At 55.0% G+C, this 42450-nt stretch carries 43 protein-coding genes (1 of these 43 cut by a window edge); 19 read left to right on the forward strand and 24 right to left on the reverse strand.

Translation table 11 applies throughout. The features are described 5' to 3' along the window. The 5 genes in view from SMB34_RS02015 to SMB34_RS02035 are tightly spaced (each overlapping or abutting the next) and all read left to right on the forward strand, a layout consistent with a single transcriptional unit that may run on beyond the window. Positions 1-42 carry the final stretch of a nitrous oxide reductase family maturation protein NosD gene (locus SMB34_RS02015; protein WP_037987412.1) on the forward strand. 1194 nt of this gene lie to the left of the window's left edge, so the window shows 42 of its 1236 coding nt (coding positions 1195-1236); its start codon lies off the left edge, out of view; it ends in the stop codon at positions 40-42. After that, positions 32-961, forward strand: a complete 930-nt coding sequence (locus SMB34_RS02020; RefSeq protein ID WP_037987413.1) for an ABC transporter ATP-binding protein — start codon at positions 32-34, stop codon at positions 959-961. Before SMB34_RS02015 ends, SMB34_RS02020 begins: the two co-directional genes overlap by 11 nt. After that, positions 958-1782: an ABC transporter permease subunit gene (locus SMB34_RS02025; RefSeq protein WP_037987414.1), complete on the forward strand. Its 825-nt coding sequence runs from the start codon at positions 958-960 to the stop codon at positions 1780-1782. Before SMB34_RS02020 ends, SMB34_RS02025 begins: the two co-directional genes overlap by 4 nt. After that, a complete protein-coding gene (locus tag SMB34_RS02030; RefSeq protein WP_037987415.1) occupies positions 1779-2294 on the forward strand; it encodes a nitrous oxide reductase accessory protein NosL in 516 nt (171 codons plus the stop codon). Before SMB34_RS02025 ends, SMB34_RS02030 begins: the two co-directional genes overlap by 4 nt. Continuing rightward, positions 2291-3280: an FAD:protein FMN transferase gene (locus tag SMB34_RS02035; RefSeq protein WP_051682069.1), complete on the forward strand. Its 990-nt coding sequence runs from the start codon at positions 2291-2293 to the stop codon at positions 3278-3280. The genes SMB34_RS02030 and SMB34_RS02035 overlap by 4 nt, the downstream gene beginning before the upstream one ends. Before the next feature lie 201 nt (positions 3281-3481). On the opposite strand, the gene ubiV is transcribed toward SMB34_RS02035, so the two are convergent. Genes ubiV through ubiT form a run of 3 tightly spaced genes read right to left on the reverse strand, consistent with a single transcriptional unit; the run spans position 3482 to position 6102 of the window. After that, the gene (gene ubiV, locus SMB34_RS02040; protein ID WP_007089832.1) at positions 3482-4399 is read right to left on the reverse strand and encodes a ubiquinone anaerobic biosynthesis protein UbiV; all 918 of its coding nucleotides are present in this window, start codon (positions 4397-4399) and stop codon (positions 3482-3484) included. Next, positions 4396-5373 (reverse strand): ubiquinone anaerobic biosynthesis protein UbiU, encoded by a 978-nt coding sequence (ubiU, locus tag SMB34_RS02045; protein WP_007089831.1) that lies wholly within the window; start codon positions 5371-5373, stop codon positions 4396-4398. Before ubiU ends, ubiV begins: the two co-directional genes overlap by 4 nt. Before the next feature lie 24 nt (positions 5374-5397). Beyond that, complete coding sequence (gene ubiT / locus SMB34_RS20555; protein WP_007089830.1) at positions 5398-6102, reverse strand: ubiquinone anaerobic biosynthesis accessory factor UbiT; 705 nt, start codon at positions 6100-6102, stop codon at positions 5398-5400. Between the two features lie 255 nt (positions 6103-6357). On the opposite strand from ubiT, the gene SMB34_RS02055 reads away from it, so the two are divergent. The 7 genes from SMB34_RS02055 (at position 6358) to SMB34_RS02085 (ending at position 13025) form a co-directional block, all read left to right on the forward strand. After that, entirely contained in the window at positions 6358-7065 is a 708-nt protein-coding gene (locus tag SMB34_RS02055; RefSeq protein ID WP_037987416.1) for a DUF542 domain-containing protein, read from the forward strand. Between the two features lie 185 nt (positions 7066-7250). After that, positions 7251-7703 carry a c-type cytochrome gene (locus SMB34_RS02060; protein ID WP_007089828.1) on the forward strand — a complete coding sequence of 151 codons (453 nt, stop codon included), beginning with the start codon at positions 7251-7253 and terminating at the stop codon, positions 7701-7703. 27 nt (positions 7704-7730) lie between these two features. Further along, on the forward strand, positions 7731-9074 hold the full coding sequence (locus tag SMB34_RS02065) for a cbb3-type cytochrome c oxidase subunit I (RefSeq protein WP_037987417.1): 1344 nt from the start codon (positions 7731-7733) through the stop codon (positions 9072-9074). 128 nt (positions 9075-9202) lie between these two features. Further along, positions 9203-10012: a CbbQ/NirQ/NorQ/GpvN family protein gene (locus SMB34_RS02070; protein WP_007089826.1), complete on the forward strand. Its 810-nt coding sequence runs from the start codon at positions 9203-9205 to the stop codon at positions 10010-10012. A 16-nt stretch (positions 10013-10028) separates the two neighbouring features. Next, entirely contained in the window at positions 10029-11996 is a 1968-nt protein-coding gene (locus tag SMB34_RS02075) for a nitric oxide reductase activation protein NorD (RefSeq protein ID WP_007089825.1), read from the forward strand. Positions 11997-12031: 35 nt separating this feature from the next. Beyond that, positions 12032-12652, forward strand: coding sequence for a cytochrome c oxidase subunit 3 family protein (locus SMB34_RS02080; RefSeq protein ID WP_007089824.1), 621 nt, complete (start codon positions 12032-12034; stop codon positions 12650-12652). A gap of 7 nt (positions 12653-12659) precedes the next feature. Continuing rightward, positions 12660-13025, forward strand: coding sequence for a hypothetical protein (locus SMB34_RS02085; RefSeq protein WP_007089823.1), 366 nt, complete (start codon positions 12660-12662; stop codon positions 13023-13025). Positions 13026-13083: 58 nt separating this feature from the next. On the opposite strand, the gene SMB34_RS02090 is transcribed toward SMB34_RS02085, so the two are convergent. The 10 genes from SMB34_RS02090 to SMB34_RS02135 all read right to left on the reverse strand — a co-directional run bounded on the left by SMB34_RS02090 (position 13084) and on the right by SMB34_RS02135 (position 22089). Continuing rightward, complete coding sequence (locus SMB34_RS02090) at positions 13084-14694, reverse strand: cytochrome D1 domain-containing protein (protein ID WP_007089822.1); 1611 nt, start codon at positions 14692-14694, stop codon at positions 13084-13086. Next, entirely contained in the window at positions 14691-15935 is a 1245-nt protein-coding gene (gene nirJ / locus SMB34_RS02095; RefSeq protein ID WP_037987418.1) for a heme d1 biosynthesis radical SAM protein NirJ, read from the reverse strand. Before nirJ ends, SMB34_RS02090 begins: the two co-directional genes overlap by 4 nt. After that, positions 15923-16456 carry a siroheme decarboxylase subunit beta gene (ahbB, locus tag SMB34_RS02100; RefSeq protein WP_051682071.1) on the reverse strand — a complete coding sequence of 178 codons (534 nt, stop codon included), beginning with the start codon at positions 16454-16456 and terminating at the stop codon, positions 15923-15925. Before ahbB (SMB34_RS02100) ends, nirJ begins: the two co-directional genes overlap by 13 nt. Continuing rightward, entirely contained in the window at positions 16453-16905 is a 453-nt protein-coding gene (locus SMB34_RS02105) for an Lrp/AsnC family transcriptional regulator (protein WP_084716448.1), read from the reverse strand. Before SMB34_RS02105 ends, ahbB (SMB34_RS02100) begins: the two co-directional genes overlap by 4 nt. Next, complete coding sequence (gene ahbB, locus SMB34_RS02110) at positions 16902-17453, reverse strand: siroheme decarboxylase subunit beta (RefSeq protein WP_051682072.1); 552 nt, start codon at positions 17451-17453, stop codon at positions 16902-16904. Before ahbB (SMB34_RS02110) ends, SMB34_RS02105 begins: the two co-directional genes overlap by 4 nt. Continuing rightward, positions 17444-17905, reverse strand: coding sequence for an Lrp/AsnC family transcriptional regulator (locus tag SMB34_RS02115; protein WP_037987420.1), 462 nt, complete (start codon positions 17903-17905; stop codon positions 17444-17446). Before SMB34_RS02115 ends, ahbB (SMB34_RS02110) begins: the two co-directional genes overlap by 10 nt. Positions 17906-17914: 9 nt before the next feature. Continuing rightward, positions 17915-19138 (reverse strand): cytochrome D1 domain-containing protein, encoded by a 1224-nt coding sequence (locus SMB34_RS02120; protein WP_156962622.1) that lies wholly within the window; start codon positions 19136-19138, stop codon positions 17915-17917. Beyond that, positions 19135-19473, reverse strand: a complete 339-nt coding sequence (locus SMB34_RS02125) for a c-type cytochrome (RefSeq protein WP_007089815.1) — start codon at positions 19471-19473, stop codon at positions 19135-19137. The genes SMB34_RS02120 and SMB34_RS02125 overlap by 4 nt, the downstream gene beginning before the upstream one ends. Beyond that, entirely contained in the window at positions 19457-20287 is an 831-nt protein-coding gene (cobA, locus tag SMB34_RS02130) for a uroporphyrinogen-III C-methyltransferase (RefSeq protein ID WP_007089814.1), read from the reverse strand. The genes SMB34_RS02125 and cobA overlap by 17 nt, the downstream gene beginning before the upstream one ends. Positions 20288-20361: 74 nt before the next feature. Next, entirely contained in the window at positions 20362-22089 is a 1728-nt protein-coding gene (locus SMB34_RS02135) for a nitrite reductase (protein ID WP_037987421.1), read from the reverse strand. Between the two features lie 199 nt (positions 22090-22288). Here SMB34_RS02135 and SMB34_RS02140 point away from each other — a divergent pair, with 199 nt between their 5' ends. From SMB34_RS02140 to SMB34_RS02155, 4 genes are all read left to right on the forward strand, one after another. Further along, the gene (locus SMB34_RS02140) at positions 22289-23080 is read left to right on the forward strand and encodes a sirohydrochlorin chelatase family protein (protein WP_156962623.1); all 792 of its coding nucleotides are present in this window, start codon (positions 22289-22291) and stop codon (positions 23078-23080) included. Next, complete coding sequence (locus tag SMB34_RS02145; RefSeq protein ID WP_037987423.1) at positions 23067-23735, forward strand: Crp/Fnr family transcriptional regulator; 669 nt, start codon at positions 23067-23069, stop codon at positions 23733-23735. Before SMB34_RS02140 ends, SMB34_RS02145 begins: the two co-directional genes overlap by 14 nt. Before the next feature lie 70 nt (positions 23736-23805). After that, positions 23806-24582, forward strand: coding sequence for a Crp/Fnr family transcriptional regulator (locus tag SMB34_RS02150; protein ID WP_082832816.1), 777 nt, complete (start codon positions 23806-23808; stop codon positions 24580-24582). Next, positions 24560-25255: a Crp/Fnr family transcriptional regulator gene (locus SMB34_RS02155; RefSeq protein ID WP_037987425.1), complete on the forward strand. Its 696-nt coding sequence runs from the start codon at positions 24560-24562 to the stop codon at positions 25253-25255. The genes SMB34_RS02150 and SMB34_RS02155 overlap by 23 nt, the downstream gene beginning before the upstream one ends. 1387 nt (positions 25256-26642) lie before the next feature. Here the strand turns inward: SMB34_RS02155 and SMB34_RS02165 are convergent. Genes SMB34_RS02165 through SMB34_RS02180 form a run of 4 tightly spaced genes read right to left on the reverse strand, consistent with a single transcriptional unit; the run spans position 26643 to position 31802 of the window. Continuing rightward, complete coding sequence (locus SMB34_RS02165) at positions 26643-27194, reverse strand: sarcosine oxidase subunit gamma (RefSeq protein WP_037987427.1); 552 nt, start codon at positions 27192-27194, stop codon at positions 26643-26645. Positions 27195-27226: 32 nt separating this feature from the next. Beyond that, positions 27227-30220 (reverse strand): sarcosine oxidase subunit alpha, encoded by a 2994-nt coding sequence (locus SMB34_RS02170; RefSeq protein WP_037987428.1) that lies wholly within the window; start codon positions 30218-30220, stop codon positions 27227-27229. Beyond that, positions 30217-30537 carry a sarcosine oxidase subunit delta gene (locus SMB34_RS02175; protein ID WP_037987429.1) on the reverse strand — a complete coding sequence of 107 codons (321 nt, stop codon included), beginning with the start codon at positions 30535-30537 and terminating at the stop codon, positions 30217-30219. The genes SMB34_RS02170 and SMB34_RS02175 overlap by 4 nt, the downstream gene beginning before the upstream one ends. An 11-nt stretch (positions 30538-30548) precedes the next feature. Beyond that, a complete protein-coding gene (locus SMB34_RS02180; RefSeq protein ID WP_007089805.1) occupies positions 30549-31802 on the reverse strand; it encodes a sarcosine oxidase subunit beta family protein in 1254 nt (417 codons plus the stop codon). A 245-nt stretch (positions 31803-32047) separates the two neighbouring features. Here SMB34_RS02180 and SMB34_RS02185 point away from each other — a divergent pair, with 245 nt between their 5' ends. Then, on the forward strand, positions 32048-32995 hold the full coding sequence (locus SMB34_RS02185) for a 2-hydroxyacid dehydrogenase (RefSeq protein WP_037987430.1): 948 nt from the start codon (positions 32048-32050) through the stop codon (positions 32993-32995). Positions 32996-33060: 65 nt separating this feature from the next. Further along, entirely contained in the window at positions 33061-33441 is a 381-nt protein-coding gene (locus SMB34_RS02190) for a winged helix-turn-helix domain-containing protein (protein ID WP_037987431.1), read from the forward strand. Here the strand turns inward: SMB34_RS02190 and modC are convergent. The 7 genes from modC to SMB34_RS02225 form a co-directional block, all read right to left on the reverse strand. Beyond that, positions 33438-34553: a molybdenum ABC transporter ATP-binding protein gene (modC, locus tag SMB34_RS02195; protein ID WP_037987432.1), complete on the reverse strand. Its 1116-nt coding sequence runs from the start codon at positions 34551-34553 to the stop codon at positions 33438-33440. The two genes, SMB34_RS02190 and modC, sit on opposite strands and share 4 nt — an antisense overlap. After that, the gene (gene modB / locus SMB34_RS02200) at positions 34550-35242 is read right to left on the reverse strand and encodes a molybdate ABC transporter permease subunit (protein ID WP_007089801.1); all 693 of its coding nucleotides are present in this window, start codon (positions 35240-35242) and stop codon (positions 34550-34552) included. Before modB ends, modC begins: the two co-directional genes overlap by 4 nt. 6 nt (positions 35243-35248) lie before the next feature. Continuing rightward, positions 35249-35926 carry a molybdate ABC transporter substrate-binding protein gene (modA, locus tag SMB34_RS02205; RefSeq protein ID WP_240478720.1) on the reverse strand — a complete coding sequence of 226 codons (678 nt, stop codon included), beginning with the start codon at positions 35924-35926 and terminating at the stop codon, positions 35249-35251. Between the two features lie 8 nt (positions 35927-35934). After that, a complete protein-coding gene (locus tag SMB34_RS02210; protein ID WP_240478721.1) occupies positions 35935-36369 on the reverse strand; it encodes an exonuclease domain-containing protein in 435 nt (144 codons plus the stop codon). 2 nt (positions 36370-36371) lie between these two features. Further along, complete coding sequence (locus SMB34_RS02215) at positions 36372-38240, reverse strand: DUF294 nucleotidyltransferase-like domain-containing protein (RefSeq protein ID WP_037987433.1); 1869 nt, start codon at positions 38238-38240, stop codon at positions 36372-36374. A 113-nt stretch (positions 38241-38353) separates the two neighbouring features. Further along, positions 38354-40120, reverse strand: coding sequence for a sodium:solute symporter family protein (locus tag SMB34_RS02220; RefSeq protein WP_037987434.1), 1767 nt, complete (start codon positions 40118-40120; stop codon positions 38354-38356). Positions 40121-40156: 36 nt separating this feature from the next. Beyond that, complete coding sequence (locus SMB34_RS02225) at positions 40157-40414, reverse strand: DUF4212 domain-containing protein (protein ID WP_007089795.1); 258 nt, start codon at positions 40412-40414, stop codon at positions 40157-40159. A 539-nt stretch (positions 40415-40953) separates the two neighbouring features. Here SMB34_RS02225 and ettA point away from each other — a divergent pair. Next, positions 40954-42450: energy-dependent translational throttle protein EttA (gene ettA / locus SMB34_RS02230; protein WP_037987435.1), on the forward strand; the 1497-nt coding region annotated here is incomplete at its 3' end.

Genomic DNA, 42450 nt, shown 5'->3' on the forward strand with positions numbered 1-42450 from the left:
GTTATCGCCCGATTTGAAGGAGACGGCTATCATGCCGAATGATCCTGCAATTCTGCTTGAAAAAGTGACCAAGACGTTCGATCAGCAAAACGCTGTCAACGATCTGTCATTGGAAATTGGCGCAGGCGAGAGTGTTGCGTTACTTGGCCATAATGGCGCGGGTAAAACGACACTTATCAAGCTGATCCTTGGTCTTATGCGTCCTGACAAGGGAAATATCCGCATTCTTGGTGAGGAGAGCACATCCCGCCATCGCGTAAAGAACGCGCATGCATTTCTTGGATATCTTCCGGAAAATATCGCGTTTTATAACAGCATGAGCGGTGCGGAGACGCTAGCTTTCTTTGCCCGCTTGAAACGCCATCCCGTGTCTGACTGCGCACGGATCCTTGAACGTGTCGGGCTTGCCGACGCCGCACATAAGCGGGTTGGGCATTATTCCAAAGGGATGCGTCAGCGTCTTGGTCTTGCGCAGGCATTGCTGGGCAATCCGCGGATATTGATGCTCGACGAACCCACGACCGGCCTTGATCCTGAATTGCGCAACGCCTTTTATGACATCGTGCGCGAACTTGAAGACAGCGGTGTGACGGTCATTCTGTCTTCGCACGCGCTGACGGAACTTGAAGCCCATACCCGTAAAATTGCGATCATGCGAAAGGGCCAACTGATTGCATCGGGAACCATCGATGATCTGCGCAGGCGGGCCAATCTGCCGGTGCATATCCGTCTGATCACCAGACCGGGAATGGGGGCCGCCTGTGCTGAAAAAATTCCCGACGGGATCGGCTGCGAGCGGATCAACGACCATGGTCTTGATCTGACCTTGCCATCTGAACGCAAGATTGACGTATTGCGGCATCTGTCGGCCACCGTGCCGGAGCTTGACGACGTTGACATCAGGTTGCCGTCGCTTGGCGATCTCTACATGCATTTCCAGAAAGAAAGTGTGGCGTCATGAGAGAACTTGTCATCATTGCAATCAAGGAATTTCGCGACGGAATTCGCAATCGCTGGTTTTTGGGCGCGACCGCGGCGCTGGTCCTGTTTTCGCTTAGCCTTACTTTTCTGGGAAGTGCGCCGGCGGGCACCGTTGGCGTCGATCAACTGGCTGTTGCGATCGTCAGTCTGGCCAGCCTTTCGGTCTTTTTGCTGCCATTGATGGCATTGCTGTTGTCCTATGACGCGTTGGTTGGCGAGGTTGAACGCGGGACGATGCTTTTGTTGCTGACCTATCCGCTGTCGCGATCCGACATCATTATCGGAAAGTTTCTGGGCCAGACGCTGGGCCTTGGATTGGCAACTGTTCTTGGTTTCGGATCAGCGGCACTTGTCCTTGTTTACGGGGGGATTGAAAGCGCCAACTGGATGGCCTTTGGCGTTCTGATAGGGAGTTCGGTTGTGCTGGGGGCGGCTTTTGTCGCACTTGGATTGGCCATCAGTGCCATGCCCCGTCAACGGAGCGCCGCGGCGGCTCTGGCGTTTGGTGTGTGGCTTTGTCTGGTGATCGTTTATGACATGGCGCTTTTGGGGGCGTTGGTTGCCGATGGCGGTGAAGGCATAAGCGCACCGGTTTTCGATATGCTTCTGACTGTCAATCCGGCTGATGCATTTCGCATGATCAATCTTTCGGGTTTTGAGGATGTCCGGGTTGCTGCCGGGCTGGTGATATCGGACCTTGAAGGTATCGGTAACGGTTTCGCACCCGTGCTCTCGCTCGGCATGTGGGTTGTTGTTCCGCTGATACTGGCGGTGGTGCTGTTTCGGAGGAAGCAGTTATGAAAGCCATTTTACCGTTTGTCGTTCTCGGGGCGATCCTGCTTGCGGGATGTCGCGAGCAGGAGATTGTCGCGCGTCCCGATCCGCAGGATCTGACACGCGATGTTTCTGGCTTTTTCTGCGGCATGATTGTTGCCGATCATCCGGGGCCAAAGGCCCAACTGCACCGTAAATCGAATGGTGAAATTTTATGGTTCCCGTCGGTACGTGACGCGATTGCGTTTACGCTTATGCCCGGTGAAGCCCGTGAGGTGGCTGTCATTTACGTCAATGACATGACCGGTTATGCCGACTGGCAATCCCCGCCACCAAATTGGGTGGCCATTGATAGCGCACATTTCGTGATCGGCAGTGACATGACAAGCGGCATGGGAATTGGCGAAGCCGTGCCATTCGGGACCCTTGCCGCAGCCCAGTCATTCGTAACCGCGCATGGGGGGCAGATTGTCGGCTACAAAGACATCCCTGATGACTACGTTTTTGATCTTGGACCTTCGGACGGAGGTGCGTCATGACAGACTTGAACCGTCGTCGCTTTATCACCCTGTTTGCCAGTGCGGCATCAATTGCCTTGGTATCCCCCAAGGCCTTTGCCACGCCAGATAAGCTGCATCGTTGGCAGGGAACCGCCCTTGGTGCAGAGGCTACAATCTATCTGGACGGCCTTTCGCAAGATCAGGCTGATGAAATGATTTCGTCGGCACTTTCCGAAATCGAACGACTGGAAAACATGTTCAGTCTGTATCGACCGGATGCGACAATTTCGCGCTTGAATCGCGACGGATTTGTCGAAAACCCCGAACAGGAATTTGTTGAACTGATGTCGCGCGCGGCCATGATTTCCAGACATACCGATGGCGCATTCGATCCGACGATCCAGACCGTTTGGGCGCGGCTAACAGAACTGTCGCAGCAGATCGCTATCACTGATGAAGGTGCAGTTCAGGCAGAAATCGGGAGGCTGAAATCCTTGATCGGATATGAGGCAATCCGGATTGAACCGAACCGGGTTTCCTTTGCGCAACAGGGCATGCAGGTCACGCTGAATGGTATGGCACAGGGTTATATCACCGACCGTGTCGCGGGGGTTTTCCGGCGAAACGGCATGAAGAATGTGCTGGTTGACCTTGGCGAAAAATACGCGATTGGTCCCAGAATAGACGGTACGGGATGGCCGGTAAGATTTGGCGGGAACGATGCGCAGTCGTCCAGTGGAGTCAGGATGTATTATGGTGCATTGGCAACGTCGTCAGGTTCGGGATTCAGGTACAGTTTGAACGGGAATTATACCCATCTGATCGACCCGCGCAGCGGACATTCGCCCGCCTTGTGGGAGAGGGTGAGTGTCTTTGCAGATACCGCAACGGATGCCGATGCGTTTTCAACCGCGTTTTCGATGATGCGTGAAACCGAAATACGGCATGCAGCGCGTCATCTGCCTGTTCGAAAAATCCTTCTTGTGCCTTTGGGCGAGGTGCAGGAAATAGAAATTGATGTGTGATCCAAAAGCAGGAAACCCGCAAAGGCAGTCCTAATTGACGACCGTCAAGGAGTATCAAAGCAAATCAATTATACTCCAACCATCGTCAATACATTGAGCTGTCCACTCCCCTGCACAATGTATCGAAGGGCCACAGTTCATCAGGCTGTGGCCCTTTTCATATCTGTATTCGGGATATGGATATTTGCGCGGTGGGGAAGGCTATTCTGCCCGGGAACCAAGCGTTTCCCGGAGATCTGCACCCGGAAGGCTGTGCAGGAAGCCATCGGCGAAAGCCAGATCGTTTTGCATTTCCAGCAACGATTGCCTGACCTCGTCAGACGAGGTTTCACCGTCAATCAGACGACGGTAGAGATTGGCAACACGCACCATATCAAGAGTGTGCGGTGAAATCCGGAAGGCGTTAACACCGGCATCTTTCAGATCATCAATAGCGGTTGATAATTCCAGATAGTGACTGGACAGGGTTTGCAGACCATTGACGGCAAGAAACGGTGTGTGATCCAGCGTTTCGACATCCATGCCATCAAGGGCCTCGCCACAGACATATCGGCAGCCATCCTTGTGCAAGCCATGTGCGCGTGCAGAGTAGCACCGGGCTGATATGGCAAGCGGGACACGACCGAATATCTGGACTTCGATCTCGGCCGTTTTACGCGCGTTGCAAAGGGCTTCAATCGATGACATCGGCAATTCCCAGGGAAGCGATGCGCGGTGTGCACCTCTGGAAATCAGGTAGTCCAAGGTGCTTTCGTTATATGTATTGATGTACGGCCCGACGACATGCGGGCGGCCGGAAAGCAGGCCGATGGAAGATATGTCGTTGGCTTCGATCAGAAGGTTCGGCATTTCGGCAATTTCACGCAGCTGGGCGATCTCGCGTTCATTCATCACGAGGGCCAGTGTCGAGAAGACGACTTCCTTTCCGGCATTCTGAAGCCGTTCGATGATGTCGGGCAGATGTTTGTCAAAGAACGGCATGCGTTTGGCACAGACGACTTCACCAACATGGACTGTATCAACATCGATTTCATCGGCAATGCGGGCATAGAAATCCTTTTTACGGTTTTCGTCCCAGTGAAACAAAATAGGCCCCATGACCAGTCTTGATTTTGTCATTGCCAGCTTCTCCGATAGGCACCTGTTGTATCTGCCTGACCTTCGCTAAGGGCAGCCAGATTACTGCGCGTACCGGTTTGCCCATTGGCAATGCGATCAAGGGACGCGCGGAATGCGCCGACAACCTGCGTGATATAAGCCTTGCCGCGTTGGCGTCCTTCTATCTTAAGGGCGGTTACACCGGCATCGGCGAGTTCGGGCAGGATTGCGGTAACGTCAAGGCTGGTGGGTTCTTCGAACAGGTAACCGGCCTTGTCCATGGCGCGAAACCGGCCTTTGCAAAGGGTCGGATATCCGACCTTTTCATCGTTGCCGTAAACATTGATTGCAAAATTGCCAAGGCGGGAAACGGTGCTGTCGCCGCGTTCCTCGTAATGGACGTGGGCTGCTGGTGAACAAACGCCATTCATGTTGGGGCTTTCCCCTGTGGCATAGGAAGATAGCGAACAACGGCCTTCGGCCATGACACACATGCCGCCAAAGGCGAAAACTTCGGTTTCCACTGAAATGCGCCGGTTTAACATCCGGATTTCTTCGAGCGACAGGACACGCGGCAGAACCACACGGCGCACGCCAAACTCGCGGTGGTAAAAACGAATGGCTTCCTCGTTCGAGGCGGATGCCTGTACCGACAGATGCAGGCGTGCATCGGGATGTTTATCGCGGGCATAGCGCAGCAAACCGATATCGGCCAGAATGACGGCATCAACACCGATTGCAACCGCATCATCGACGGCCTTATGCCAGATATCTTCGGAACCGGCCTGCGGATAGGTGTTGCAGGCCAGATAGACATGCACGCCATGTCTATGTGCGAATGTAACGGCCTCGGCCAGTTCGGGTCGGGAAAAATTCAACCCCGGAAAGTTGCGGGCATTGGTCGCATCGCGGAAACCGCAATATACAACATCCGCACCGGCCTCGACGGCGGCACGCAGACTGGCGGGGGTTCCTGCCGGGCAAACTAGTTCCATGAAATCCCTGTATGTGTTTGTCGGTTATGAAGGATCGGGCAGGGCGAAATCATCACCTGCCAGCGCGGTCTGAGCGGTGCGCGGCGTGCGACGTTTTACTGATTTCTGAAGCCCTGAAATGTTTTCCGCATGTTCGCCAAGACGCCGGTCAAGTCCGCCCAGACGTTTTTCAATCGGGGACATCAGGGTGTCGGCAACGCGGTCCATGTCCGATTGCATCTGGCGATATGCCGCTTCGGCGGCGCGAAGTGCCAGACTTGCCACAGGACCCAACGCGCCGAAGCTTTCAATGACGGCCGAACGCAAGTCTATTTCTTCGCCGTCCAGAGCATTGCGAAGGGCAACGACAAGGTCGGTCCGGCCCTCTATTCGTAATGCGCGCGAGAAAAACAGCGCGTCCCCGTCGGATTTTCCTTCGAGCAGTTCCAGAAGGACCGGAAGCGGGCCGATGATCCGTGCCGCGATGATATTGTCATCCCCCTCATGGGCCGGGCGCAGGACGGGGGCCTTGGGATCAAGGGCAAGGAAAAGGTCGAGATCAAGATCGGTCGGGCATACGAGCAGGGCAAATGTTTCGCGTTCGGTGACCCGTTCGAAAACGGGTTTGTGTCGACGATACATGGTTGCCATGGCGTGCTGGCACAGACGTTCCAGCGCGAATGCCGGACCATTTCGAACGATGGGGTTCATCAGCAGAAAGGGTGTAAATGACGGGCGTTTGATTGACACGGCGGACTCCGGACCGAATTGGTTCCGGAAGTATTGTCATGTTTGGGTCTTAAGGTGTTGATGTCCGTCAAATCACTGAAAGATTTGAATTTTTACGGTTCTTGATAAGGCGGAAAGGTTCTGCTTTTGCAAGACAGTATCGGGCAGGGGGGATCGCAAAATTCCACGTAGGGCTACTTGACCATCGTCAACGTGACTTTTGGGAAGGTGCCTAAACTTGGGTGGATCAATATCCGGGGATGGAGGTCCGCCAGCATGCAATCCGATTTCACACATGATCAGGAGCCTGCCAATTCAGCAAATCTGGTCCATCGCAAGATCGGCGATCTGGTCGCAAGCTTTCCGGGGGCAACCCTGGTTTTGCGACGCCATAAAATCGGATTTTGCTGTTCAAGCAACAAGTCGCTGGACGAGGTCGCCGGTGCGAAAGGATTGGATGCCGGTCTGATTGCCCGTGAATTGTGCGATTTGCCCAAGGGGCCACTGACCTTGCCGGATCCAAATGATATCGATGGCTTCATCGATTTTATTCTGGATCGGTATCATCAGACCCATCGTGATGAACTGGCCGAACTCATCCTGCTTGCCCGGAAGGTCGAGGCCGTTCACGGAGATCATCCGGACGCCCCGGCGGGATTGGCCGACGCGCTGTTTGAAATGACGGAGAAGCTTGATTCCCATATGGCGAAAGAGGAAATGGTTCTGTTTCCGGCGATGCGCGAAATGCAACGCAACAGTGCCAGCACAATCCCCCTGATCATGCCGATCCATTGCATGCGCGAAGAACATGACGAGCATGCCGAAGCCATCCATAAACTGCAAAAGCTGACCAACAATTTCACGTTGCCCGACGGTGTCTGTGGTTCATGGCGGGCGCTTTATTTCGGCACGGCCAAGCTGGTCGAAGACCTGGTGGCGCATATCCATCTTGAGAATGAAATACTGTTTCCGCGTTTTGAATAGCCTGACGCGGTTTGCCTTATCCTTCCTGCCGTGCATTTCCGACCTCACCTGCCCCGCCATTGTGCGGGGCTTTTTTCGTTTGACGGTAGTCAAGGTGGGAAACGTCCAGTCGGGAAATGATTGCATGACGCCGTTTTGGGGACAGAGCGGCATTGAACTGCCAATCGGAGTGAGGATCCGTTCACATGTCGGAACGACTGACAAAATCTGCCGCCCGAAACATCTTCTACGGCGGAACGATCTTCTTTCTGGTCATCTTTATCGGACTGACCTTGCACAGTCACAACTATATCGTCAACGAGTCCAGCAATCAGGATCAGCTGACGCCATCGGTTGTCGCGGGCAAGCATGTCTGGGAACGCAATTCATGCATCAACTGTCATACGCTTTTGGGCGAGGGTGCCTATTTCGCACCTGAACTTGGCAATGTCTGGGTGCGGTATGGCGGTGAAGATGATCCGGAAGGTGCGCGCGATATGCTTAAGGCATGGATGGCCGCACAGCCCACAGGCATCGAAGGCCGCCGCCAGATGCCGCAATTCAACCTTACAGATCAGGAGCTCGATGAGCTTGTCGACTTCCTGAAATGGACCAGTGAAATCGACACCCAGAACTGGCCGCCGAACGAGGCGGGATAATCCGGTGCTGATGGAAACGAGGCTACAATGAAATATCAATCGCAAAAGGTTGCGCTGTATTACATATACGGCGCGCTGACATTGTTCGCAGCCCAGATTCTGTTCGGCGTGGTGGCGGGCACTGTCTATGTTTTTCCAAACGTCTTGTCCGAACTATTGCCGTTCAACGTCATTCGCATGATCCACACCAATGCCCTGATCGTCTGGTTGTTGATGGGGTATTTCGGAGCTGCTTACTATTTGCTGCCCGAAGAATGCGAAACCGAACTGCACAGCCCGAAACTGGCGATTATCCAGTTCTGGCTGTTCATGGCGGCAACCGCTGCTGCAGTTGTCGGATACATCCTTGGCTATCACGAAGGGCGTGAATTCCTTGAACAGCCATTGCCGATCAAGGTCGGTATCGTCGTGGTGGCGCTGATGTTCCTTTACAACACCACGCTGACACTGCTTAAGGGGCGGAAAACCGCAGTATCAAACGTACTGATGGTTGCCCTTTGGTTCGTCGCGTTGCTGTTCCTGTTTGCGTTCTATAATCCGTCCAACCTTGCGGTGGACAAGATGTACTGGTGGTATGTCGTGCATCTTTGGGTTGAAGGCGTATGGGAACTGATCATGGCGTCGATCCTGGCGTTTCTGATGATCAAAATGACGGGTGTTGATCGCGAAGTCGTTGAAAAATGGCTTTATGTCATGGTTTCACTTTCGCTGTTTACCGGCATTCTGGGTACCGGCCATCACTATTACTGGATCGGAACCCCGGGATATTGGCAGTGGATCGGCAATGTGTTTTCCACGCTTGAGGTCGTCCCGTTCTTTGCCATGGTTGTTTTCTGCTTCTACATGGTTTGGAAAGGCGGCCGGGATCATCCGAACAAGGCGGCTTTGCTTTGGTCGCTGGGCTGTTCGGTCATGGCGTTCTTTGGCGCTGGCGTATGGGGATTCATGCATACCCTGTCGTCGATCAATTACTACACCCACGGGACTCAGATTACCGCAGCACATGGACATCTGGCTTTCTACGGGGCCTATGTGATGCTTAATCTGGCAATCTTTACCTATGCGCTGCCTTATCTTCGCGGGCGTGAACCTTATAACCAGCAGCTCAATATGTGGGGCTTCTGGATCACGACCAGTGCGATGGCCTTCATGACCTTTACCCTGACATTTGCGGGTGTCGTACAGACCCATCTGCAACGTGTTCTGGGAATGAATTACATGGAAGTCCAGGACCAGGTTGCCCTGTTCTACTGGATGCGCTTGGGATCGGGTGTTGTCGTGCTGATCGGTGTCACCATGATTATCTGGTCACTGGTGGTGGCACCGCGTGATGCAAGCGTAACAGCCGGGGCACGTCAGCCTGCCGAATGACGGCAATCAAGTCTGTGTGTTCGATTTCATGCTCTCTTCCATGACGACACATGGCGGACAACGACCGGTTGGTTCCCGCGACCGGTCGTTGTCATTTTCGGCCTCCCCATTTTCCAAGGAGCATTCAAATGCAGACCGCTCTTAAAGACGTACTCGCCCAGCAAGACGTTCCTTATTATCAGTCTACCGGCAACGAACAGCAGCTGTTTGAAACAGCCTGGCAGCAGCATCTGCCCTTGTTGTTAAAGGGACCGACCGGTTGCGGGAAAACACGTTTTGTATCCCATATGGCTGCAAAGCTGGGCGTTCCGCTTTATACCGTTTCCTGCCATGACGATTTGACCGCTGCGGATCTGACGGGGCGCTATCTGATCAAGGGCGGGGAAACGGTTTGGGTGGATGGTCCGTTGACACGTGCGGTCCGGCACGGTGGTATCTGCTATCTTGATGAGGTGGTGGAGGCGCGCAAGGACGTGACGGTGGTCCTTCATCCGTTGACGGATGATCGGCGTCTGTTGCCGCTAGACCGGACGGGCGAGATGCTTGAAGCTCCTGCCAATTTCATGCTGGTGGTGTCCTATAACCCCGGTTACCAGAACCTTCTGAAGCAGCTTAAACCATCGACCCGACAGCGTTTTCTGGCCGTCGAGTTCGATTTCCCGGACGCGGAAACCGAAAAAGCGGTCATCATGCGTGAAACCGGGATCGATGTTGAACGGGCAGCCCTTCTGGTGCGCATTGCGGGCAATATTCGCAAGCTTACCGGTATTGATCTTGAAGAAGCTGTTTCAACCCGGTTGCTGGTCTATGGCGCGACGCTTTTGATGGCCAATGTAGCATTTGATGACGCCATCAATGCGGCCATCATCGAACCACTGTCGGATGATGCGGATATCAAGGCGGGCCTTCGCGAGGCCATCGGGATTATCCGGGGCTGACAGCCGGGAGGCGATGATGAGTTTCGATTTTCTGGAATTCGAAGAACAGGTCGGCATGATCTGGCACCGGATTGCATCACGCAATCAGGAAAGCTATCGCGATCATGTTGAACACGCGATCACGTTTGCTGAATTGCGCGGTCATTTGCCGGTGATTTTTCGCACCCTTGGTGGCGACCCGGCGTTGGAATTTGCCCAGATTGATAAACGGGTTTCGGGGCATCGGCTACGCTGGCGGCAACGGATTGGTCTGGTGGATGAACAGATCACGATGGCCGAAATGAACGAGGCATCGGTAAAGCTGCCCGCGTCCATTTCACTGTTTCCGTCCCGTGATCTTAACCGTGATTTTTATATCTGGCTGATGGCATGGTTCGCGGTTTCGGTACCACAAGCCATTTCGCTGGACGTTGCGCAAAGCCCCTTATTGGTCGATATCATGCGACTTTCCCGGGCACGGCAAACCGATCAAGATGTATGTCGCCATTTCCCCGGCATCATCGGTTTGCGTCAACGCCTGTATGACGCGTTTCTTGTGTTGCGGCCGGTGCGTCCTTTGCCCCGTGTCGAACAACAGGTTGAAGAATGCGTTCTGCGGATTCTTATGGGTGTAGGGCAACAGGATGAAAATGATTTGTGGCCCGTTGTTAACGCCGTCGGCACAGGTGTTGATATTGCTGCGATGGTCAGTGTTGCGGGTTTGCAATCGCATCGTTATTCGCCATTCCTTCCCGTTCCACTTTGGGGGGAAGCCATGTGTTCCGGAACGGCTGGTCGTGTTGCCAATACCGACACGGACGAGGATGGAAATTCGTCAGACGGCAGTCAGGAACGTAAAAAACGCGCTCGCCGACGCAAGAATGATCAGGCTGGTCGCAATGATCCCCTCGCATTAAACCGGTTTGAAAAAATCCTTTCGATAGCCGAGATGGTCAATGTCAATCGGCCGATGGATGACGAGGACGAGCAGGATGCAAAGAAAGCGGCTGACGAGCTTGACGAAATGGAAATTTCCGACTGCAAACGCAAAGCGGCAACCAAATTGCGTTTCGATCTGGATCTGCCGCCACGCGAAGCTGATGAAGGACGCGTGATTGGTGAATGGACCTATCCGGAATGGGATTACCGTCATCAATCGTATCGCCCGGATTTCTGCAAAGTCGTCATGCAATCCGGTGATGAAAAAGTCAGTGAGTGTGATGTCTGGCATCCGGGTGAAACCGAACGGCGACAAATCCGCCAGGTTCGCCGCCAATTCGAAGCGTTTCGGCCGCGCCATGAAATTCTGCGCGCGCAAAGTGATGGAAGCGAGCTTGATCTCGAAGCATTGGTGCGCGCCCGCTGTGACCAGAAAGGCAGTGGAGAACTCAGCGACAGGCTTTATCTGAACACGGTTCGACGGGCACGCGATTTGTCGGTTGCGGTACTGGTCGATGTATCATTGTCGACCGATGCCTGGATACAGGATCAACGGGTTCTCGATGTTGAAAAGCAGGCGCTTTCGGTGCTGGCTGGTGGGCTGGATGCATGTGGGGACGAGTTTGGTATCTTCAGCTTTACATCACGTCGTCGGGATTGGGTGCGTATTAATGCGATCAAGATCTTCGACGAGGAATGGTCACGTTCTACGCAGGACCGGATACAGAAGCTCCGTCCAGGGTATTACACGCGGTTGGGGGCTGCCATCCGCCATGTTGGAAAGCTGTTGGGGGATCGACCGCACCAACACCGGTTGATGCTGGTAATCACGGATGGCAAGCCAAATGATATCGACCATTACGAAGGTCGCTACGGCATAGAGGATAGCCGCCGTGCGGTACGTGAATGCCGAAAGGCAGGGCTTGGCCTTTTCGGTGTAACGGTCGATCAAAGGGCACAGGATTACTTCCCCTATATCTTTGGGGCAGGCGGGCACGCAATTGTCAGCAAGCTGGAAAACCTTCCGGCGGCCTTACCACGTATCTATCGCCAGCTTGTATCTTGAAAACGGGTGATAATATGCAAGCTCGTCAGGAAAATATGGCACAACATGATAGCTCGACCGCGAATGAAAGTGATCAGCACAGTGTATCGGTAACTTCTTCTGCCGGGGCTGATGCCTGGGGCGGGCTTGAAGCCTTGCCCGGGCATCCGTTGATGTGGGTCCTGATCCTGTCGGAGTTGGTTGTTTTCGGGGCTTTTCTGCTGACATTTTCCGCGGCAAGAATTGGCGACCCGTCTGGGTTTGCGGCGGATCAACTGCGTCTTGATCGTGTTATGGGCGGGCTTAATACGGTTGTTTTACTGACAAGCGGTCTGTTCGCGGTGTTCGCCGTTCATGCCATACGCCAAAATGCTGTTTTGCGGTGTCGGGGCTGGATGGCGGCAACTGCAATTCTGGGCATCGTTTTCCTGATCATAAAACTGCTGGAATATAGCAGTAAAATCGATGCCGGGATCGGTTTGGAAAGCAGTACGTTCTTCACGCTTTACTATCTCATCACCGGTTTTCATGCGCTGCATGTGGTGATGGGGCTTGGTCTTTTGGGGATTGTTTCCATTTGGCCCAATTTAACCAACATCGAAACCGGTGCCGCCTTCTGGCATATGATCGATATGGTTTGGGTGCTGGTCTTTCCTGTGATCTATCTGTTGCGATGAGGTAATCATGGACCATCATTGTACCATCAGTGCGAAATCCGATGATGTCGTAAGGAATGTTGGCAAATCTTGCGACACGCAGGCTTTATCGATGCGAACAGCAATTCTGGTCTGGCTGATCGCAACCAGCACGACCATCCTGTCACTGGTCCTTGCGCTTGTGGGAGAAGAACGCACAGCCACGATGCTTGGTCTGGTGCCAGCCACAATTATTATGGCTGTGGGTAGCTTTAAGGCATGGTTGATCTTGCGATACTATCTTGGGCTTGGGCCATCCGCGGCCGGATGGCATGGATTGTTTGTTGCCTTTCTTATTGTGATTTTTGCCGGTGTTCTGGCCGCACAGGGGGCGGTGATTTTCTCAAGCCACTAGGGCGTATCTTCACGCCGTCACAAGATGGCTAAATCATCGCGTGACGGCTGATCTGGTGTTAGTGACTGGTGCCGGCGGAATAGGTGATTTTGTTGAAAACATTATATTTCCCAACCGGCTTTTTCATCGGGATGCGTTTGATTTCCTCGAATGTTTGGGCATCGTAAACGATGATTGCACCGTCATCGTCCCAGATCGACAGCAGCGCGTGTTTGCCGCTGCGGTCAAATTCGACATGGGCCGCGACCTTGCCGGGTTCGGGGCGGAGCGTTTTGACGATTTCGAGGGTGCGTTTATCGATGATATGGACAACATCCTTGTCCGGGCCAAAGAATACATCGACCCAGGCATAAGGCGTGTTGTCATGGCTGCGCGTGAAAAAACCGGGGCCTTTTGTTTCGATGGTTTTGATGGTCTGCCAGCTTTCCATGTCGATCACACTGATTTTGGAATCTTTCAGGTGCGGTGTCGCCAGCACCGAATGGCCCTGATAGTTAAAGGTGATGCCCGAACCAAGATGGGGCATACCTTCCAAGGCAATGTCGGCCACCTTTCGGCCGACATTCAGATTGATTACCTGCCCATCGCGGCCATTGCGCGCCGCCCCGATCAGGTGGCGATAATCCTGATCGAAAAAGAAATCATCCAGACCATCATCAAGATGAATACGCCTTACCGGAAAAGGGCCGTTCTGAACGTCCAGTGCTTCGACCATATTGGCTTCGTAGTTATGAACGAAACCGGGATAGACCGGACGTGGATCATCGGCATAGGAAATTTCCCAAACTTCGGGCAGGTCTTTCAGGGCGACGATAAAGCTATGGCGCGGAGGGGCGGTATAGACCGCCGAAACACGCGATGATTTGCCATCATCACCGATAACGGCGAACTCGCGTATTGGTGTCAGATCCCGTGCATCCAGCAGAACCAGATTGTGCGGCAGCATGTTGCCCGCCATCACATATCGGCCGTCATCGGATACCGCCACATTTCGCGTATTCAGGCCGACCCGGATTTCAGCAACGGTTTGCAGGGAATAAAGGTCATACATCTGGACCCATCCATCACGCGACGCCAGATAGACAAACCGACCGTCCGGTGAATATTTTGCCCCGCCATGCAAGGCAAAGCGGGTCGGAAAACGATCAAGGGGTTCGAACGTGTCACCATCAAGGATCGTGACGTGATGATCGCCCGCCTCGACAATTGTGAACAGGTTTAGAGGATCACTTTTGAATTTCGGTTTGTCGGGTAGTTCGACAGGATCGGCAAAGACGTTGTGACTTTGTAAGATTTCAGACATACCCCATTCAGGCGACCTGTCCATCGGTTGCCGCAGCCAGTCTGCCAGAAGCGTGATTTCCGTCTTTGCAAGAGTTTCGCCAAAAGCCGGCATTTGTGTCGCTACGCGGCCATCGCGGATGACATCCGAAATGCCATTGCCCCGCAATTTTTCAAGGCTTTCGGGCAAAAGTGCCGGGCCCATGCCGCCCAACCGGTCACCATTGTGACAGGCAGCACAATGCGTTGCATATAACGCATTGGCATCGGCAATCTGCGCGGAAGAGAGTGCGGTTTGGCCAAACGCGTTCGTTGTGCTGATCAAACCGGATACCAATACCGTTCCAAGGCAAATCCTGGCTAGAACAGGCTTAACGATGGGGATCATGATGTGACCTCCACCTGACCGTGGCGTTTGGTTGCGGAAAACGGAACGGTTTCAAGACGGTTATGTTCGCCAACAATGCCAAGTTCGGCATCATCAAGATAACAGCCCGGATCTTCGGCCCAAGGATCGCCGGTCAACTGATAGGCGCGCGTTCGCGTATTGCCGCCGCAAATATCGCGATACCGGCATTCGCCGCAGCGTCCGTGAACGAGACGGGGACGCTGTTTTAACCCGGCCATCAAGGGATCACTGATATCCTGCCAGATTTCCGAAAACGGACGTTTCAGGACATTGCCCAATGTGTGCTGCCACCACATGGTATCGGGATGGACATTGCCCAGATTATCGATATTGGCAACATTGACACCCGATGCATTCCCGCCCCAGCGTTGCAGCATTTTACCGATCTGGCTGGATGCTGCGGGGTAATGTTCGTCAATCCAGAATTTCAGGAAAACCCCGTCGGCATCGTTGTTGCCCGTCACGTAGTCGCGCGCGATGCCTGCTTTGACATCTGCTTCGCAGCGGGAAAACATCATCAACAACGCTTCGCGGGTCATATTATAAAATGCGTGATCCTTGCGGTTGTGATTACCGCGACCGGCATAGTTCAGATGCGAGAAATAGAACTTGTCGATCTTTTCCTGTTCAACAAGGTCCAGAAGACCGGCAAGGTCCTGATAATTTTCGCGGGTCATGGTGAAACGAATGCCAACCGGCAATCCGGCATCACGGCATAGTTTTGCCCCGCGAAGGGCAAGATCAAAACCGCCTTCAAGACGGCGAAAATAATCATGTGTTGCGCCAAGTCCATCCAGACTGATCCCGACATAGTCATAGTTGGCGGCGGCAATCTGATCGATGTTTCTATCATCAATCAGGGTCCCGTTGCTCGACAGTGCGACATAGAAACCAAGTTCTTTGGCATAGGCGGAAATATCAAAAATATCGGGCCGCATAAGTGGCTCGCCCCCCGACAGGATCAACACCGGAACATTGAAATCACGCAGATTTTCCATGGTATGGAAAACCTGTTTTGTCGTTAGCTCACCGGGAAAATCCTTATCAACGGCAGAGGCATAGCAGTGCCTGCATGTCAGGTTGCACCGCCGGATCAGGTTCCAGATAACGACAGGTCCGCGGTTGGAAAGCGGGGCATGTTTGCGGGGGGTCGTAACGGGTGCTGTGCCATTCTCGGCAATATCGATTGCAGCACGGATATACTGGCTTAACCGCAACATTTCTTTTCTCCGTTTTTGCGCCAACGCAGGCCGGTTTTTTTCAGGATACGGTTGCTGTATAGAATGCGATGGTCGCGGACATTCCCGCCCAAACGGTTGCGGATATCTTCGACCTTGGACTCGACCGTTTCACGTGTCGTACCGTGGACCATGGCAAACAGGTTGAATGGCCAATCGGGCAGGTGGCGCGGTCTGCGATAGCAGTGCGATACGAAATCCAGCTTTCCGATCATCTCGCCCATGTCATCAACGGTTTTATCGTCGATGTCCCAAACGCTCATGCCATTGGCGCGATAACCCAGCCGATAATGGTTGGGGATGATGCCGATACGCCGAATGACGCCAACATCAAGCAAACGTTGCAAGCGCTGTTCAACTTCATCCGGGCCAAGTCCAAGGCCCAACGCGATATCCCCGTATGGTGTGGGACTTAAAGGCAATCCGGTTTGCGTCGCACGGATCAGGGCATGATCGATTTCGTCAAGTTCCGGTAGTTCTGGTTGGTTCAGAAAGGAAATCATTTTTCGGGAACCTCCAGATGCAATTCAAGGAAGTATTCCTGTTCCTTTGGGAAGCTCAGAACCCCAAGCCCGGTTGTGTTTTCGATCCGCTTTATGACGTCCTGAAGCGCTTCTTCATCCTCGGCAAGGATCACAAACCACATGTTAAGAACATCTTCACGGGCGTAATTGTGGGCGACTTCCTCGCATGCGTTGACCTGTTCCGCGACCTCGTCAAAGCGATCAGGTGGGACTGCAATCGCGGCAAGGGTTACAGCACCACCAAGTCTTTCCGTGTTGTAAAGCGGCCCAAACCGGCCGACATATCCGTCCGCGATCAGCCTTTTGACACCGTTAATGACGGTTTGTTCGTCATAACCAAGACGTTCGGCCAGCACCTGGAACGGGTGCGCGCAGATCGGAAAACCACCCTGCATATTGTTGATCAGGTCGCGTTCAAGCTTGTTCATGATATTTCCCTGACTTCATCGGGAATTGCGCGAGTTTCTGTTGGTGCAGGCAAGGATACGGATGCCCTCGGGGCGCCATATTTGCCCGCCCGCTGGGTGAAGCATTGCTTGCTGAAAAGAACCTTGTGGGGCGCATCATGCAGTTCCAGACGCGCAATCAGGTGGCGGATTTGTGCCCGAACTGTCAGCCGGTCTCGACCATGGATCATGCAATAAAGATTGTATGGCCAAACCCCGGCAACCCGTTCCCTGCGGTAACACAATGTGACATAGGGAAGGGCTGCCATCGCCTTGCCAATGTCGGGTGCCGCATCATCACCGATATCGAAAACGCACATCGCATTGGCCTGATAACCAAGTGCGCGATGACGGATGATCATGCCAAAGCGGTTGATAACCTTGTGGGCGATAAGCTGTTCAAGCGTTTCGATCACCGTTTCCTCGGTCGTGCCGAGGTCATTGGCAATATTTGCATAGGGACGTTTGCCGATTGGCAAGCCGTCGCGCAGTCTTTCGATCAGCCGGTGTTGAAGATTGCTCAGTTCCATTTCAACGCAAATCCCAAATCGAGACGGTAATGTTCGATCATCGGCATCCGATATACCGGGAAGCCGGTTTTGGTTTCGATTGCCTTGATTGTCGTGTCCAGACTGGCCTGATCGGCGGTGGTCACGACGAACCATAGATTGAGTTTATCTTCGCGTTCGTAATTGTGATTGATTTCGGTAAAGTGGCTGACTTGGGCGGCAATTTTTTCAAGCTGATCATTTGGAACTTCCATCGCCGCAAGGCTTGATGCCCCTGCACGCCCGGTCGCATAGGTCGCGCCAATCCGGTCGAGATAACCTTTGTCCTTCAAATCGGAAATGGCGGAAAGCACCGTGTCTTCGTTGGTGCCCAGTTCACTGGCGATGGTTTCAAACGGGCGTGGCGTCGTCGGAAATCCGCGCTGAAAATGTTCGATCAGCCGGGTCTGAAGGCGGGTGAGTTCGGTGCTCATGATGGCCTCCTACAACCCGATCCGACCGGCACGGTCAGACATGAAAATGCCGCTGGGACTGGGGAGCGGAAGTTCGGCAATCGGCTGGAGCGTGTAGGGATTGTATCCAACGACCTTGTTGTCATCGCGCACCGACAACCAGATCTGATCGCCACGTGGACTGAATTCCATATGCAGGACACCGGTGCCGGGTTTCAGTTCTCCGACGATTGCCAGATTTTCCGTGTCGATTATCTGGACCGTATCGTAATCCGGGACCGAGAAATTGACCCAGACATGCCTGTTATCGGGATGGGCCATGACGAAAACGGGCTGTCCATGGACGGGAATACGTCCGATCTGCTGCCAGTTTTCGGTGTCAATCACGAGAACTTCGTGGCGACCGATGGCGGGTACAAATGCGCGTTTCCCCGCAATCGCCCAGCCTTCAAGATGGGGCATTTTGTAAACGGGTAAGCGTTCTTCACCCATGCCATAATGATCAAGGATGCGGCGCACGCCATTTTCCGGATGCCAAAGATCAAGCAATGCCATGCCGTCTTCGCCAAACAGACCGGCAATGTAATAACGACCATCGGATGTGATCAGCGCATCGTAGGGCTGTGTTCCGATATCTTTGTAGCGGCTGATCTTTGGTTCGTTGCCGGTTGAGAAGTCGGCTATCCAGATTTCGCCGGAATCCCAAAGGCTGAAAACAAACCGGTTCCCTGGCGCATCAACCAGCCCGATGACTTTTGAACGATCCGAACTGCCGTCAATGGTTGCAGGAATATCGGCCAACAGTTCGAGGGTTTCACTATCGAAAACGCGGACACCGCCGGGTTCGTAATTGGCAACCGCCACCAGTCTGCCGTCCTGGCTGACGGCTCCGCCAATACTGTTGCCCGCTTGCAAGGTTCTAACGACAACCTCATGTCTGAGAATGTCTACCTTGGTCAATCCCCCGTCGCGGCCAAAGACGAATGCGAATCGTCCGTCCCGGGAATAGACGATCGATGCATGTGACAGATCGCCAAGGCCTTCAACGATCCCGATAAATTGCCGGGTGCTGGTGTCAAGGATGGCAACTTCGCCAGTGGCCCGGGCAACCACGGTTGCCAGGTCAGCCGTCCCGCGAACGGATGAGATATTTGCGCAGCCGGCCAAAAGCAAAATGCCCCCAACAACCAAAAGGTTGCGGGTTGCCTGTAACGCGGTGGAAGGAATGCGGGCCGAAAATGCAATGCGCATCATTCGGGTTCTCCTGTTTTCAGATAGCGGGCCATCCACGTGGCCTCATCGGGTGTCACGATTGCGCGCCAGGGTGGCATGGCTGTCCCGGGCAATCCGTCGAGGATGATGGTTGTCAAATCCTCGACGCTGTAAGCCGCAAGGCTTTCCGGTAAAAGGGGCGATCCCAGACCTCCCTTAAACGTTAGGCCATGACAGGAACCGCAATCCTGACGCACCATTTGCTCCAGCGCATGGGGGCTTCGGGAAGAAGTCGCGTTTTCCGCACTTACTGAATAGGTCCCCGCCAAAGCGAGCGTGGTGATCAGGATCACGAGGGAATTACGCAGTATGGGCATAACGTAGACCCCCATCGGGGAAGTCGGGTGCTGCGTTTTGGTCAAACCGGCTTTCGGATAGAAGTTCGGCCTCGGGCAGTGATAGTCGATCCGCCAGTGAAATGACGCGGCCAATGACGATCATGCAGGGCGGATCAAAATCCAGCCGGTTCAGGTCGTCACAGACATTGCCCAATGTGCTGCGGAAATGTCTTTGATCCGGTGTTGAACCATTTTCGATAATCATCACCGGCGTATCGGTGGGCAGCCCATGTTCAAGCAGTTTACCCGCGATTACCGGCATGGTTTTGACCCCCATGTAAATCGCAAGCGTAGTGTCCGGATCGGCCAAAGAACGCCAGTCGTGATGGGGTTCTGCGTCTGCCTGCATGTGACCGGTGACAAAACGTACACTGGTTGCCAGACCGCGATGGGTCAGCGGTAGATTAAGTTGTGCCATGCATCCTGCGGCGGCTGTAATTCCGGGAACAACTTCAAACGGAACATCATGCAGGCTGAGCCATTCTGCCTCTTCACCCCCGCGTCCGAAAATATACGGATCCCCGCCTTTCAGACGAACGATGTGGCAATGTTTTCTGGCCATATGAACCAGAAGTGTATTGATTTCGGACTGCTTCAGGCTGTGGGATCCTGTGGATTTTCCGACATAAACGCGTTCTGCAAACGGGTTGGCCAGTTCAAGTATTTCATCGGAGACAAGCCGGTCATAGATAACGGCATCCGCGCGGTCGAGAAGGCGTGCTGCCTTGATGGTCAGCAATTCAGGATCGCCTGGCCCGGCTCCGACAAGATAAATACGCCCGGATTTTTGCATGGCTTTTCCCCTGTTTTGGCAAGGTTTCAAATGCGGGAAGTCCGGAGGCCGTGTATGGCCTCCGGTTCTGCAGATCAGTAGATGTCGTGTTGGGTGTTGTAGATGTTGAATTTGCCCGTCGGGGTCACAAGGCGATCGTCTTTGATGACCTTCTTGAGCTTCCGGGTTTTGTCATCAACAATCACAATGGCTGACTTTTCAGCTTTGCCGTTCCAGACAGAGAACCAGATTTCAGTACCCTGTTTGTTATATTCACCCTGAACGACGCGCTGGGCACCTTCGTCGCCCAGATCGGCCCATTCGGCAATCGGCAGTGTTTCAACACCGGCATCAAGGTTGTTGATGTCAAGGACACCAACCGAATGATAAATTTCGGCATCCGAGTTTAGCGGCGCATCAACCCAAAGGTTTTTCGAATTCGGGTGGGTTTTGATAAACAGTGAACCGCCACCGAGCCCGTCAATGGATGCCGCCATTTTCCACGCATTTTCCGGATGTTTTTCCGGATCGGTACCGATCAATGCAATGGTGTCATCGCCAAGATGACTGGTTGCCCAGACCGGACCGAGTTTCGGGTGGATGAAGTTCGCCCCGCGACCCGGATGCGGGGTTGTGCCGACCTCGACAAGTTTGGTCAGTTTACGTTCTTTGGTATCTATAACGGCGACTGTGTCACGAGCATTGGCGGCAACCATGAAATATCGACCGGATGAATCAAAACCACCGTCATGGAGAAACCGTTCGGCACTTATTGAAGTGACTTGCAAGGCGTCGAGATCTTCGTAATTTACCAGAAGTACCTTGCCGGTTTCCTTAACGTTAACGACAAATTCCGGGTTGTAATGTGAGGATACAATCGCGGCAACGCGAGGCTCAGGGTGATATTCCTGTTCATCATATGTCATGCCGCGAGTAGAGACGATTTTAAGTGGCTCAAGCGTTTCGCCATCCATAATTGTGAATTGTGGTGGCCAGTATGAGCCCGCAATCGCGTAACGATCCTCCCAACCTTTCATTTTAGAAGTTTCGACTGAACGAGCTTCCAAACCAACTTTGATCGTTGCAACGATCTCGGGATCCTTCATCCATAGGTCGATCATATCGATTTTTGCATCGCGACCGATAACCATGAGGTAACGCCCGGACGCGGATACACGTGAAATATGAACGGCATATCCAGTGTCGATGACATATTTGATCTTGTAGTCGTGGCCGTCGATCAGTGCGATCTGACCCGCATCACGGAGTGTGACCGAGAACAGATTCTCGATATCGAGATCATTCATTTTTTGGGTCGGGCGCTGGTCGACTGGAACAATGACTTTCCAGCTTTCTTTCATCGCGGCCATGCCCCATTCTGGCGGTTGAGGCGGATCCTGCATGACATATCGCGCCATGATGTCGATTTGCTCTTCTGTCAAATCTCCGGAGGTTCCCCAGTTTGGCATACCAGCTGGCGATCCATAGGTAATGAAGTCATGCAGATAGTCATAACCAAGATCGCGGGTGCGGTCCGTTGTCAGGGCAGGGCCGGTTGCACCATTGCGCAACACGCCGTGGCAACCTGCGCAACGTTCAAAGAAAATCTTACGGCCCTGATTGAATTCATCGGCCGTCATCGTTGGCACACCTTCGTGTGCGCCAGGCTGTGACCCATCAGTCGGAAGTGACTCGAGACTGGGTTCATAGGTGCTTTCGCTTTCAGGATGTTTTTCCTGGGCGATTGCCACCGAGGCAAAGATAAGGCCGAAACCAAGTGCAAGCGGCGCTGCCGACCGTCTCAGCCGAGTTGTGAGTTTCATGCGTCCCTCCATTAGGAAAATGAAAGCCTTCGCTCCCGGTTGCGGAGATTTGATCTTTCGACGCGAGCCAGCCTTGATGATGATCAAATAACCATATGAACATTGTGGTTTTGAGCCGTTCCACTCTTGACGGGAGTCAATACGCTTGGGGGAAAAGCCCGCAAAATGCGTTCAGAGAGAGTGAAACAAGGGAATGGTTATGTCCGTCTGCGATCCGGTTTTGATGATTGTCGCGCATGGAACGCGACGAACTGGTGCAGTGCCCGGCGGGATGTTTTCCGCGCATCTGCAACGTCAGTTACCGCATTTCGACATCCGCCTTTCATTTTTGCGATCAACGCCATCAGCGGGAAATGTGTTGAAGGTCATGACGCGGAATTCGGCGTCTGACGTGCTTGTCTTTCCCCTGTTCTTTACGCCGGGCGCCGGTTTGGTGGCGGAACTGTCCGCACTTGTTGCCGATGCCCGGTTGGAAGCGGAGGCACTTTTGCCATTCGCAGGACATTTGTCTGGATATGACCGCATGTTGGCGGCACGAATTGCCCAACGATTAAAGGCCGGTGGAAATCAAAAGGATAAAAAGGCAATTTTTCTGGTGGCTCACGGGCAGAAGCAGGACATCTGCCCGTCGCCCGAAATGCAGCAGTTGCGAGCGATACTTTCGCACCATCTTGATCACGACGAAATCTACAATGTCCAGATTGATGGCCAGCCGTCTCTCGCCAACTGGCGAAACATGACAAGGTGCAGAAATGCCCTTTTTGTTCCCCTTATGACGGGGGATGGTGCGCATTGCCGCATTGATATTCCTGCTTCTGTTAATTCCCGGTCTGATGAGAAAGTCGGCATGCTCGCACCGGTTGGCACGTGGTGGGAGTTGTCTTCGCTGTTGGCCGATCATGTGAATTGCGGTCGACATCATCGCAAAAGCAGTTGTCAACCATCGCAGTCAGCTCGGACAGAGTTTGGAGCCGATTATGCCACGCCGTAACCTGAATGATGCGGATTTCAGTCTGATGTCGAAGGTGGCAGTTCTTTCTGCCTTCTCGCGCGATGAAATCGTATCGATGACAAATGGTGCGACCGTTGTGATTTATAACGGCCGTGAATTGCTGTTTAGCGAGGGGGAGCCCGCCGAACAGTTCTTTATTGTCATCAAGGGGCAGGTGCGTCTGTTTCGAATTCTCGGTGACGGGCGTGTCGCCCTTTTTCATCTTGTTTCAGCAGGCGAGTCTTTTGCCGAGGCAGTGGTCCTTTCCGGGCAAAAGTATCCGGTATCTGCCGAATGCGATCCGGGCAGCCAGATCATCGCAATCAGCAGGCTGCAACTGGTCAATCGCCTGAGGAATGACAAGGCGATGATTGGTCGGATGATGCAGTCATTGATCGAGAGGGAACGGTTTTTCTACAGGGAGCTCAATGATTTGCGCCAGCGAAGCCCATCGCAGCGCCTTGCCGGATTTTTGCTCTCGCAGTCTGATGATGCGGAAATCGTACCCAAGCATGTCATTGCAAACCGGATCGGTGTCACCCCGGAAACATTCTCACGTGCATTGCGCAAACTTGAAGACGACGGATTTATTGCCCGGGATACAAGGATGAGCATCCTTGATGTCGAAGGGCTAAGGCAGTTCTCGCGCCGATAAGCGTTTTCCGATCAAAATTGATCTGGAACAAACTTGATCATCTGGGCTGATGTTAGAGTTATTCCAGTAAATGCAATCTTCCCTTTTTTCTACAATGGACGATGCCGTGATGAATGATGTCGAACGCATTTCCGGTGTTCTTCGCTTTGCGAACTATTTCCGAACCTGGCCGCAGGAAGATATCCTTGAACTGGCATCCCTATGCCAATGGGTCAGGTTTGACACTGATACAATGATGATTTCGGCAGATGAACCGGCGTCAGCGCTTTATCTGATTGTGAACGGGCATGTCGAATTGTCTTTCAAGGATCAGGACGGTAAAGACGGGGTCATTGATCTTCTGGGGAATGGTCAGCTTGTCGGGGAATGCGCATTGGTGCCCGATGGCTGTTATGCGGTTTCGGTTCGTACCTTGGAGGCAACAACAGCGGTTCGTATTGATGGTGCTGGCTTTGCCGATTTTCTTGCGGCCCATTTCGACCGTGCACTGACCATGATGTCGGCCATGACAGAACGGTTGTGTCAGATGTTGCGACAGGCCGAAGAACTTAAATGCCGGTCTGCGGCACAACGTCTGGCGATCTATTTCCTGGCAGATGCGGTGCCGATTGACGGTGTGCATGAAACACCTCTGACCATTGAAAAGTCTGCCTTGGCCCGCAAGTTGGGAATGACCAGCGAGACGATCTCTCGCGCGCTTAAGAAACTTTCTGAAATTGGTGTTTCGCAACATGCCAATGGTCACATTATCCGGATTGCAGATGCGGAAATGCTGGCCGATTGGTGCGGGTTGTCTGGGAATGATGCCAAGGAAGGGGGCGAAGATGCGTTCAAGACCGCTGTCTGAAATCGATTACGATATCGTCCGACAGGTCCCGTTTCTGTCTGCTCTTGGCGGGGCGCGGCTTGATAATCTGATGGCAAAATGTCGGGTTGAATGCCATTCGCGCGGCGAACATCTGTTTCGTGCCGGTGATGTTGCCCGTAACTTCTATGTTCTGCTTTCCGGGCACTTGCGCCTTGTAAAGGTTTCCCCGCAGGGCGAAGAAACCGTCATGCATTTCCTGACCCAACCGGGGGCATTCGCCGAAGCCGTTTCGTTGGCCGGTCGGGCATATCCGGTGGAATGCGAGGTCATGGAAGATTGCGAGATTATCGCCATTCCGCGCGATACCTATCTTTCCGTTTTACGCAGTGCGCCCGATGTCATGGCCGAAGTCCTTGCCGGACTTCTGCGGTGGGAACGATTCTTCCTCGAAGAAATTTTCAAAATTCGCCACACCAAACCGATCCAGAGAATTGCGTCTTTCCTGATCGATTTCGAAGAAAGAAGTGGCGAGAATCTGGGTGGCGAGGACGAGACGAACTTTCCTGAAAAACGTCAGATCGCAAGCCGGATCGGCATTACGCCAGAAACATTCTCGCGCTCGCTTCGAAAGCTAGAGGCAACAGGCGCAATTGCCGCCGGACCGAAACTGCGCATCCTTGACCGGGCGGTTCTGTACGAGCTTTCGCGCTAGAATTATGACGGCTGGTCTTAGCTGTCGCGACGTGGAAATGTCTGCAAAAGGGTTTTCCTCTTCGTGAACAAAAAGGCTGTGGCACATATGCTGCCGAAGCAGCAGGCTGCTTTTATATTCCCGGTATGCGGATCTGTTGGTGGTGCTGCAATTGAGGATTTATCCGAAGCCGAACCGGGCATCCGATGGGGGCGCGTCGGGTAGGGCTCATCAATTGCCACGCAATAGCGAATAGCCATTTCTGGTGGACGTACCCGTGAGAATTGTTTCTAGATTTCCGAGCGCGCAGGCTGCGTCGTGTCGAATCCTCCTTCCCATTCGGCTTCCTTAAAAAAGTTCTTGATTTGTTCTTTTTTCTGTGGCATAAGAGTAAAGTCAACGGGAGAAATGCACCCGGAGCGAAACCCGCAAGGCCTTGTGCCTTGCGGGTTTTTGCGTTTGGGGCTGAAGGAAAGAGGATATCGGGATGCATCGGCAAAGACGCGGACATAGACACAGGCAGGGCTGCGGGGGTCCCCGCAGGATATTGACTGGCGGATGGCGGAGCCATTATGGCGGCATTCTGCCCGAGGGCTAGGACGAGGACTAGGGGGGGGGCTAACCCGATCATTTGTCATGACGGGAGAGGTGCGTCTTGTTGAGGAGGGAGCTTTAAATTTGCCGGTAGCGGCAAGGATGGCAGCAGGGGGCAGCGTTGAGCTGTGGCCCGTCAAGGGTGGACCGGCGGGGCCCATGAGCCCGAAGTGTGTTCGGGCTTCATCGGTTGCCGGAAATGTCGCCATGGCCGGGAGTGATGGGAGCGGGACGTGGGCCCGGAGACCGTCCGTTGGCGAGGATGGCGAATGCCCGAAATGTGTCCGGACTTCATCGGTTGCGGGAAGTGCTGCCGTGGCCGGGAGTGATCGGAGCGGGTCGTGGGTCCGGAGACCGGTTGTTGGCGAGGCTGGCGGAGGCCCGAGGTTCGTCCGGGCTTCCGATGATTGCGGGGGTGCTGTCATGACCGGAAGTGACCGGGGCGGGCTGTGAGGCCGAAGGCCGCTGTCTGCGCGGCATTAGCGGGGATGCCGAAGTCCTGGGTTTGTCGGGACTTCCGATGGTTGCCGGAAATGTCGCCACGGTCGTGAGTGATCGGAGTAGGCCGTGAGGTCGAAGGCGGTCTGTCTGCTGCCGCGTTGGCGGGGATGCCGAAGCCCCGCGTTCGTCGGGACTTCCCAGATTGAGGGACGTCCGGTTTTGGCGGAGGTGGTTTGTCGTTGGGGCCGTCGTCGGCTGTGGGGCGGGCTGGAGCTCGTCGCGTGGCTCTTGCGGGGAAAGCCATGGGTCGAGGCGTCATATCGCCGCGTCGGTCGCGGTTTACGGCAGCTTTGCAAAGGGCCCGGGCATCGGGTTATTCGCCCGCAAGTTCAGCGCAACCCGTTTCCAGAAGGGCGATGACATGCGGGGCGAAGGAGCGCCAGAGATCGAGGCGGTAATCCTGATCACCATCCCGCCACAGCACCGTCGTGACACCATCAAAAACCGTGCGGCGGGCTTCGCCGGTCGGTAATTGATCAAGGTCGCGCGGGCAGCCGATGGTGATAAGGTCGCTGGCCTTTGTGCCTGTGATCCGCACGGTAACTTCGCGGTCGGAAATTTCCGTCAGGCTGTGCGGGGTTTGGGCATAAATCGCCGCACAGGTATCGGTGATCGTCGCGGCCTGATCTTCGGGGGCGATGATCGTCCATTCGTCCGGGCCAAGGCAGAGGATTTCAAGATCCCCTTTGCGCCCGCATTGACCGATTTTGGCCGGAAGGGGCGCGCCAAGCGCCTTTGACAGGGCTTTCTGTTCGGGCGTTGCGGCCCGAAGTGAAAAGCGGGCGACAGGGGGCAGAAGTGCTACACGCACGGCGGAGCTTTCGGCGAGTATCCCGGCTTTGGACAGGTCGATATGTGCAGTCATTGCAGTCATCTCCGCTTGTATGACCTTAGAATTTAAAGTTTGAGACGCGCATTTTCGGGGTCATAAAAGACCGTGCCGGTGATGGTGGCCTTGATCGTCCGGTCCGGCATCGGGATATAAACCGTTTCGCCGGTCTTGCCATGGCCGCCTTCGATCAGGGCAAGGGCAATCGGGCGACCTGCGGCCTCGCTGTGGTAGGACGATGTCACGTGGCCGACCATCTTCATCGGGATCGGCTGGTTCGGATCAAGGACAATCTGCGCGCCTTCTTCAAGCTTTGATACGCCATCATCGGTCAGAAGCCCGACAAGCTGCTTGCGGCCTTCTGCCGTCAGGTCCGGGCGGTTAAGGGCCCGCATCCCGACAAAGTCGGGTTTGTTTTTGCCAACCGCCCATCCGGCACCCGCGTCATAAGGCGTCACTGTCCCGTCGGTATCCTGACCGACAATGATGAAGCCCTTTTCGGCACGCAAGACATGCATGGTTTCGGTGCCATAGGGGCAGATATCGTATTTCTGACCCGCCGCGAACAGCGTTTCCCAAAGGGCGCGGCCATGACGGGCTGGGACATTGACCTCAAAGCCAAGCTCGCCCGTGAAGCTGACCCGGAACAGGCGGGCCGGGAAACCGGCAACCGAGCATTCGGCAATCGACATATGCGGGAAGGCTTCGTCGGAAATATCAAGCCCCTCGACAAACGGGGCCAGAAGATTGCGCGCATTCGGACCGTTCAGCGCAATGGTCGCCCATTGTTCGGTGGTCGAGGTCAGCCAGACTTTGAGGTCCGGCCATTCCGTCTGAAGGTAATCTTCCATCATGTTCAGCACGCGCGCCGCCCCGCCGGTGGTGGTGGTGATGTGGAAACGGTCATCACTCAGGCGGCCAATCACGCCGTCATCGCGGATGTAACCATCATCGCCAAGCAAAAGGCCATAACGGGTGCGACCGGGGGCAAGTTTGGTCCAGGGGTTGGTATACATGCGGTTCATGAATTCGACCGCATCGGGGCCGACCACCTCGATCTTGCCAAGGGTGGATGCGTCAAACATGCCAAGCGATTTGCGTGTTTCGCGGCATTCGCGGCGCACGGCGGCGTCCATATCCTCGCCATCCTTGGGGAAATACCACGCACGACGCCACAGGCTGACCGGTTCGAACACGGCACCATTTTCTTCGGCCCAGCTATCGATGGGGGTTTTGCGGGTGACTTCGAAATGATCGCCCTTGTGATAGCCGACAAACGCCCCGAAGGTCGTCGGGGTATAGGGCGGGCGGAAGGTGGTCAGGCCGACTTCGGGCTGTTTTTTACCAAGTGCATCGGCGGCAATGTTCAGGCCGTTGATGTTTGACATCTTACCCTGATCGGTGGCCATGCCATTGGTGGTGTAGCGTTTGACATGTTCGATCGAGCGCATGCCTTCGCGCACGGCAAGGCGCAAATCCTTGGCGGTCACATCGTTCTGATAATCGACAAAGGCGCGGGCCTTGCCAGCGTCAAGGTCGGTCGGAAGTTCGGTGTGGCTGGCACCCGAGCCGGGGCGATCATCGGCAACCGAAAGCGTTTTGACCGTCGCGGTTTTGCCAAGCGCCCTGGCCGCAGCAGCGCCCATCGCGAACCCGTCATTAAGGGCGGCTTCGATCCCCCAAAGCCCACGCCCGGCACCGGCGATCTGGCAATCCTCGGTAATGCGGTCGGGCAGGAAGGTCTGGCTTTGATCATCCCATTTAAGCGTCCCCTTGGTATGGGAAAACAGATGGAGCGACGGGGTCCAGCCCCCGCAGACCAGAAGGCTGTCGCATGTCAATGTCTGTGCGGCCAGAACGGTGCCATTTTCAACCTTGTTGATGCGCACCGATTTGATGCGCAGGCGGCCCGAGGTGCCGGTTGCGGTATAACCGGCAAAGACCGTGATCCCGCGCGCGGCGGCTTCCTTGACAAGGTCGGCATTCGGGGTCGGGCGGGTATCGACAATGGCTTCGATCTTCGTTCCGGCCGATGCCAGATCAAAGGCCGCATACCATGCGCTGTCATGGCTGGTGACGACGACGGCCTTGTTTCCGACACGCACGCCATAGCGGTTCAGGTAGGTTTGCGCCGATCCGGCCAGCATCACGCCCGGACGGTCATTGCCATCAAATACCAGCGGCTTTTCAAGCGCACCCTGCGCCAGAATGACCTGTTTGGCGCGGACCCGCCACATGCGTTCCCGCGGGGTGCTGGCGGCCGGTTTTTCGAGATGATCGGTCAGTTTCTGACACAGGCCGATCATGTTCTGATGGTAATAGCCAATGGCTGTGGTGCGGGTCATGATCCGGACACCAAGCCCGGTCAGGGCATCAAGTTCGGCTTCCAGCCAATCCCATGCCGGTTTGCCGTCAATTTTTGCCTGTGGTTCGCTTAAAAGCGTTCCGCCCGGTTCGGCGTTTTCATCGACCAGCGTGACGCGAAGCCCGGATTCTGCGGCGGCGCGTGCGGCGGCAAGGCCGGCAGGACCGGCACCGACCACCAGAATATCGGTATGCAGATAACGCGATGCATAATTGTCGGGATCGGGTTCGGTCGGCGAGACGCCAAGACCGGCAGCCGCCCGTATGAAGGGCTCGTAAACCTTGTCCCAGAAGGAGCGTGGCCACATGAAGGTCTTGTAATAGAACCCGGCGGAAAACAGCATGTAAAGGCGGTCATTGATCGCGCCGATATCAAATTTCAGGCTGGGATATTTGTTCTGGCTGCTGGTTTCAAGCCCGTTCCAGATTTCCTGCACGGTTGCGCGTGTGTTGGGTTCAAACTGCCCCTTGCCGCGGCGCGTTCCGATCAATGCGTTCGGTTCTTCCGAGCCCGCCGCAATCGGGCCACGCGGACGATGATATTTGAACGAACGCCCCATCAGGTGAACGCCATTGGCGATGAGCGCAGATGCGACAGTGTCGCCTTCAAGGCCCTGATAGGTATCACCGTCAAAGGTGAAGGAAACCGGCCGATTGTGAAGGACCCGGCCACGCCCCGGAACGCGGAAAGCGGTCATTTCGAAGGCTCCTTCTTTGCGGCATCTTCAAGCAAAACAGCAAGGTCAGGGCGCGAATCGCCCGCCTTGTATGTCGTCAGGAACCGGTCCGAAACCGTGTCACGCACGGCGTTAAAGAACCGGCCACAGCCATGGGCATGACGCCAGCGTTCAAAATGCGGTCCTTTGACATTGGTGCGGATGAACAGGAAATCGCGCCATTCATCATCGGTTTTGTCCGCCGGATTTGCCGGGCGCGCGATATGGGCTTCGCCGCCATAGGTGAATTCCAGTTCCGGCAGCGTTTCATCGCAATAGGGGCAATGGATGAGAAGCATGTTCGTTCTCCTCAGTGTGCGACGGCGGCTGCGGCCGCTTCGTCAATCAGACGGCCGGTCCGGAAACGGTCCAGCGTGAAGGGGGCGTTGATGTCATGCGGGGTGCCTTTGGCAACTGTCCATGCAAGGGTATGGGCAGCTCCCGGTGTGGCCTTGAACCCGCCCGTGCCCCAGCCGCAATTGACGTAAAGTCCGGGTACCGGGGTCATGCCAAGGATCGGGGAGCGATCCGGGGTCACGTCAACAATACCGCCCCATTTGCGCAACATCCGCATGCGGTTGAAGATCGGGAAAATCTCGCAGATCGCGGCAACCGTATGTTCGATCAGCGGCAGGCCGCCACGCTGGGAATAACTGGTATATTGATCGGTGCCCGATCCGATCACGAGTTCGCCCTTGTCCGACTGGCTGATATAGGCATGCACGGTGTTGGACATGACGACACAGGGGAAGATCGGTTTGACCGGCTCGGATACCAGTGCCTGAAGCGGATAGCTTTCAAGGGGCATGCGCACACCGGCGGTTTCCATCACGACGCTGGTGTGACCGGCAGCCGAAACCGCGACCTTTTTCGCACGAATAAAGCCCTTGGCGGTTTCGACACCTTCGACCGCGCCATCCGGACCGCGGCGGATCGCGGTGACCGGGCAGTTCTGGATGATGTCGACACCGCGTTGTGATGCCCCGCGCGCATAGCCCCACGCAACCGCATCGTGGCGGGCGGTTCCGGCGCGCATCTGAAGCGCGGCACCGACGACCGGGTAGCGTGCGTTGGGCGAAATATTAAGCGGCGGGCAGAATTCCTTGGCTTCGTGGGCAGAGAGCCAGCGGTTATCGACACCGTTCAGGCGGTTGGAATGGATGTGGCGCTGAAACGATTGAACGTCATGAACATTGTGTGCGAGCATCAGAACGCCGCGGCGCGAAAACATGACGTTGTAATTCAGATCCTGGCTAAGCCCTTCCCAGAGATCAACGGCATGGTCATAAAGACGGGCACTTTCATCATAAAGATAGTTTGACCGGATGATCGTGGTGTTACGCCCGGTATTGCCACCACCCAGCCAGCCCTTGTCGATCACGGCGACATTGGTGATGCCGTGTTCCTTGGCCAGATAATAAGCCGCGCCAAGCCCATGCCCACCAGCACCGACAATGACGACGTCATATTCTGCCTTCGGTTGGCTGTCGGGCCATTGCGCCTGCCAGTTCTTTTGTCCTGTAAAAGCATTCTTTAACAGCGACAAAGCAGAAAAATGCGTCATGAGAAGCGGCTCCACCAAGTGTCATGATTTTGCACGATTAGATGTGAATTTGCGACGTCGCGATTGGATATTTGCGTCATATCTGTTGTACATATTCGCCATCCGGAAAGGTAGTGTGCAATGGCGCGGTGACAGGTGGCAAGTTCAGGGCGGCATGTACGATGTCCTGTTAATTTTCCTGTTTTCTTGTTTTACAAGTGCAGGGCCGCTAATCTGATGTTCCCGCCACCAACGGAGAAGCCCCGATGTCCCGATCTGATAAACATATCCTCGTTATTTCGGCCATCCGGCCGCGCCATATGGAAGAACTGGCCGCGAAATACGAACTGCATCGCTGGGATCAGGCGAGTGACAAGGACGCGTTTCTGGCCAAAGTGGCAGACAGGATTACCGCCCTTGTTTCGACCGCCGGGGTCGGGGTACCGACGGAGCTGATCGGGAAGCTGCCGAACCTTAAGGTGATTACAAGTTTCGGGGTTGGTTATGATGCGATTGATATCGCGGCCTGCACGGCGCGCGGCATTCGCGTTTCCAACACGCCCGACGTTTTGAATGACGATGTGGCCGATACCGCGATCATGCTATTGCTGGCGACGCTTCGGCGGCTGGTTGTTGGCGACCATTGGGCGCGCAGCGGTCAATGGTCGGAAAAGGGGGCGATGCCGTTAACCACAACGGCGCGGGGCAAGAAGCTTGGCATTGTCGGGCTTGGCCGGATCGGGCAGGCGATTGCGTCGCGGGCGGAGCCGATTGGCATGGAAATCGGTTATTTCGGGCGATCCAAAAAACCGGTCGATTATCACTATGAGGCCGATCTGATCGGGCTTGCGAACTGGGCGGATGTTTTGATGGTTTCCTGCCCCGGCGGGACGGCGACACAGGGGATCATTAATGCCGACGTTTTGAAGGCACTTGGCCCGCGTGGTTTTGTCATCAATATCGCCCGTGGGTCGGTGATTGATGAACCGGCCCTGATTGCGGCACTTCGGGATGGCGTGATTGCCGGGGCGGGGTTGGATGTGTTCCATAATGAGCCGCATATGGACCGTGCCTTTGCCGGGTTTGACAATGTCGTGCTGTATCCCCACAACGCCAGTGGCACGGTTGAAACCCGCGATGCGATGGCGCAGATGGTGGTCGATAATCTGGCGCAATGGTTTGCCGACGGGACGCTGGTAAGTCCGGTTAACTGATTGTACGGATGCCCGTTTCGCGGTTGGCAGTAGCGCGCATGTGACCAAGGCGCTAGATTGTCATCATGAGCAAAACCGACCTTAAAATCCGGCTTAAAATCGAATTGCCCGATGGGGTTCGCCTTGGTTATGGCAAGATCGATCTGCTGCGCGCGATTGATCGTGAACAGTCGATTTCGGCGGCGGCGCGTTCGATGGGCATGTCCTATCGCCGGGCATGGATGCTGCTTGAAGAATTGAACAAAAGCTTTGCCACCCCGGTTGTTGAAACCCGGATGGGGGGTGCAGGCCGTGGCGGGGCCAGCCTGACCGGGTCGGGGATGCGGATCATCGCGATTTACGACGATGCGCAAACCCGTGCGAACGAAGCATTGGCCGGCCCGTTGCGCAAGCTTGCCGATGAACTGGCGGGCGATCCGTCGCCGCCGACCGAAGAAGGGTCTTAAAGATCGTCGGCGCGCAAATGCCCGTCGACCGTGACCGACTTGATCACCGCAAAGACCCTTTGCCCGATGGCAAGTTTCAGACGTGTCGCCGACCATTGGGTGATGCGGGCATGGATTGTGCGGTTTTCACCGGTATCGTCATGACCCAGCCCCAGCGTGACATCCAGCGTATCGCCGCCATTATCGGCGATATCGCGGATCGTTACTGGCAGGACGTTATTGGCACTGATCCCGGTCGGGGCGGTTCGGGCAATCATTACATCACGCGCCCTGATATGCAGGCGCACCGGGCTTCCGGATTTCTTGCCAAGGAAGGGCACGACAAATCGTTGCCCGGCACAGTCAAGGAAGCTTATGACACCCTGCGGGTCGCGGCTTTTGACCGTGGCGGGCAGAACGGTTCCCGTATCGAACTGCCCGGCAAGCGGGGCAAGGTCGGTTCGGCCCAGCATGTCAAATACCGATCCGCTGGCAAGCGTTTTGCCGCCTTCCATCACCACCAGATGGTCGGCCAGACGGGCGACTTCATCAATCGCGTGGCTGACATAAAGGATCGGCAATTGTCGTGCGTCGCGCAGATTTTCCAGATAGGGGATGATCTCGTTCTTGCGGGCCTGATCAAGGGCCGATAGCGGTTCGTCAAGCAGCAGGATTTCCGGATTGCCCAGCAATGCCCGGCCGAGCGAGACGCGCTGTTTCTCGCCGCCGGAAAGAAGGTTGGGGCGGCGCGATAGCAGGCTGCCGATACCGAGCATCGCGATGACATCATCACAGGCGGACCGGGTCATGGGCCGGTCGCTGCGTTTATGGGCGTAAAACAAATTGGCCGCGACACTCAGATGCGGGAACAGTCTGGCATCCTGAAAGACATAACCGACCCGGCGTTTGCGCGGTGCCAGATTGACCCGTTGCATGCTGTCAAATACAGGGCGGTCGTGGATGGTGATGCGCCCCTGATCCGGGCGCAGCAACCCGGCAATCGCATTGATGATGGTGGTTTTGCCGCTGCCCGACGGGCCAAAAAGGGCGGTGATGCCAGGTTCGGCAATGTCGAACTGCGCATGCAGGTCGAGCTTGCTGATCTTGTGGCGGATATTGGCGGAAATGCTCATGCGCGGGCCCTTTTGCGAATATGGCGCATGGCAAATTCCGAAAGTACGAGCCCGATCAGGGCCAATCCGATGGAAATGGCGGCAAGGCGTGCGGCGGCCAGTTCACCGCCCGGTGTCTGGATCGCGGTATAGATCGCAAGCGGCAGGGTGCGTGTTTCACCCGGAACGTTCGACACAAAAGTGATGATGGCCCCAAATTCGCCAAGGCTGGCGGCAAAGGCGGTAATTGCCCCGGCAATGATACCGGGCAGGGCAAGCGGCAATGTCAGGCTGAAGAACCGGTCAACCGGCCCGGCCCCCAGTGTTTCGGCGGTGTGATAAAGGCCGGGATCGATATTTTCCAGTGCCAGCCTGATGGCGCGGACCTGAAACGGGAAGCTGACGATCCCGGCGGCCAGTGCCGCCCCGGTCCAGCTGAAAATCAGACGGATATCAAACGTTTCCAGCAACCATGCGCCAAGCGGTGCGCGGGTGCCAAAACTGATCAGCAGCAGATAACCCATCACAACCGGTGGCAGGATCAATGGCAGATGCACCAGCGCATCGACCAAAATCCTGCCGGGAAAGCGGGCCTGCGCCAGAAGGGCGGCGGCCAGAATGGCAAAGGGCAGGGCACATATCACCGCCACGCCGGAAATGCGCAGGCTTAGCAGCAGGGCTTCGATCTCGGCTTCGGTGAGTGTGATCATGGTTTGTTATTGTGTCTTTGGGCTGGTTGCCGGGCGTTTGAAACCATATTCCGCAAAAATGGTGCCCGCGTCATCCCCCAAAAGCCACGCCAGCAATTTTACGGCGGTGGGTTTGGTTTGTCCGGTGGTGATGGCAACCGGATAGGTAATGGCCGGATGGCTGTTTTCGGGGAAGGTGGCAATGGTTTTGACATCGGCCGCGATGGCGGCATCGGTGGCGTAAACGATGCCAAGCGGTGCCTCGCCCCGTTCCACCAGTGCGAGGGCGGCGCGCACATTGTCAGCCCGCGCCAGCCTTGGTTCGACGGTGTTCCACTGACCAAGGCTTTCAAGTGCCTGCCTGGCGTAAATACCGGCCGGGACATGTTCCGGATCACCAACCGCAATGCGGTCCTCGTCACCGATCAGGCTGGTCAGATCGGTTTGGGAATTGATGGTGATCGGTTCAAGGTTACTGTCGGCGGGGGCAATCAGAACAAGCGCATTGGCCAGAAGGTCATGGCGGCTGTTGGTGGCGATCAGGTCCTGATCAGCAAGCCAGGTCATCCATTTCTGATTGGCCGAGATAAATAAATCAGCCGGGGCCCCCGCCGCGATCTGACGGGCCAGTGTCGATGAACTGGCATAGGACAACTGCAATGTGTCGCCGGTTGCCGTGGCATAGCTTTGGGCCACCTGCGTCATGGCATCGGTCAGACTGGCGGCGGCAAAGACCGTGATTTCTTCGGCGCGTGATGGGCCACCAGAACCCGCCCGGCCAGAATGGGCAGGATATGGGCCAGCGCGATCTCGATATCGGGGGCCTGTTCGACGTCGCTGTCGAAAATGCGGTGCACGATTACCGAGCTTTCGCTGAGTTCCTTTTTCGGCCGCACCAGAAGATGCTGACAGCTTGAAAAATCAACTGCAAGCTGACGAATGATCACCAAGCCAATCGAGACGATTTCATCGTGTTTCGGATCAAGACCGGTGGTTTCCAGATCAAGGGCGACAAATTCGACATTCCGGATCGGCGTATCGGGATCGGCGGCGGGGACGTCGGAATAGGAACGAAGCGGCCCGGTTGCCCGGCGTTGCACCATCTGGCGGTAAAAGTCGCTATCGACGATTTTCTGACGCAGACCCATTGTTATGTCCCGCTTTTGCCAAAGGCGTTCTCAAGGGCGGTCTGCAGGTTTTTGATCACTGAAAATGCGTCTTTCAGATGGGTGCGTTCAAACGCCGACAGGCTTTCGGGATGCAGGAAGTTATCGGGGCGATCCCCATTGCGGATCTGCCGGACCTGATGTTTCAGCCGGGTGATGCTGATAAATTCAAATGCATCGAGAAGGTCGGACGCCCCCTGTTTGCTGATCGAGGGGAAGGTCATTGCGGCCTCCAGGCGTTCATAGGTGTTGACCGCATCAACACCGTTGGCCAATGCGTGAATCCGCGCAAGATCAACAATCGGTACAACCCCATTATGCTTCATATCAAGCGTGCGGTCATGTTCACCACCACGAACCATCACGAAATTCTTGAAGAAGCCAAGCGGCACGTGATGGGTCAAAGCATTTCCGACCATGTAAGCCAGGAAAATACGGTTGCCCTTGGCTTTGGTGATGATCATGCGATGCAGGTCTTCAAAAATCGACCGCGTCCCGTGGATCGGCCGCAAGTCGAACCAGACGGAGCACAGCATCAATGCCTTGGGTTCAGGCTGTTCGATCCATTTGTTGAAATATTGCTGCCAGACACGGACAGGCTGCCGCCATTCGGCGGTTTTCGCCATCATTTCGCCGGGGCAATAGACATAGCCGACGGTATCAAGGCCATCACAAACATAATCGGCCAATGACTTGAAATAGTCCCCGTGTTGATCGGGATCATAGGCGTCATCAAGGATCAGGCAATTGTCCTGATCCGACAGGGCGGTCTGTTCCTGGCGCCCCTGCGATCCGCCCGCCATCCAGACATAGGGTACGGGCGGGGGACCAAATTTTTCCTCGGCCAGTTGCAGCAGGCGCGATGTTGCCGCATCCGAAAGCGTTGTGACAATGTGCCCGGCATTGCGCGATGTCGCCCCGGCTTCGATCAGGTTGCTCAGCAGTTCGGGCACCTGTGCGATGACCTTTGCCATATCGGCGGGTCTGGTCATTTTACGAATGCGCCCGACCATATGAACCGCCGAGAGCGATTGGCGGGCCAGCAGATTATTGGTGGTGATCATGCCAATCGCCTTACCGTCCTTCATCACCGGCAGGTGTCGGACATTGTGACGCGTCATGGTCAGAAGTGCGTCAAAAGCATAATCGTCCGGCCCGATGCTGATCGGGTTCGGCGTCATGATATTGGTCACCGGCTCGTCAAATGATCGGGCCTCGGCAACGACCCGGTTGCGAAGGTCGCGGTCGGTCATGATGCCTGCGACCTTATCGCCGTTTTGCGTGATCAGCAGGCAGGAAACCCGTTCGGCGCTCATCAGCTTGCCTGCTTCGAGAATCGATGCTCCGATATCGATACTTACCAGATCACGCGCGATCAGGTCGGAAACCCGGATGGACATCAGTTTAAGCTGATCATCATCACGCTTTTCAAGCAACTGCATGCCGCTGCGAAGGCGGGCACCGCCCATCTGCTCAAAGAAGTAATTGAATTGCGGGTATTTCCCGGCCAGATCGTGGAAATCCTTTTCCGGCAACAGGTAGACAAGGCTGTCTTCGAGCATGGTGATGTTGTTGGCGGCCTTGCCGTTACGGAACATCGCGCGCACACCAAAACATTCACCTTCGCCAAGGCGGGCAAGAAGCTGGCCATCGGGGTCGCGCGTTTCGGTTCCGCCCGTCCGGATGATATGCAGATGCAGGCATTGCTGTTCAGGCGAGAGGACTTTCGTCCCTTTGCGGAAATAGCGCGCGGTCAGGCGTTTGGGCAGGGCATTGATCACGTCGTCAGGCAAAAGGTCGAACGGGTGATGCTGCTTAAGGAAATCGCTGATTTCTTTTAATTCCAGACTCATATGACCTTCCTCCCTGTCGTGATGCATTGTTGCCCGAGTTCGCGGCAAAAGAAAAGGCCCCCGGAGGTAATTCCGGGGGCCAGCAACAGGTTTCTTGCAAACCAGTCGACCGATTAATGGTCAACGGCGCTACCGGCTCCTTTCGGAACACGGATATCTTCAATCATGTGCTGGATATGTGCCGGCGGTTCTGCGGTAACTTTCGAAACGCCGAACGCAACGAGGAAGTTCAGGAGCATACCAACAACACCGATGCCTTCCGGCGAAATGCCGAACAGCCAGTTTGCCGGAACGTTTTCGATCAGTACCGGGATAAAGATGCCCTTGTAGGACATGATATAGCCCATGGTGAAGATCAGACCGACCAGCATCCCTGCAATCGCACCTTCGCGGTTAACCTTCTTGGAGAAGATCCCCATGATGATAACCGGGAACAGTGACGAGGCCGCAAGACCGAAGGCAAAGGCCACCACCTGTGCTACGAAGCCAGGCGGGTTGTATCCAAGATAACCGGCAATCACGATTGCGACGGCTGCCGCAACACGCCCGGCCATCAGTTCCTGGCCTTCTGTCATATCTGGCGTAAACGTGCCCTTCAGAAGGTCATGCGAAACGCCCGAGGAAATCACAAGCAACAGACCGGCTGCCGTTGACAGTGCGGCGGCAATACCACCGGCTGCGACAAGGGCAATCACCCAGTTCGGAAGCTGTGCAATTTCCGGGTTGGCCAGAACCATGATGTCGTTGTCAACTTTAAGTTCGTTACCGGCCCAGCCATATTCGGTGGCTTTGGCGGCAAAGTCGGCATTGGCATCGTTGTAGTACTGGATACGACCGTCACCGTTTTTATCTTCAAATTTCAGAAGACCGGTGGCTTCCCAGCGGGTCATCCAGTCCGGACGTTCTTCGATTTTAAGGTTGCCTTCCGGATCGCCAACTGCGCCGATCTGGACGGTTTCAGTCAGGTTCAGGCGAGCCATCGCGCCAACTGCCGGGGCAGTGGTGTAAAGCAGCGCGATGAAGACCAGTGCCCAACCAGCCGATGAACGTGCATCACGTACTTTCGGAACGGTGAAGAAACGGACGATAACGTGCGGCAGACCTGCCGTACCGACCATCAGTGCAAGCGTGATGCAGAAGATGTCGATCGTCGATTTGCTGGTGGTTGTATATTCAAGGAAGCCCAGTTCGGTCACGATCTGGTTCAAACGGTCGAGCATATAGTCGCCGGTGCCGTTAACCGTGGAGCCGAATGCCAACTGCGGCAGCGGATTGCCGGTCAGCTGGAAGGCGATGAAGATTGCCGGAATGGTATAGGCAATGATCAGAACGCAATATTGCGCCACCTGGGTGTAGGTAATCCCCTTCATGCCACCAAGAACGGCATAAACGAAGACGATGCCCATGCCGACGATCAGGCCGGTCAGGAGTTCGACTTCAAGGAAGCGCGAGAACACGATACCGACACCGCGCATCTGGCCTGCAACATAGGTGAAGGAAATGAAGATCAGGCAGATAACAGCAACGATACGGGCTGTTTTGGAGTAGTACCGGTCCCCGATGAATTCCGGCACGGTAAATTTACCGTACTTGCGAAGGTAAGGTGCCAGAAGCATTGCCAGCAGGCAGTAGCCGCCAGTCCAGCCCATCAGGTAGACCGAGCCGCCATAGCCAAGGAAGGCAATCAGACCGGCCATTGAAATAAAGGATGCAGCAGACATCCAGTCTGCGGCGGTCGCCATACCGTTGACGACCGGGTTAACGCCCTTGCCAGCGACATAGAACTCGCCGGTGGTGCTCGCACGTGACCAGATCGCGATGCCGATATACAGCGCGAAGCTCAGGCCGACGACGATATAGGTAAGGGTAGTAAGATCCATTTGTCTGTCTCCCCGGATCCGGAATTTTCACCGACGTCAGTCGTCTTCGCGAACGTCGAATTCACGGTCCAGTTTGTTCATCTTGGACACGTAAACGAAAATCAACGCGACAAAGACGTAAATGGACCCCTGTTGGGCGAACCAGAACCCGAGTTCAAAGCCCGCAATCTTGATGTTGTTCATCACATCGACAAACAAGATGCCGAAACCGTAGGAAACGACAAACCAGATGATCAACAAGGTGGTCACCAGTTTTACGTTTCGCTTCCAGTAGGCTGCGCTTTGCTCATCCATAGCGCGTCTCCTTCCTAGAAAATGAAAACTTCCCTGCCGACCGGCTATTGAGTTCTTTTTTTGTGCCGGTCCGCCTGCTTTTGATGCAGTGGTGGTGTTTGCACGCACCATTGCCAACGAATTCGATAACAGTTTTCAGAATGCGCAAGAAGCTAATCATTAGTCGTAGACATTCGCGCACACGGAGTTCTCAACCTGCTGGAAATGCTGCAAAAACCTACCAAAACCGCCATTTTTTCGATGTTTTTCTGCGCTGCACAATGGCAGCCTGTTTTTAATCGAAATACGCGTATATTTGCTTGATTATGCATTATTAACGGTTGATTTTGCCCCGAGAGGTGTATTTCCGGGCGCGGTTTTGCCCGCGTCGTTTCCACCGATGCAGATTCAAAGCGCATCACAGCGATTGCGATTGTTTGTCATTGTTTGTAAGGGGCCGGTCGGTTACAAACGGGCAAAGCTTTCTGGATGGTCGCAAGGCGGCGATCCGCATGTCCCGGCATGGTCCGGGATTTCTCACATTTTGGATGGGGAATTTAATGGCATCCTACCAGTATATCTACGTCATGAAGGACCTGACCAAGATCCTTCCGGGCGGTCGCGAACTTTTCAAAGGCATTACGCTATCCTTCCTGCCGGGTGTGAAAATCGGTGTTCTCGGGAACAACGGTGCCGGTAAATCGACCCTGCTTAAAATCATGGCGGGCATCGAAAAGGATTATTCCGGCGAAGCATGGCCAGCCGAAGGTGTTCGCGTCGGTTACCTTGAACAGGAACCGCAGCTGAACCCGGAAAAGGATGTTCTGGGCAACGTCATGGAAGGTTGCGGTCAGATCGTTGACGATCTCGCACGTTTCAATGAAATCAGCATGGCCTTTGGCGAGCCGATGACCGATGACGAGATGAATAATCTCCTCGCCGAGCAGGGGGAATTGCAGGAACGCATTGATGCGGCCAATGGCTGGGATCTTGAGCGTACGCTTGATATCGCCATGGATGCGCTGCGTTGCCCGCCCAAGGATTCAGATGTGACCAAGCTTTCCGGTGGCGAACGCCGCCGTGTCGCGCTTTGCCGTCTGTTGCTTGCAAAGCCCGACATTCTGCTGCTTGACGAACCGACCAACCATCTGGATGCCGAATCCGTGGCGTGGCTTGAACGTCACCTTGAAGATTATCAGGGTACTGTCATTCTGGTTACCCACGATCGTTACTTCCTTGATAACGTTACCGGCTGGATTCTTGAACTCGACCGTGGTCAGGGCATCCCGTATGAAGGCAACTATTCATCCTGGCTCGAACAGAAGCAGAAGCGTCTGGAACAGGAAGCCCGTCAGGAAGGTAGCCGTCAGAAACAGCTGGCATCCGAACTGGACTGGATCCGTCAGAACCCGAAAGGCCGTCAGGCGAAATCCAAGGCCCGTGTTCGTGCCTATGACGATCTCGTTGCCGAAGCGGCAAAGGCGGTTCCGGATTCAACCAAGATTGTTATTCCGATTGCCGAACGCCTTGGTAACGAGGTGATCACTGCCGAAGGCCTGACCAAGGCATTTGGTGACAAGCTTCTGTTTGATGATCTGCATTTCCGTCTGCCGCCGGGCGGCATCGTTGGTGTGATCGGTCCGAACGGTGCGGGTAAAACCACTTTGTTCAAAATGCTGACCGGCAGCGATACACCCGATGCTGGTACGCTCAAGATCGGTGAAACGGTCAAGATGGGCTATGTCGATCAGTCGCGTGACTCGCTTGATCCGAACAAAACCGTCTGGCAGGAAGTTTCCGACGGTCTGGACGAAATCCTTCTGGGTAAACGCCCGATGAGCTCGCGCGCCTATGTGTCGCAGTTTGCATTCAAGGGTGCGGATCAGCAGAAAAAGGTCGGGCAGCTTTCCGGTGGTGAACGTAACCGTGTGCATCTTGCCAAGATGCTGAAATCCGGTTCTAACGTTCTGCTGCTTGACGAACCGACCAACGATCTTGATGTCGATACGCTTCGCGCGCTTGAAGAAGGTCTGCTGGAATTTGCCGGCTGTGCCGTG

This window comes from Thalassospira permensis NBRC 106175, assembly GCF_000714555.1.
GTDB lineage: Bacteria > Pseudomonadota > Alphaproteobacteria > Rhodospirillales > Thalassospiraceae > Thalassospira > Thalassospira xiamenensis.

What these genes read in the sequence shown, in the direction of transcription:
- SMB34_RS02090 (WP_007089822.1), bottom strand. Translation starts at nt 14,694, where the DNA reads ATGATCCCCATCGTTAAGCCTGTTCTAGCCAGGATTTGCCTTGGAACG.
- SMB34_RS02020 (WP_037987413.1), top strand. Translation starts at nt 32, where the DNA reads ATGCCGAATGATCCTGCAATTCTGCTTGAAAAAGTGACCAAGACGTTC.
- SMB34_RS02155 (WP_037987425.1), top strand. Translation starts at nt 24,560, where the DNA reads ATGCGTTCAAGACCGCTGTCTGAAATCGATTACGATATCGTCCGACAG.
- SMB34_RS02220 (WP_037987434.1), bottom strand. Translation starts at nt 40,120, where the DNA reads ATGGATCTTACTACCCTTACCTATATCGTCGTCGGCCTGAGCTTCGCG.
- SMB34_RS02085 (WP_007089823.1), top strand. Translation starts at nt 12,660, where the DNA reads ATGGACCATCATTGTACCATCAGTGCGAAATCCGATGATGTCGTAAGG.
- SMB34_RS02165 (WP_037987427.1), bottom strand. Translation starts at nt 27,194, where the DNA reads ATGACTGCACATATCGACCTGTCCAAAGCCGGGATACTCGCCGAAAGC.
- SMB34_RS02135 (WP_037987421.1), bottom strand. Translation starts at nt 22,089, where the DNA reads ATGAAACTCACAACTCGGCTGAGACGGTCGGCAGCGCCGCTTGCACTT.
- SMB34_RS02030 (WP_037987415.1), top strand. Translation starts at nt 1,779, where the DNA reads ATGAAAGCCATTTTACCGTTTGTCGTTCTCGGGGCGATCCTGCTTGCG.
- SMB34_RS02140 (WP_156962623.1), top strand. Translation starts at nt 22,289, where the DNA reads ATGTCCGTCTGCGATCCGGTTTTGATGATTGTCGCGCATGGAACGCGA.
- ahbB (WP_051682072.1), bottom strand. Translation starts at nt 17,453, where the DNA reads ATGGAACTGAGCAATCTTCAACACCGGCTGATCGAAAGACTGCGCGAC.
- SMB34_RS02025 (WP_037987414.1), top strand. Translation starts at nt 958, where the DNA reads ATGAGAGAACTTGTCATCATTGCAATCAAGGAATTTCGCGACGGAATT.
- SMB34_RS02215 (WP_037987433.1), bottom strand. Translation starts at nt 38,240, where the DNA reads ATGAGTCTGGAATTAAAAGAAATCAGCGATTTCCTTAAGCAGCATCAC.
- SMB34_RS02180 (WP_007089805.1), bottom strand. Translation starts at nt 31,802, where the DNA reads ATGACGCATTTTTCTGCTTTGTCGCTGTTAAAGAATGCTTTTACAGGA.
- ahbB (WP_051682071.1), bottom strand. Translation starts at nt 16,456, where the DNA reads ATGATTTCCTTTCTGAACCAACCAGAACTACCGGAACTTGACGAAATC.
- SMB34_RS02075 (WP_007089825.1), top strand. Translation starts at nt 10,029, where the DNA reads ATGAGTTTCGATTTTCTGGAATTCGAAGAACAGGTCGGCATGATCTGG.
- SMB34_RS02175 (WP_037987429.1), bottom strand. Translation starts at nt 30,537, where the DNA reads ATGCTTCTCATCCATTGCCCCTATTGCGATGAAACGCTGCCGGAACTG.
- SMB34_RS02035 (WP_051682069.1), top strand. Translation starts at nt 2,291, where the DNA reads ATGACAGACTTGAACCGTCGTCGCTTTATCACCCTGTTTGCCAGTGCG.
- SMB34_RS02170 (WP_037987428.1), bottom strand. Translation starts at nt 30,220, where the DNA reads ATGACCGCTTTCCGCGTTCCGGGGCGTGGCCGGGTCCTTCACAATCGG.
- SMB34_RS02055 (WP_037987416.1), top strand. Translation starts at nt 6,358, where the DNA reads ATGCAATCCGATTTCACACATGATCAGGAGCCTGCCAATTCAGCAAAT.
- SMB34_RS02150 (WP_082832816.1), top strand. Translation starts at nt 23,806, where the DNA reads ATGCAATCTTCCCTTTTTTCTACAATGGACGATGCCGTGATGAATGAT.
- SMB34_RS02125 (WP_007089815.1), bottom strand. Translation starts at nt 19,473, where the DNA reads ATGCCCATACTGCGTAATTCCCTCGTGATCCTGATCACCACGCTCGCT.
- modB (WP_007089801.1), bottom strand. Translation starts at nt 35,242, where the DNA reads ATGATCACACTCACCGAAGCCGAGATCGAAGCCCTGCTGCTAAGCCTG.
- SMB34_RS02145 (WP_037987423.1), top strand. Translation starts at nt 23,067, where the DNA reads ATGCCACGCCGTAACCTGAATGATGCGGATTTCAGTCTGATGTCGAAG.
- SMB34_RS02065 (WP_037987417.1), top strand. Translation starts at nt 7,731, where the DNA reads ATGAAATATCAATCGCAAAAGGTTGCGCTGTATTACATATACGGCGCG.
- modC (WP_037987432.1), bottom strand. Translation starts at nt 34,553, where the DNA reads ATGAGCATTTCCGCCAATATCCGCCACAAGATCAGCAAGCTCGACCTG.
- SMB34_RS02190 (WP_037987431.1), top strand. Translation starts at nt 33,061, where the DNA reads ATGAGCAAAACCGACCTTAAAATCCGGCTTAAAATCGAATTGCCCGAT.
- SMB34_RS02070 (WP_007089826.1), top strand. Translation starts at nt 9,203, where the DNA reads ATGCAGACCGCTCTTAAAGACGTACTCGCCCAGCAAGACGTTCCTTAT.
- SMB34_RS02185 (WP_037987430.1), top strand. Translation starts at nt 32,048, where the DNA reads ATGTCCCGATCTGATAAACATATCCTCGTTATTTCGGCCATCCGGCCG.
- cobA (WP_007089814.1), bottom strand. Translation starts at nt 20,287, where the DNA reads ATGCAAAAATCCGGGCGTATTTATCTTGTCGGAGCCGGGCCAGGCGAT.
- nirJ (WP_037987418.1), bottom strand. Translation starts at nt 15,935, where the DNA reads ATGTTGCGGTTAAGCCAGTATATCCGTGCTGCAATCGATATTGCCGAG.
- SMB34_RS02105 (WP_084716448.1), bottom strand. Translation starts at nt 16,905, where the DNA reads ATGAACAAGCTTGAACGCGACCTGATCAACAATATGCAGGGTGGTTTT.
- ubiV (WP_007089832.1), bottom strand. Translation starts at nt 4,399, where the DNA reads ATGACAAAATCAAGACTGGTCATGGGGCCTATTTTGTTTCACTGGGAC.
- SMB34_RS02060 (WP_007089828.1), top strand. Translation starts at nt 7,251, where the DNA reads ATGTCGGAACGACTGACAAAATCTGCCGCCCGAAACATCTTCTACGGC.
- SMB34_RS02120 (WP_156962622.1), bottom strand. Translation starts at nt 19,138, where the DNA reads ATGATGCGCATTGCATTTTCGGCCCGCATTCCTTCCACCGCGTTACAG.
- modA (WP_240478720.1), bottom strand. Translation starts at nt 35,926, where the DNA reads ATGACGCAGGTGGCCCAAAGCTATGCCACGGCAACCGGCGACACATTG.
- SMB34_RS02115 (WP_037987420.1), bottom strand. Translation starts at nt 17,905, where the DNA reads ATGAGCACCGAACTCACCCGCCTTCAGACCCGGCTGATCGAACATTTT.
- SMB34_RS02080 (WP_007089824.1), top strand. Translation starts at nt 12,032, where the DNA reads ATGGCACAACATGATAGCTCGACCGCGAATGAAAGTGATCAGCACAGT.
- SMB34_RS02210 (WP_240478721.1), bottom strand. Translation starts at nt 36,369, where the DNA reads ATGGGTCTGCGTCAGAAAATCGTCGATAGCGACTTTTACCGCCAGATG.
- ubiU (WP_007089831.1), bottom strand. Translation starts at nt 5,373, where the DNA reads ATGGAACTAGTTTGCCCGGCAGGAACCCCCGCCAGTCTGCGTGCCGCC.
- SMB34_RS02225 (WP_007089795.1), bottom strand. Translation starts at nt 40,414, where the DNA reads ATGGATGAGCAAAGCGCAGCCTACTGGAAGCGAAACGTAAAACTGGTG.